Genomic DNA, 55,145 nt, shown 5'->3' with positions numbered 1-55,145 from the left:
ATCCGCCGCGCGACCGTGAACAACCACGCCCGCAACAGGTCCGGATCTCGCTCCAGCCGCTCCGCGTGCTTCCACGCGCGCACCAGCGTCTCCTGCACGACGTCCTCTGCCCAGTGCCGGTCGCCGCCGGTCAGCCGCAGGGCATGACCCAGCAACTGCCCGCCGAAGCGCTGGTAGAGGGTGGTGACCAGCTCGGTGTCGGCGGCGGGCGGCACGGTGTGACGGCCGGACCGTGCCCGGCCTGCTCGGGTGAACCGGCTCAGCGCCATTCGGACATTCTTGACCGTTGTGCCCCGGAAGGTCTAACCCGGCCGTGCCGTTTTCCTGAACCGGCTGCACCCGGACGGATCTGCGTATCGTTGGCCGCGTGCGAATGGACGGAACATGAACGCCCCGTACGGTCGCCCCGCGCACAACCAGGGCGGCTACTACGACGATCGGAGGCAGGCCCCCGTGCAGCGCCCCCGTCGTCGCAAGGTGCGGATCGGCCGAATCGTGCTGGTCGTGCTGCTGGTGCTCGTGGTGGGACTCGTGAGCACGTGGATCTACGTCGACACCACGCTCAACCGGACGACAGCGCTGCCCGAGTACTCCGGGCGGCCCGCTGAGACACCCGGGACGACGTGGCTGGTCGTCGGCTCCGACAGCCGGGACGGGCTGTCCGAGGAGGACCGCGAGGAGCTGGCCACGGGCGGCGCCGCGGGCAAGCGCACCGACACGATGATGTTGGTGCACCTGCCGTCCAGCAGCGCCAAGCCGACGCTGATCAGCCTGCCGCGCGACTCCTACGTCTCGATCCCCGGCAAGCGCAAGCAGAAGCTCAACGCCGCCTTCGCCATGGGCGGCCCGCAGCTGCTCGTGCGCACCATCGAGGGCGAGACCGGGTTGCGCATCGACCGCTACGCCGAGATCGGCTTCGGCGGGTTCGTCGGCATCGTCGACTCCCTCGGCGGCGTGGACATGTGCATCGACAAGGCGATGAACGACCCCAAGGCCGGGCTCGACCTCCAGCCGGGCTGCCAGGAGCTGACCGGAGCGCAGGCGCTGGGCTACGTCCGCACCAGGGCCTCCGCCCGCGCCGACCTCGACCGCGTCGAGCGGCAGCGCGCGTTCATGTCCGCGGTCATGGACAAGGCGACCGGCCTGGGCACGGTGCTCAACCCGTTCCGGGTGTTCCCGCTGCTCACCGACGTGCCCAAGGCGATGATCGTCAACGACGACGACCACCTGCACAACCTCGCCGGGCTGGCGTGGGGGCTGCGCGGGGCGGGCACCGGCTCCGTGGTGACCACGACCGTGCCGATCGCCCGCACCGGCAACGTCGCCGGGGTCGGCTCCACCGTCCAGTGGGACAAGACCAAGGCGGGCCAGCTCTTCGACGCGCTCAAGCGCGACGTCGACGTGCCGTCCTCGGTGATCGTCGCCGGCTGACACGCGAAAAGGGGCCCCGGGATGATCCCGGGGCCCCTTCTGCTGTCCGGGTCAGGCGGGCTGGCGGCTCTTGGAGCCCGCCACCGTGATGACGCCGACGGCGGCGATGCAGACCTGGACCGCGAGCTCGGCCAGGAACGGCAGCGTGAAGAAGAACCAGCCGAAGACGGTCGCGAGCGCGGTGCCGAGCAGAGCGGCGACGACACCGACCACGACGGTGGTCAGCGCCGAGACCTTCTGCTCGCCAGGAACGATCAACCGGCCGAGCGCGCCGACGATGGCGCCGACCAGGATGGCACTGAAGAACCCGGTGATGGCCACGTGTTGTGTCCTCTCCTCTCCGCCGAAGTCGGCGGCTTGGTGATGACACAACTCTGCCCACGCGGGCGCTCGCGCGAATCGGGTCTCAGCCCTGAACTTGCCGCCCGGAGTCCCCTAGGGGCGCGATGCCCCCGCGCAGCGTCAGCATCACCGCGCGCACGGCCTCGGCCCGCGCCAGCGTGCCCTCCAGCGCGGCCACCCACGCGGCGTTGACCAGGGCGTCCGTCACCTGGAGCAGCCACTCCACCGGCAGGTCGTCGCGCAGAACGCCCTCGTCCTGCCCGCGCCGCAGCAGCTCGACGAACGGGGCGAGCGCGGCGTTGTCGTCGCTGGTGAGCTTGGTGTCGCTGTCCAGCTCGTGCTCGTGCAGCAGGAAGTAGTAGCGCTCGCCCATCGCCACGAAGTCGTGCACGACCCGCTCGATCGCGCTCCACGTCGAGCCCTGCGCCAGGTCGGCGCGCGCCAGCACCTCGCCGGTCTCGCGCACCACCTCGTAGGCCAGCCCCCGCACCAGCGCGGCGCGGTCGGGGAAGTAGCGGTGCAGCGTCGTGCGCCCCACCCCGGCCTCTCGCGAGACCACCGACAGCGACGCCGCGCGGTCCTTGGCGAAGACCTGGGCCGCCGCTTCGAGGATCGCGCGCCGGGTGCGGGCACGGACCCCGGTCTCCTTCTCCTCTGGCACGGCGAGCACCTTACCGACCGCGCCGAACCGTCCTCAGTGGATGATCAGCCCGGCAGGTAGGTGCCGAAGGACCAGAGGTTGCCCTCCTGGTCGCGCGCGGTGTACTCGCGGGAGCCGTGATCGGTGTCGGCGAGGTCGCGCTCGACCCGGGCTCCGGCGGCGACGGCCTTGGCGAAGTGCGCGTCCGGATCGGCGACGGTGAGGTAGAGCCACGCCGCGCCGGTGCTCCGCTCCGACGTGCCGATCATGATGATGTTGTCCTGCCAGCCCAGTTCCGCGTGCCGCACCACGCCGTCGGAGTCGGCGTAGACGGCGCGCTCGGTCAGGCCGAACGCGCTGACCAGCCAGGGAATGGCGGCTGCGGCGTCGCGGTAGCGCAGGCTGGGGAAGACTGACTGCGTCGTCATGCCTGCTGTCTACCCGCCACCACTGACACTCGCGAGCGGAACGGCCTTCCGGCGATTACGGTCCGCCTGTGGCGGAACTCATGGTGATCATCGGGTTGATGCTGGCGACCGTTCTGCTCGTCGGCGTCGGCGAGCGCGTCCGGCTGCCGTACCCGGTGCTGGTGACCCTGTTGGGCATCGCGGTCGCGCTCGTGCCGGGGCTCCCGGTGCTCGTGGTCCCGCCCGAGCTGATCCTGCCGTTGTTCCTGCCGCCGCTGCTCTACGCGACCGCGCAGCGCACGTCGTGGTCGATGTTCAAGGTGCGGTGGCGCAGCATCCTGTTGCTGGCGTTGGTGTTGGTGCTGATCACGATTGCCGCGGTCGCGTTCACCGCGTGGTTGCTGGTCCCCGGCATCACGCTCGCGGCGGCGGTGGCGCTCGGTGCTTTGGCGGCTCCGCCCGATCCCGTTGCGGCAGAGGCGGTCGCGGGCCCGTTGCGCATGCCGCGCCGCCTCGTCGCCGTGCTCCAGAGCGAGGGCTTGTTCAACGACGCCGTCGCGCTCGTGGTCTACCAGCTCGCGGTCGCCGCAGCGGTCACCGGCTCGTACTCGCCGTGGACCGGGTTGCTGCGCTTCGCCTACGCGGCGCCCGCCGCCGTCGCGCTCGGGCTCGCGCTGGGGTGGTTGGCGCGGTGGACGTTGGCGCGCATCGCCGAGCCGACCGCGCGCAGCGGCTTGACCCTGGTGATCCCGTTCGCCGCCTACCTGATCGCCGAGGAGCTGCACGCTTCCGGAGTGCTCGCCGTCGTCACCGTCGCGCTCTACATCGGGCACACCGTCGAGGAGTCCGACGTGCACGGGCGCCTCAGCGGCGGCGCGTTCTGGGAGGTCGTCGAACTCCTCGTGACCGGCGTGGCGTTCGGGCTGATCGGCTTGGAGCTGCGCGAGGTCCTCGCCGCGAACGAGGGGCGGCTGTGGGAGATCGCCGGTCGCGCCGCGCTGGTCTGCGTCGTCGTGATCGTCGTGCGCACGCTGTGGTTGGGCGCGGGCGCGTGGCTCATCGGCCGCTCCGGCGACCCCGAGCGCGCTCCGCGCAACTGGCGCGAAGGGCTCGTGCTGTCGTGGTGCGGGATGCGCGGGCTCGCGACCCTGGCCCTGGCGCTCGCGATCCCGCCGGAGTTCCCCGCGCGCTCCGAGCTGCTGCTGATCGCCTTCGCCGTCATCGTCGTGACGATGGTGCTGCCCGGCCTGACCCTGCCCGCGCTGGTGAAACTGCTTGGCGTGCAAGCGGAATCCGACGCCGAGCAGGCCGCTGACGAGGCTTTGGCGAAGCGCGCGCACAAGGCCGGGCTGCGGCGGCTCAAGGACCTGGACGCCGTTCGGGACCTCCCCGAGGACATGATCGAGAAGATCCAGGCCAAGCAGAAGGGCCTGCTCGCGGCGTTGTACGCGGATCGCGAGCCGGAGAACCACGAGGAGGAGCAGGCTCAGCGCATCCGCACCGTGCAACTGTTCCGCGAGATCCACACCGAAGTCCTCGCCGCGGCCCGCCGCGAGATCCTCGCCGCCCGCACCGAACCCGGAGCCGACCCCCAGGCCGTCGACCGCGTCCTCCGCCGCCTCGACCTCCGCAGCGCCCAACTCCACTGACCCGCCAATGCCGCGTTTGGTCCGGTGAACGTGCTGAACGAGTCATTCAGCACGCCCAACCACCTCAATGACTCGTTCAGCACGTTCAACCACATGAACGAGTCATTGAGGTGGTTGGCGGTGGGGGCAGCGAACGGCTTGGTTGACGCGTTGAGGGCGCTGAACGGGTCGTTTGGTGCGTTCAACGCACTGAAGGGGTCGTTCAGGGCTTAAGCGGCGCGGGGGAGGGTGCGGCGTAGGCGGGTGAAGGTCTTGGTGTGGTTGAAGGCGAAGACGCCGACGTCGAGGTTTTCGCGGCGCCAGAGGGCCACGAAGGAGCTGTCCTCGACGCTGCCCTCGACGACCTCGACCTTGTCGGTGGGGAGGACGCGCCCGGCGAACTGGATGCGGACGCCGTACTGGTCGGACCAGAAGTAGGGGACTTCGGCGCACGATTCGACGAGCGAGCCGGCGAGCAGGTTGCGGACGGCGACGCGGGGTTGGCGGGTGGCGTTGGTCCAGTGCTCGACGCGGTGCCCGGCGACCGAAGCGACATCGCCGACAGCGACAACGTTGGGCAGTCCGGCGCGGCATCCGGGATCGCAGAGGACGCCGTTGCCCAGGGCCACCCCGGAGTCTTGCAGCCACGAGGTCGTCGGGATGACGCCGACACCGACGACGACCACGTCGGCCTCGACGGCGCTGCCGTCGCTGAGCAGCACCTCGCGGACGCGGTGGTCCCCGCTGAGCCCGACGACGCCGGTGCCGCACAGCAGGCGCACGCCGTGGTCGGTGTGCAGCGCAGCGCACGCGGAGGCAATCTCATCGCCCAAGCCGGGCAAGGGTTTCGGAGCGGCTTCGAGGACCGTGACGTCCAGGCCGCGCGCGGCGCACGTGGAAGCGACCTCGGCACCGATGAAGCCCGCGCCGACCACGACCACCCGCTCAGCGCGGTCGAGATCAGCGCGGAGGGCGAGCGCGTCCTCGATCGTCCGGAGGGTGTGCACACCGTTGAGGTTTCCTTGCCCAGCAAGCATTCTCGGCCGAGCCCCGGTGGCGATGACCACGCCGTCGGTGCGCACGGTTCCGTTGTCGAGCACCACCTCACCCGCCGCGAGGTCGAGCCCGCTCGCGTGCACGCCGAGCAGCCACTCCGCTTCGAGCGAGCACCGCTCGGCGGCGTCGGTCAGCGCGAGATCGGCCTCCTCGGCGCGGCCGAGCAGGAAGTCCTTGGACAGCGGCGGCCGGTCGTAGGGCTGGTGCGGCTCCTCGCCGACGATCACCAGACGCCCGTCGAAGCCCTGGGCGCGCAGCTCGCGAGCGGCGGAGAGACCGGCGAGCGAAGCGCCCACCACGGTGATCGTTTTCAAGCCACGTCCTGTGCGGCCTCGTGCAGCCAGATGACACCGTCGACAACACTCACTTGGTGGGTTCGCACGGGCCGCTTCGCAGGTAGACAGGTGGGCAGCCCGGTGCGCAGGTCGAAGGAGGCGGCGTGCAGCGGGCACTCCACGAAGCAGCCCTCCAGCCAGCCCTCGGACAGCGACGCGTCCTGGTGCGAGCACGTGTCGTCGATCGCGTAGATCGCCCCGTCCGCGTTGAACACCGCGACGGGCACGGGGCCCTCGACGCGGATCGACTCGCCGGGCGGGAGCTGGGAGAGGTCGCAGACGCGCAACATCGGCACTCCTTGTTGCGAATGATGAGATCTGATGTGCTGTGCGCAACAGGGTGCGGCCGAAGCCGCTGAGGCGTCAAGAGCCCCGTCTGGAGCAGTGCGGTCACGCACGGCTACGGTGGACGGCATGGTCAACGGAGCCGGAACGGGCCGCAGCGGCGCGAACTCTGTGCAGTCCGTCGACCGAGCGGTCAGCGTCCTGGAGATCCTGGCCAAGCACGGCGAGGCCGGGGTGACCGAGGTGGCCGCCGAACTGGGCGTGCACAAGTCGACCGCGTTCCGGCTGCTCGGCGTGCTTGAACACCGGGGACTGGTCGAACAGGCCGTTGACCGTGGCAAGTACCGGCTCGGCGTAGGCATCGTCCGGCTGGCCGGGGCGACCGCGGCGCGGCTGGACCTCTCCCAGGAGACGCGCCCGGTGTGCGAGCAGCTCGCCGCCGAGCTCGGCGAGACCGTGAACGTCGCCATCGCCGACCACGACGCCGCCGTCAACGTCGCGCAGGTCCGCGGTTCCGCCGCCGTGACCAGCCACAACTGGGTCGGCAGGCGGACGCCGCTGCACGCGACCTCCAGCGGCAAGATCCTGCTGGCCTTTCTCGCGCCGGAGCAGTTGCGCGTCGCGCTCTCCCGCCCGCTCGCCAGGTTCACCGACAACACCGTGACCTCGACGAAGTCGCTGCGCGAACAGCTCGTGCGGGTCCGCGACACCGGCTGCGCCTTCTCCGTCGAGGAGCTGGAGATCGGCCTGAACGCGGCCGCCGCCCCGGTTCGCTCCTACGACGGAACGGTCGTCGGCGCGATCAGCGTGTCCGGCCCCGCCTACCGGCTGACCGCGCAACGCCTCGCCGAGATCACCGAGCAGGTCGTGCGGGCGGGCGTCGAGGCGTCACGCCGAATGGGTTTCAACTGACGCTGCTCCAAGCGCATTAAGGCGAACACGCGGGGCTTGACACTGCCCTGAGCGCGCCCTCATGGTGTCTCCAATTCCACAACACCGTGCGCCATGCGCAACAACCATCACCTCTCTTCAATCGCGCACGCGTGCGCGATGCCCACTTCGCTCGTGCTTCAAACCTCGGACATCCGCACGGATCGGAGACAGCCAGTGCCGCAGGAGGTTCGCGCCGTCGTGGCGCGTGAGCGCAACGCCCCGGTCGAGGTCGAGACGATCGTCGTCCCGGACCCCGGTCCCGGTGAGGCGGTGGTGAAGGTGCTGGCCTGCGGGGTCTGCCACACCGACCTGCACTACCGGCAGGGCGGGATCAACGACGAGTTCCCGTTCCTGCTCGGGCACGAGGCTGCCGGGCTGGTCGAGTCGGTCGGCCCGGACGTCACCGACCTGAAGCCGGGCGACTACGTGGTGATCGCCTGGCGCGCGCCGTGCGGGGGGTGTCGCTCCTGTCGGCGCGGGCGGCCCTGGTACTGCTTCGACAGCCGCAACGCCGCGCAGCCGATGACGCTGCTCGACGGCACGCCGCTGAGCCCCGCGCTGGGAATCGGCGCCTTCGCCGAGAAAACGCTCGTCCACAGTGGACAGTGCGTGAAGGTGGACCCGGCGGCCAGGCCCGAAGCCGCCGGGCTGATCGGCTGCGGGGTGATGGCCGGGTTCGGCGCGGCGGTCAACACCGGCGCGGTCGGCATGGGCGACGCGGTCGCGGTGATCGGCTGTGGCGGGGTCGGCAACGCCGCGATCGCCGGAGCCGCCGTCGCCGGGGCGCGGCTGATCGCTGCCGTGGACATCGACGACGCGAAGCTCGACGCCGCAACGCGTTTCGGCGCGACGCACACGATCAACTCGCGCGATGCCGACCCGGTCGCGGCGGTGCGCGAGCTGACCGGCGGCAACGGCGCGGACGTGGTGATCGAGGCAGTCGGCATCGCCGAGACCTACCGGCAGGCCTTCTACATGCGCGATCACGCGGGCACGGTCGTCCAGGTCGGCGTGCCGACACCGGAGCTGAAGATCGAGCTGCCGCTGATCGACCTGTTCTCCCGTGGCGGCGCGCTGAAGTCCAGCTGGTACGGGGACTGCTTGCCCAGCAGGGACTTCCCGCTGCTGGTGGACCTCTACCTCAGCGGGAAGCTCGACCTCGACGGCTTCGTCACCGAGACGATCGGGCTGGACGAGGTGGAGGACGCGTTCGAGCGCATGCACTCCGGCAAGGTCCTGCGCTCGGTGGTGGTGTTCTGATGCCCGCCAAGGTGTCCGCCAAGGTGATCGTCATCGGCGCCGGGATCGTCGGCTGCTCGCTGGCCGACGAGCTGACCGAGCGCGGCTGGACCGATGTGACCGTGCTCGACCAGGGGCCGCTGTTCGCCACGGGCGGCTCCAGTTCGCACGCGCCCGGCCTGGTGTTCCAGACCAACCCGTCCAAGACCATGACGACCTTCGCCTCCTACACCGTGCAGAAGTTCTGCGCGTTGGACGGCGCCTTCAACCAGGTCGGCGGGCTTGAGGTCGCCACGACACCGAAGCGCTTGGCGGAGCTGGAAAGACGGCACGGGTTCGCCAGCGCGTGGGGCGTGCGGGGCGACCTGCTGAGCCCGCAGGAGTGCGTCGAGCTGTGGCCCTTGCTGGACAAGGACATGGTGCTCGGCGGCTTCCACACGCCCGACGACGGCTTGGCGAAGGCCGTGCGCGCTGGTGAGGCTCAGGCACAGCGGGCGATGGCGCGCGGCGCGGTGTTCCACGGCAACCAGCCGGTCGTCGAGATCTTGCAGGAGAACGGCCGCGTGGTCGGGGTTCGCACCGAGCACGACACGTTCGCGGCGGACGTCGTCGTGTCGGCGGCGGGCTTCTGGGGTCAGCGCGTCGGCGCAATGGTCGGCATGACCGTGCCGCTGATTCCCCTTGCGCACCAGTACGTCCGCACGAGCCGACTGTCCGAGCTGGACGATTCGCGCGAAGCCGGTCGGCCGATCCTGCGGCACCAGGACCGCGACCTGTACTTCCGCGAGCACCACGACCGGCTCGGCGTCGGCTCCTACGCGCACCGCCCGATGCCGGTCGATCTCGACGACCTGCGCGACGACGGTCCGATGCCGTCGATGCTGGAGTTCACCGAAGCCGACTTCGCCGAGCCCTGGCAGGACTGCCGGAACCTGCTGCCAGCGCTGGGCGACGCGAAGGTGGAGGAGGGCTTCAACGGGATCTTCTCGTTCACTCCGGACGGCTTCCCGCTGCTCGGGGAATCCCGCGAGGTCAAGGGTTTCTGGCTGGCCGAGGCCGTGTGGGTGACGCACTCCGCCGGGGTGGCGCGGGCGGTCGCGGAGTGGATCGTCGACGGTCAGTCCACTGTGGAGCTTCACGAGTGCGACGTGCACCGCTTCGAGGACGTGCAGCTCGCGCCGGACTACATCGCCGAGCGCGGCTGCCAGAACTTCGTCGAGGTCTACGACATCCTGCACCCGTTGCAGCCCATGGAATCACCGCGCCCGCTGCGGGTGAGCCCGTTCTACCAGCGGCAGCGCGAGCTCGGCGCGGTGTTCCTCGAAGCGACTGGCTGGGAGCGCCCGCACTGGTTCGAGTCGAACGCGCACCTCGCCGAAGGGCTTGACCTCCCGGAGCGCGACGAGTGGTCGGCGCGCTTCTGGTCGCCGATCGCCGCCGCCGAGGCGAGGCACACCAGGGAGAAGGTCGCGCTGTACGACATGACTCCCTTGAAGCGCCTCGAAGTCGCGGGGCCGGGCGCGCTGGACTTCCTCCAGCGGATGACCACCAACAACCTCGCGAAGAAGCCGGGCGCGGTCACCTACACCCTGCTGCTCGACCACACCGGCGGAGTGCGCAGCGACCTCACCGTCGCTCGGCTGGCCAAGGACCGTTTCCAGGTCGGCGCCAACGGAAACCTGGACCTGGACTGGCTGACCCGCCACCTCCCGGACGACGGCTCGGTGCAGATCCGCGACATCACCGCCGGGACGTGCTGCATCGGCCTGTGGGGTCCGCTCGCGCGCGATCTTGTCCAGCCGTTGACGCAGGAAGATTTCTCCCACAAGGGCTTCGGCTACTTCAAGGCGAAGCGCGCCTATCTCAAGAACATCCCCGTCACCGCGATGCGACTGTCCTATGTGGGCGAACTCGGATGGGAGCTGTACACCACCGCAGACCTCGGCCAGCGCCTGTGGGACGTGCTGTGGGAAGCCGGTCAGGAGCACGGCGTGATCGCCGCTGGACGCAGTGCCTTCAACAGCCTGCGCCTCGAAAAAGGTTACCGCGCTTGGGGAACCGACATGACGCCGGAGCACGATCCGTACGCGGCCGGTCTCGGTTTCGCGGTGCGGATGGACTCCGGCGACTTCCTCGGCAGGGACGCGCTGCGCGATGCCCCGGAGCAACGGCTCGCGTGCTTGACCCTGGACGCGCGCGAACACGTTGCGCTGGGCAAAGAACCCGTGTACAGCAACGGCGAAGTCGTCGGCTACGTGACGAGCGCAGCGTACGGCTACACGATCGACAAGCCGATTGCGTACGCGTGGTTGCCGTCAGCGCTCGCCGAGCCGGGCGCGCGCGTGGAGATCGGCTACTTCGGCCACCGCTATCCCGCGACCGTGGCGGCCGAGCCCCTGTTCGACCCGGAGATGACCCGTATCCGCCGCTGACCCGTCGGAGGAACGATGTATGACGTCATTGTCGTTGGCCTGGGCGGAATGGGCAGCGCCGCCGCGCACCACCTGGCGGACAGGGGAGCGCGCGTGCTCGGCCTGGAGCGGTTCGGCCCCGCGCACAACAAGGGCTCCAGTCATGGTGGCTCGCGGATCGTTCGGCAGTCCTACTTCGAAGACCCCGCCTACGTTCCGTTGCTGCTGCGCGCATACGAGCTGTGGCAGAAGCTCGAACGCGACACCGGCCGCGAGATCCTGTCGCTCACCGGTGGCGTGATGGTCGGCCCACCGACGAGCAGAACCGTTGCGGGAAGCCGACTCTCAGCGGAGAAGTGGGACCTTCCGCACGAAATGCTGGACGCGATGGAGGTGCGCAGGAGGTTCCCGACGCTGAACCCGCTGCCGGACGAGGTCGCGCTGTTCGAGGAGCGCGCGGGCTTCGTCCGTCCGGAAGAGACGGTCACGGCGCACCTCCAGCTGGCCGCCGCGAAGGCGGACATCCGTTTCGAAGAGCCGATGCTGCGCTTCGAGTCCACTTCGGACGGTGTGCGGGTGATCACCGCGAAGGGGACCTACGAAGCCGGGGAACTCGTGATCTGCCCGGGTGCTTGGGCGCCGGAGTTGCTGGCGGATCTCAACGTCCCGTTCGCCATCGAGCGCCAGATCCAGTACTGGTTCGAGCCGACCGGCGGTGTCGAGCGCTTCGACCTGAGCCGTCATCCCATCTACATCTGGGAGGACGCCGCCGGAGTGCAGGTCTACGGATTCCCCGCGCACGACGGGCCTTCCGGTGGTGCGAAGGTGGCGTTCTTCCGCAAGGGCGTGCTGTGCACACCGGAGACGATCGACCGCAACGTGCACCAACACGAGATCGACGCGATGGCCGGGCAGATGGCGAGGTGCATCCCCGAGCTGCCGGGCCGATTCCTCCGCGCCGCCACGTGCATGTACACGACCACGCCCGACGAGCACTTCGTGATCGCCCGCCACCCCGAGCACGAGCGCGTCACCGTCGCGTGCGGGTTCTCCGGGCACGGCTTCAAGTTCGTCCCCGTCGTCGGCGAGATCCTGGCCGACCTGGCCCTCACCGGCCGCACTGAGCACCCGATCGCGCTGTTCGACCCTTGCAGGAGCTTCGCATGACCACTGTTGGACTGCCGCCGTCTCTGATCCCGACCCTGCCAGGCAGCGATTACACAGATCCGGAGAACTTCCGCCGCGAGCAGGAGCGGATCTTCGAGCGCATGTGGTTCTGCGCGATCAGGTCCGACGAACTGGCCAAGCCGGGCGCCTTCCGCACTGTCCAAATCGGACGGGAGAGCGTGATGATCACGCGCAACCGCACGGGTGGTCTGCGCGCGTTCCTCAACATCTGCCGCCATCGCGGCGCGAAGCTGTGCGTCGAGGAGGCCGGCGAGGTGCGGCGCAACTTCCAGTGCCCGTACCACGCGTGGACCTACGACCTGGACGGCAAGCTGATCGCGGCGCCGAACCTGACGAAGATGCCCGACATCGACCGCACGACCTACGGCCTGGTCGGCGTGCACGTGCGCGAGTGGCTGGGCTACGTGTGGGTGTGCCTCGCCGAGGAGCCGCCGTCGTTCGAGGACACCGTGCTGCGCGAGGTCGTCGACCGGCTCGGCGACGCGGAATCACTCGACCGCTACTCGGTGGACGAGCTGACGCTGGGGCGGCGGATCACCTATGACGTCAAGGCGAACTGGAAGCTGATCGTCGAGAACTTCATGGAGTGCTACCACTGCGCGACGATCCACCCCGAGCTGACCGAGGTGCTGCCGGAGTTCGCCGACGGCTACGCCGCGCAGTACTACGTCGGCCACGGCGCGGAGTTCGCCGAGGAGGCCAAGGGGTTCACCGTCGACGGCAGCGAGGGTTTCGAGCGGCTGCCCGGGATCGCCGACGACCAGGACCGCCGCTACTACGCGATCACCATCAAGCCGCAGGTGTTCGTCAACATGGTTCCTGACCACGTGATTGTGCACAGGATGTTCCCGCTCGCCGCGGACCGGACGGTGGTGGAGTGCGACTGGCTGTACTCGCCGGAGGTCGTGCGCGAGGGCCGCGATGTCTCGCGCTCGGTCGAGTTGTTCCACCGGGTGAACCAGCAGGACTTCGACGCCTGTGAGCGGTGCCAGCCCGCGATGGACTCGCGCGCCTACCGCTCCGGCGGCGTTCTGGTGCCCAGCGAGCACCACATCGGCGAGTTCCACAAGTGGGTGGTCGAGCAGACGGCTGACAACCGATAGTCGCCCCCGTTCGGCCGGGGGCGGGTGTCGGAGGGGTGGGCTAGGGTCGGATTCACTCCGACGAAGGGGACCTCCGATGCCCGAGCTGTACATCGGCGGCAGGTGGGAGTCGGCTCGCGCCGGAGGGCGGCGCGAGATCCGATGCCCGGCCGACGGCGCTGTTGTGTCCACTGTGGACGAAGCGACCCGCGCGGACACCGAAGCCGCGATCGCCGCCGCCAGAACGGCTTTCGACACAGGGCCCTGGCCGAGGACGTCCGCCGCCGAGCGCGCCGCGCTGGTGCTGAAGGTCGCCGACCTGCTCCAGCGCGACAAGGCGGAGTTCGCCCGCGCGGAATCGCTGGACACCGGCAAACGCCTGGTGGAGAGCGAGTACGACGTCGACGACGTGACGGCCTGCTTCCGCTACTTCGCGTCGCAGGTCGGCGCGGAGGCGGGACGCGTGGTCGACACGGGCAACGCCAACGTGCTCAGCCGGGTCGTGCACGAGCCGGTCGGCGTGTGCGGGCTGATCACGCCGTGGAACTACCCGCTGCTGCAGACCTCGTGGAAGGTCGCGCCCGCGCTCGTGGCGGGGTGCACGTTCGTGCTGAAGCCGAGCGAGCTGACGCCGTCCACCGCGATCTTGCTGATGCGCTTGCTCGACGAGGCCGGACTGCCCGCCGGGGTGGCGAACCTGGTGCTGGGCGCCGGTCCTGCGGCGGGCGCGCCGCTGTCGGAGCACCCGGACGTCGACCTGGTGTCGTTCACCGGCGGCCTCGCGACGGGTCAGCGGATCATGGCATCGGCGGCTGCGACGGTGAAGAAGGTCGCACTGGAGCTGGGCGGCAAGAACCCCAACATCGTCTTCGCGGACGCGGACTTCGAGACGGCCGTCGACTACGCGCTGACCGCGATCTTCCTGCACTCGGGCCAGGTCTGTTCCGCCGGAGCGCGGCTGATCGTCCAGGACGAGCTGCACGACCGCTTCGTCGACGAACTGGTGCGCCGGGCTTCGGCGATCCGGCTCGGCGGGCCGTTCGACGAGAAGGCCGAGACCGGGCCGCTGATCTCCGAGGCGCACCGCGCCAAGGTCGAGGCGTACGTGGCGGCCGGTATTGCCGAGGGAGCGGTGCTGCGCTGCGGCGGAGTCGTTCCAGAAGGACCGGGTTTCTATTACCCGCCAACGATTCTTGACGAGTGCCGGTCGGGGATGTCGGTGCTGCGTGAGGAGTCCTTCGGGCCGGTGCTGACCGTCGAGCGCTTCACCGACGAGGACGACGCGGTGCGGCTCGGCAACGACACCGACTACGGCCTCGCCGGGGCGGTGTGGACCACCGATTCCGGGCGGGCGCAACGGGTCGCGGCGCGGCTGCGGCACGGAACCGTGTGGATCAACGACTACCACCCCTATGTGCCGCAGGCGGAATGGGGCGGTTTCAAGCGCTCGGGCGTCGGGCGTGAACTGGGTCCGAGCGGGCTGGCCGAATACCGGGAGAGCAAGCACGTCTGGCAGAACCTGAACCCGGAACCGCAGCACTGGTTCGCCGGGAGCTGACCTGAGCGGAGGGACCACATGGCGGAGAGTCCGGAGGACACGGGGCTCGCGCAGTTCGGCTACAAGCAGGAACTCAAACGCACACTGGGCATCTTCCACACCTTCGCGGCGGGGATCAGCTACATCTCCATCCTCACCGGGACCTTCCAGCTGTTCTACCTCGGCATGGCGCAGGGCGGCCCCGCGTACTGGTGGTCGTGGCCGATGGTGTTCGTCGGCCAGCTCATGGTGGCGCTGTGCTTCGCCGAGCTGGCCGGCACCTACCCGGTCGCGGGCTCGGTCTACAACTGGACGAAGCGGCTGAGCAACCCGCACGTGGCCTGGCTGGCCGGGTGGATGATGCTCATCGCCTCGATCACCACCATCGCCGCGGTCGCGCTGGCCTACCAGCAGACGCTGCCGCAGATCTCCGCCGTGTTCCAGATCGTCGGCACCGGCGGCAACCCCACCGACTCCGCGACCAACGCGGTCGTGCTCGGCGCGGTGCTGATCCTGTTCACCACGTTGGTCAACGCCTTCGGGGTCAAGCTCATGGCACGCATCAACAGCGCGGGCGTGCTCATCGAGCTGATCGCCGCCGTGCTGCTGATCATCGTGCTGGCGGCCAACATCACCCGCGGCCCGGAGGTGGTCACCGAGACGCACGGCACCGGCGCCGGGCACTCCCTCGGCTACCTCGGCGCGTTCCTGACCGCGGCGCTGGCCTCGGCCTACGTCATGTACGGCTACGACACCGCCGCCTCGCTCGGCGAGGAGTCGCTCAACCCGCGCAAGAACGCGCCGAAGGCGATCCTGCGCGCGCTGATCGCCTCGTTCGTGCTCGGCGGGCTGATCCTGCTGTTCGCGCTGATGGCGGCCAAGGACATCAACGCGCCCGAGCTGACCACGACCGGGCTCCAGTTCATCCTGCTCGACGTGCTCGGCCCGACACTGGGCACGGTGTTCCTGTGGGCCGTGGTCGTCGCGATCACCGTGTGCGTGCTCGCCGTGCAGACCGCGAGCATCCGGATGGCCTTCGCCATGGCCAGGGACAACAACCTGCCAGCCGCTGGGCTGCTGGCCAGGGTGAGTCCGCGCTTCGGCACCCCCGTCGCGCCCGCGGTGATCACCGGGTTGATCGCGGTCTGCGTCCTGGTGGTGAACGTGGGGCAGCCGCAGATCTTCGCGGTGATCACCAGCATCGCGATCATCATGATCTACATCGCGTACCTGATGGTGACCGTGCCGATGCTGCTGGCGCGCCTGCGCGGCCGGTGGCAGCCCGCGGGCTTCTCGTTGGGGCGCTGGGGGATTCCGGTGAACGTGCTGGCGATCCTGTGGGGCACCGGCATGACGCTGAACCTGCTGTGGCCGCGCCAGGAGATCTACAACCCGAGCGAGCCGTTCCACTGGTACCTGAGGTGGGGCGCCGTGCTGTTCGTCGGCGGGGTCGCGCTCGTCGGCTTCACCTACTACTGGTTCGTGCTGCGGCACAAGACCGGCGTGCGGCCTGAGAATGCCTGGTCGGAGGAGGGTTCGTGAACGAGTTCGACTACGTCATCGTCGGGGGCGGCACGGCGGGGTCGGTGCTCGCCGCGCGGCTGTCGGAGGACCCCGACGTCACCGTCTGCCTGCTGGAGGCCGGACCGTCCGATGTGGACGATGAGGCGATCCTGCGCCTCGACCGCTGGATGGCGCTGCTGGAGTCCGGCTACGACTGGGACTACCCGGTCGAGGCGCAGGCCAACGGCAACTCGTTCATGCGCCACGCGCGCGCCAAGGTGCTCGGCGGGTGCTCCTCGCACAACTCGTGCATCGCGTTCTGGGCTCCGGCCGAGGACCTGGACGAGTGGGCCGCCAACGGCTGCACCGGCTGGAGCGCTGCGGAGATCTTCCCGCTGTACCAACGCTTGGAGACCAACGACGGGCCCGGCGAGCACCACGGGCGCTCCGGTCCCGTGCAGATCCGCAGCATCAAGTCCGTCGATCCCTGCGGCGCCGCGCTCCTCGAAGCCTGTGCGGCGACCGGGATTCCGCGCGCGGAGTTCAACTCCGGCACGACCGTGACCAACGGCGCCAACTGGTTCCAGATCAACTCCGACGCCGCGAACAACCGCTCATCGGCCTCGGTCGCCTACCTGCACCCGATCATGGGCACGCGCCCCAACCTCGAAGTGCGCACCGGCGTCCGCGCGAAGAAGCTCGTCATCTCCTCCGGCCGCTGCACCGGCGTCGACTACCTCGCGCCCGACCTGCTGCACACGCTCACCGCCTCCGCGCGCCGCGAGGTCATCGTCAGCTGTGGCGCGATCGAGAGCCCGAAACTGCTGATGCTCTCCGGCATCGGCCCCGCCCAGCACCTCCGCGAGTTCGGCATCGACGTCGTCGTCGACTCCCCGGGCGTCGGCGAGAACTTCCAGGACCACCCCGAGGGCGTGATCCAGTGGGAGGCCAAGCGCCCCATGCCCACCGAATCCACGCAGTGGTGGGAGATCGGCATCTTCACCACCACCAAGGACGGCCTCGACCGGCCCGACCTGATGTTCCACTACGGCTCGGTGCCCTTCGACCTCAACACCGCGCGGCACGGCTATCCGACGACCGAGAACGGCTTCTGCCTCACCCCGAACGTCACCCGGAGCCGATCCCTGGGAACCGTTCGCTTGCAGAGCCCCGATTATCGCGACCGCCCACTGGTCGATCCGCGTTATTTCACGCACGAGCACGACATTCGCGTGATGACGCACGGGTTCCGACTGGCTCGGCGGATCGTCGCGCAGGAGTCGATGTCGCCGTGGGCCGGGGCGGAGTTGGCGCCTGGACCTGATGTGCGGTCGGACGACGAGTTGCTGGACTACATCCGGAAAACGCACAACACCGTGTACCACCCGTCGTCGACCGTGCGGATGGGAGCGGACGCCGGGTCGCCCTTGGACGCGGAGCTGCGGGTGAAGGGCGTGTCAGCGCTGCGGGTGGCTGACGGCTCCGTGATGCCGTTCTTGATCGCTGTGAATCCGTGCATCACGACGATGATGATCGGGGAGAAGTGCGCTGATCTGGTTCGGGGGGTTTAGCGCTTTTTTGGCTGGGGCACGGCTGGGCTTCCTGGTCGGGACGGCTTGGACTTCCAGCTCGCACCGGTACCAGCGTGGGGTCGGCTTGACCTGGGGGCCCCTTGCGCGTGCCCCTGGGCCTTACAGGGGCACGGGTAGTGAACCCGGCCCTCGCGCAAGCGTACGGCACGCGCACCCCAGGTAAAGCCGACCAGTTTCGCTCGCGGCTGAAAGCCGCGTTTTCCCTTAGCCTGCAACGGATTTGACGCCCTCACAGGACTTGCTAAAATTGAGGTATCCAACAGATAAGGAGGTGTGATCATGTTGGATATCGCAGAACTCCAGTCAACATTGATAGATCATCTCCAAGTACAAGACGTCTACCGGCTTTCCGAGGAAGAACACCTCGCGTTCCTGGACGGCCTGGAAACCCTCTCGAACCTTGTGACCGCTGTGAAGACTGACGCGGCGACGCACGCGGAGGAGCGTGGCTTGCACACCTCGCTGGGGTGCCGGAACATCGCGACGTTGTTGCGGTCGCGGTTGAGGATCTCTCCGGCGGAGGCGAAGCGACGCTCCCGCCTGGTGGCCGAGTTGCCTGGCGTGCCCCAGACTCGGGATGCGGTGTATGCGGGTGTGTTGAGTGGTGAGCATGCGTTGATCATTTCCGATGTCATCCAGAACATCCCCGCCGCCGAAGCGGAGTTGGCCGAGAAGACGCTGCTGGACTTCGCCCCCACCCTTACCCCGCAGGAGTTGACCTATGCGGGTAAGCGGTTGCGGTCGCATTTTGATCAGGACGGTGCCTTCAAGGACGAGCAGGAGGGTGTGAAGGCTCGGTCGTGGAAGATGACCAAGAACCAGCACGGCTGGCTGGTCTTCAACGGCTGCCTCCCACCGCTGGAAGGCGCGATGGTCGAAGAGGCATTGCACGCGGTGTCGAAGCCTCGTCCGGTGGGTGGGGAGAAGGACCCGCGCACACCCGAGCAGCGCTACGCCGACGGCTTGTGCGAGCTGATCACGATCGCGATGTCGACCAAGGATCTGCCGATGAGTGGCGGGGTGCGGCCGCAGATGGTCGTCACGATGCGCCTGGACTGGCTGGAAGAGAAAGTTCGGACCGGCTACACCGATTGGGACGGTGAAGCGACGGCGTCGCTGTTGCGGCAACTGTCCTGCGACGCCGAACTCATCCCCGTCGTCCTCAACGGGGAGAGCATCCCCCTCGACTACGGACGCTCCGTCCGCACAGCGCCACCCCCGCTTCGGCGGGCATTGGCGGTGCGGGACAAGGGATGCGCCTTCCCGGGGTGTGATCGGCCACCGGCGTGGACGGAAGCTCACCATGTATTGCACTGGACACGACACCGAGGGCCTACCGATCTCGGGAACATGGTCTTGCTGTGCTCGCACCACCATCACGTGATCCACGAAGAAGGCTGGAAGATCGTCTTCGCCGAGGACGGGCGGCCGGACTTCATCCCGCCACCGTGGGTGGACCCGGAACAGAAACCCCTGCGCAACATCAGAGTCGACCCACGACTCAGGGGATAGAGGCACGCGCGACAACAGTAACGGAGGGTGTATTCGGCATGCGCGTGAAGTGGTGCACGGGCGACAGCGGAGCGTCCACCGAGCCAATGCGTGGAGCGGGGCTGGAACGTAAGGGGCACAACGCAACCGAGGCTTTACCTGGGGTGCGCGTGCCATACGCTCGTCCGCGTGGGCCGGGATTCATCCCGTGCCCGCCCGGCCAATGAGGGCACGCGCAAGGGGCCCCAGGTCAAGCCGACCCCACGCTAGAAGAAGCCCCTGAGGTTGCGTGTTCGCCAGCTGCGGCTCAACGGCGGATGGTGCGATCGAACAGAGGTGGGACAATTACGGGATGTGGTGCTACTTGGTTGATTGATCACGGTGGAGGCTGTCGTGCGCGTGATCAGGCTGGTAGTGGTGGTCGTGCTCGTGTTGGCTGGGCTCGCGGTCCCGGCGGGCGCGGCGGTGCCGTTCCCGCGCATCGACGCGAGCCGGTTCGTCTACGTCCAAGGGCAGACGTTCGCGGTGTACAAGGCGAACATGGACGCGCTGGAGCGGAACGCACAGCTGAAACCCAAGGGGCTCAACGATGTTCTGGCCAGCGCGAACCGCAAGGGGCGGCCGCTGTGCCACGGGACCCACCTCAAGGCCGGGCTCGGGCCGAAGGGGTTCTGCTGGCAGGACGGCGAGGACGACGACACCAACGCGTGGATTCCGCAGGGGCTGACCGGGTCGGGGGACGCCGAGGCCGCAGGGACGGTCGGCGGGAAGCGGATCGTCGCGGCGAGCTGGCACACGCCGGGGGACACCTTCACTCGGGTGTCGTTCCTCGACGAGAAAACATTGTCCTATCGACATGTCTTATTGGTGGAGCCGCACGCGGCCGGGGATTTCAAGGCGATCTCCAGCCACGGGGACGGGTTGTCGTGGTTCGGCAACCACCTCTACCTGGCGCAGGGGAGCGTTCTGCGGGTCTTCGACCTGCGGCACTTCTGGGCGATGGACACCGCGCCCGCGCACGTGGGGCGCAAAGCCGACGGGCGGTTCTCGGCGCGCTACCACGCCTGGGCGCTGCCGCAGATCGGCGCTTACTGGTACCAGGGCGGCGGGTGCGCGGCGGTCAATGGGGACAAACCGTGTTCGGCAAGCCTCTCCTTGGACCGGGGGAACAGTTCCCTGATCGTTGCCGAACACGTCGCCAAGGGCGGAGGCGGACGTGTAATGCGGTGGCCGCTCGATCCGGGCACGGGATTGCTGCGCACTGAGCCGAACGGGTCAATTCGGGCGTTGGAGGCATTTCGCTCGCCGGTCTGGGCGATGCAGGGGGCGGTCTCGCACAACGGCCACCTCGTGGTCTCGGGCGCCTGCGCGCAGCACGCGGGCAAGCCGGTGGACCTGCCGAGCTGCCTGCACGGCGGCGTCGCAGGGCAGAGCATTTCCCAGTTGACCGAGGCGCCCGTCAACAACCAAAACCTGTCCTACTGGCCGGCTACCGGTGAGTTGTGGTTGATGAACGAGCAGCTGCGCGAACGAGTCGTCGCGCGCATCCCCTGGCGGGCTCTCGCGGGTGGGTAAAAATGTGGAGGGGCATGCTTAATCTCCGTGCCCTTCGATTGCTTGAGGAAGATTTTACGTCGTGAGCACGCTCTGGCCAGGATCTTTTCTTGCTTCAGCGCTGGCCGAATGCTGAAGGATCGTCAGCTTGACCTCGCTTTCCCGGGGGTGACCCTAAATGTGCGTTAAGGGTGCGGTGATGCGGGTCACACTCCGATAATCGCGTCATCGGGCGTCTGCTAGCTTTGCCCTCGTTCGATTCCGGGGGTAACTCCCCGAGCGAATCGAAATCATCACGAACTTCATTCCCGCCGGTGATCTGTGCGCCCTGATCGCCGGCCTGCGGGGCGGTCGGCTCAAGTCAGGACCCCCAGCCCGACTTGGGCCGGCCTGCCCTTCCCCTCGGGTGCGCAGTGCTCCCTGGCGAGGAGCCGGAACAAATCCGGCAACCGATAGCGGTCCCCGTCACCGGTGAGCAGCACCCGGGACGCGGCGAGGCTCTCCAGCAGCCGAGCCGCCCTCTCCGAGCTCACTCCGGCGAGCGCCCCAGCGACCGCCGGAGTGATCTCGGAGAAGCCCAGCAGCCCCAGCCGCCGGAACAACCGGCCCGCGTGCGGACCGAGCGCTCGCACGCTGCCCTCCAGCGCCTCCCGCAGGTCCAACCCGCCGTGCCGCAGCTCGGTCAGCCGGTGCGCGTCGTCGGCCAGGCGGTCGGACATCCGCTGCAAAGTCCACTGTGGATGATCGGCGAGCTTGGCGCCGACGATGCGCAGGGCGAGCGGAAGACCCTCGCACAGGAACGCGATGCGCCGCGCCGAGAGCTGTTCGGCGGCCACCCGGCCCCCGCCGATGAGCGCGCCGAGCAGGCTCAGCGACTCCTGCGAGCCCAGGCCGCTCAGCTCGACGCGGTGCGCGCCCGCGAGCCCGGTCAGCCGCCTGCGCGAGGTGACGAGCACGGCGCAGCCACCGGAACCGGGCAGCAGCGGCGCGACGTGGTTCTCATCGGCGACGTTGTCCAGCACGACCAGCGCACGGCGTTCGGCGAGAAGACTGCGGTAGAGCGCGGCGCGCTCGTCCGGGCCGTCCGGGACCTGGGACGAGCCGAGCGCGCGCAGGAAACCGGCCAGAACGTCCATTGTGGACAGTGGATTGTCCTTGCCCGAACGGAAGTCAGCGTAGAGCTGGCCGTCGCGGAACTCGGAGCGGAGCCGGTGGCCGACGCGCACGGCGAGCGCGGACTTGCCGGTCCCGGGCGCGCCGGTGACCACCGCGACGGCGGGTGCGTAGCCGGAGGGCGAGCCGTCGAGCGCCGCGCACAGCTGATCGGCCTCGGCGACGCGCCCGGTGAGATCGGCGAGGTCGGCGGGCAGCTGCGCGGGCCGGACCTCGGGGGAGCCGAGGACCCGCAGCGCTTCCGCGCGTCGGCCGCAGCGGTGCAGCGCGGTCACCAGCAGGCCGCGCAGGCGTTCGCGCAGCGGGTAGCGGTCGGACAACCGGGTCAGCTCGGCGACCAGGTCACCGCCGCGACCGAGCTCCAGCTCCAGTTCCGCGTACTCCTCGGTGATCTCCGCGCGCAGCTCTTCCACGGCCGTCGTGTCGAGGTCGATGCCGGGCAGCACCGGTCCACGGAACTCCTCAAGCGCCTCGCGCAGGTAGCGCGCCTTCTCCTCGGGGTCCGTGGCGGCGCGCCCCGCGCGGACGAGCGCTTCGCACCAGCGCAGGTCCAGGCGGTGGCCGCTGGCGTCGATGAGGTAGCCGGGGGAGCGCGTGATGATCACGCCGGGATCGCCGAAAGCCTTGCGCAGCGCGGAAACCGCGATCTTCACCTGCTTGCGCGCGGACTCGCGCGGGCGGTCGGGCCAGGCCAGCTCGGCCAGCTCGTCCACCCCGACGACCTGCCCGCAGCGCAGCAGGAGGACGGCCAGGAGCGCGCGCTGCCGCTTCCCGTTGACCGGAACGCGACCGCGCGCACCCCTGACTTCCAACTCTCCGAGGACCCGGAACTCCATGTGGCACCCCCGTCCTGGAACCAGGATGCCGCCCGCCGCTGACCGGGCGCTAAAAACGCTGTACCGCACCCATACCGGGGTGATACCCGGGCTAGAGGCGCTTCAGGAACTCGACCACCGGGGCAGCTCCGTCCTCGGCGTTGACCAGCTCGGACAGCGCGGTCGCGCGCTCGCGGAAGCGCGGGTCGGTCACGGCCGCGTGGATGGCGGCGCCGAGCCGGTCCGCGGTGATCGTGCTCATCGGGACCGGCGGGGTCGCGACACCGAGCCTGGCCAGCGTGCCGGACCAGAACGGCTGGTCGGCCAGCACCGGAACGGGGATCGCGGGCGCGCCCGCGCGCAGCGCCGCCGCCGAGGTGCCCGCGCCCGCGTGGTGCACGACCGCGGCCATCCTCGGGAACAGCCACTCGTGCGGCACATCGCCGACGGTGATCAGGTTCTCGTCCCGGAGGGAACTCATGTCCGCCCAGCCCGCCTGGATCACGCCGCGCACTCCGGCCTGCCGCAGCGCGGTCGCGGCGAGGCGCCCCAGGTGCTCGCCGTCCCCGGGAACCATGCTGCCGAAACCGACGAAAACCGGCGGCGGGCCCGCTTCGAGGAACTCCACCAGTTCGGCGGGAGGCTGCCAGCCCGGCGCGACGTGCGGCCACCAGTAGCCGCAGACCTCAAGGCCCTCGCGCCAGTCGGTGGGGCGCGGGATCACGTGCTCGCTGTAGCCGTTGAACACCGGCCACTTCTCGGCGTCCTGCTCGCGCAACCCCTGGCCGAGGGAGAGCTTCGGCAGCCTGAAGCGCTCGCGCACCGCTGCCACGGCGGGGATGTAGGCCGAGCCGACCATGCGCATCATGGCGTGCGCCGCGAGGACGTTGCCGGTCGGGCCGAAGGAGCCGCCCTTGCTCAGCAGCGGTGCGAACTCGCGCGTGGGGTGGGAGGGGGAGAGGAACACCCCGGCGCTGGGCACGCGCAGGCCCTTGGCGACCGAGTACGCGATCATGGAGACCATCGGCGCAGCGAGCAGGACGTCGGGGCCCTCCTCCTCGGCCACGTCGGCGAGCGCCCCCGCCGCGTGCACCATCTCCTTCTTCAGCACCTTCATCTGCCTGAACATGCCGATCGCGGAGGACTTGGCCTGGGACCACTTCTGGCCGTCCTCGGACTTCAGCGCCTCACGGGGGTCGCCCGGCAGCGCGCGGAAGTCGAGCCCGCACGCGCGCACCATCTCCTCGAACGGCCCGTGCGTGGCGATGGTGACCTTGTGGCCTTCGGCGATCAGGCGCACGCCGAGGCCCGTGTACGGGGAGACGTCTCCCCTGGAACCGGCGGTCGCGAGTAGCACGTGCATGGCTGCTTCTCCCCCTTGGCGAGTGGTCGATCGCAACGCTAGCTCTTGGGCTCTGTATGAAGGCACGTGTGGTGCACACTCGGAACGCTCTGCTTGCCCTCGCGGCGGCGACCGTGCTAGCGGCGCTGTTCACCTGGGGATCGACGCTGATCGACCTCCAGGTCTACCGGGCGGGCGGGCACGCCTGGCTCAACGGTCTGCCGCTGTACGGCGCCGGTTTCCCCTACCTGCCCAGCGACACCGGCCTGCCGTTCACCTACCCGCCGTTCGCCGCGCTGCTCTTCGCCCCGCTCGCGCTGCTGCCGATGACCGGCGCGGTGGTGGTGCTGACGCTGCTGACCGTGCTCGCGCTGGCCGGGACCTGCGTGCTCGTCGTGCGCCACCTCGGCAGGAACTGGTTGCTGGGCCTGGTTTTCACGCTGCTGTGCGTGCTGGTCGAGCCGGTCCGGTCGTCGCTGTGGCTCGGCCAGATCAACGTGCTGCTGATGGTCGCGGTCGTCGCGGACTGCCTGCTCCCGAGGACGCCGTGGCCGCGGGGCCTGCTGATCGGGATCGTCGCGGCGATCAAGCTGACCCCGGCCGCTTTCGGGCTGTACTTCGTGGTGGCGCGGCAGTGGCGGCCGGTCGGCAACGTGGTCCTGGGCTTCCTCGGGGCCACCGCGTTGGGTTTGCTGTTGGCGCCCAAGGACTCCATGGCCTACTGGTTCGGCGTTCTCGCCAGCACGGACCGCATCGGGGCCTCGTGGTCGCGGGACAACCAGTCGCTGCGCGGACTCCTCGCGCGCAGCGGGCTGCCGGACTCCGCGATCATTCCACTGTGGACGGTCGGGGTGGTGGTGATCGTCGCGGTGGCGTGGTTCGTCGCGGCCCGGCTGCGGCGGTGCGGCGAGGACCTGCTGGCGCTGACCGTGGTCGCCGTGGCGGGGTTGCTGGCCTCCCCTGTCTCGTGGACGACGCACTGGGTGTGGGTGGTGCCCGCGCTGATCGGACTGGTGCTCGCGCGGAGGTGGGTGTGGCTCGCCGTGGTGGCGGTGTTCTTCGCCGAGCCGCACCGGTTGATGTCACCGCACGGGAACTTCCTGTGGTGGCAGCACCTGGTCGGCAACGCCTACCTGATCGTCGCGGGCGCACTCCTGGTGCAACTCATGGGTTGCGCCTCACGGAACGATGTGCAACTCTTGGGTTGCGCCAACCGAGAGGGAGAACGCCATGAGCAGCACTGACCGCATCGAGCGGGAACTCGTCATCAACGCGCCGGTCGAGAAGGTGTGGTCCGCGATCACCGAGTCCGACCAGATCGTGAAGTGGTTGGGGGACTTCGCCGAGATCGACCTGAAGCCCGGCGGGCGGCTGGTCTTCGGCTGGGCCGAGCACGGGCGGTTCAACGCCGTCATCGACGAGGTCGAGCCCGCGTCGCGACTGGTCTACCGCTGGACGACCGAGGAGGGCGCCGAGGTCACCGACGGCAACGCCACCCGGGTCGAGTACACGCTCGCGCCGGAGGGCTCCGGCACCCGGCTTCGCTTGGTGGAGAACGGTTTCGACGCGCTCGCGTTCACACCGGAGGTGCGCGCCGCCAAGCACGCCGACAACGTCGGTGGCTGGCAGTCCGAGCTGGACGAGCTGAAGGTGTACGTGGAGGCATGATCGACGAGGTTCTGGCGGCTCTCGCCGATCCCATGCGCAGGCGGTTGCTCGACCTGATCGCCGAGAGGGGGGCGTGCTCGGCGACCGTGCTCGCCGCCGACCTCCCCGTCACCCGGCAGGCAGTGGTGAAACACCTTGCCGTGCTGGAGAAAGCCGCGTTGGTGGCCGGGCAGCGGCACGGGCGCGAGGTGCGCTACGCCGTCCGGCCGGAAGCGCTCGGGGCGACCGCGCGGTGGATGGACCACGTGGCGTCCGAGTGGGACCGCAGGCTCGCGGCGATCAAGCGAATCGCCGAGGAGTCGTAGCGAAGTCCTCCGGGTCGTCGTCGGGCAGCTGCCACGCCAGCGTCAGCGTTGGGCATGGCGGTGCCGAGCAGGAAGAGCGCCGCGGTCATCGCCGCGGTCAGCGAGCCCGCCTGCGGGTGCCCGGCGACGACGACGCCGTACGCCAGGTCGACCACCATCAGCGCGGCGGAGGGGATCAGGGTCGGCTCGCGGAACGGGGCGGCCGCGGCGATCGTGCACGCGAAGCCGATCAGCACCACCAGCGCGATCTTGCGGCGGTGGGCGCGGGTGACTGGACATGACTAGTCCTGGTAGAGCTGGGTGGACAGCGGGGTGAACGGTTCGCGGCCGAAGACGGCTTCCACGGGAAGGCCGAACACCGCGCAGATGCGCAACGCCAGGTCGAGGCTGGGGTAGTGGTCGCCCCGCTCCAGCGCGCCGATCGTCTGCGGGTTGACCTCGACGGCCTCCGCGAGTGCCGCGCGGCTCATCCGCCGCTCCGCGCGGAGCACCGGCAGGCGGTTGTAGATCGGCAGCCCTGCGCCGCGTCGTACCGGACTCATGAACGAACTGTTGTAAAAACCCAACGACGCGTCAAGTCTGCGCAACGATACGATCAGCCGGCGAACGGCTCCAGGCCCATGATCAGCGCGGTCAGCCCGAACTCGAACTGGGCGTCGCCGCCGCTGGTCGCGGCCAGCTCCCCGGCGAGGTCCACGACCGTCGGGTAGTCCACTTCGGACACTGCCGCCATGGTCGCGCGCAGTCGGCGCCGTCCTTCGGGGTCCTGCTTCTCGGCGTTCATCTGGGATTCCCACAGGGCGGCGCCGAGCACGAAGGTGAACAGCGAGGTGTGCGCCCGCGCCGCGTTCTCCTTGCTGAAGCCCGCTTCCCGCAGCGCGCGCACGACCGTCTCCGTCGCCGCGGCGGTCTCCGGGCCCTTGAGCGGCCTGCTCGCGAGGATGCGCAGCAGGCACGGGTGCTCCAGCAGCAGCTCGCGCAGACCCGTTGCGACAGAACGGAGTTGCTGCTGCCACGGGCCCTGTGCCGAGGAGAGCTTCCGCGTGCTGAACAGGTGGTCGCGGACGGCGTCGATCAGCTCGTCCTTGCCGCGGAAGTAGGTGTAGAGCGCCATCGGGCCGACGCCCAGTTCCTTCGCGAGCGCGCGCAGGCTGAACGCCTCGACGCCCTCGGTCTTCATCAGGCCGAGCGCCGTGGTGACGATCAGCTCCGGGTTGAGCGTGTTGCGCGGGGCCCTCGTGCGCTTGTCGGACATCACTTCTCCAGCTCGGCGACGCTACTGTACGGTGTACTGTACGCCGTACAGTCGTTGTTTGGAGAGGGACTCCCGATGCGCGCAGTGCAGATCACCGAGTTCGGTGGGCCCGAGGTGCTGACCATGGCCGAGCTGCCCGATCCCGTCGCCGGGTCCGGGCAGGTGCTGATCACCGTGGACCGCGCGGGCATCAACTACGCCGACACCCACCAGGTGGAGAACTCCTACCTGGCCCCCGCTTCGCTGCCGCTGGTCCCGGGGGGTGAGGTCGTCGGCCGCGCCGAGGACGGGCGCCGCGTCGTCGCGCTGCTCAACGGCGGCGGCTACGCCGAGAAGGCCGTCGCGGCGACGCACAGCACCTTCGACGTGCCCGAGGGCGTCAGCGACGGCGCCGCGCTCGCGCTGGTGTTGCAGGGCACGACCGCGTGGCACCTGCTGAGGACCTCCGCGCGGATGATCGAGGGCGAGACCGTCGTGGTGCACGCCGCCGCCGGAGGGGTCGGTTCCCTCGCGGTGCAGCTCGCCAAGCAGTGGGGCGCCGGGCGCGTCATCGCCACGGCCTCCACTGAGGAGAAGCGCGCCAAGGCTCTGGAGCTGGGCGCCGACGTCGCCGTCGACGGGGCTCCCGAGGGCTTGAAGGAGCGGCTGATCGAGGCCAACGGCGGCAAGCGCGTCGACATCGTGCTGGAGATGGTCGGCGGCCCGACCTTCGACGCTTCCCTTGCCGCGCTTGGACGTTTCGGCCGCGTCATCACCTACGGCGCCGCTTCGCGCGAGGCCGCGACGCCCGTCGTCCCCGCCGCGCTGATGCGGGGCTCGAAGTCCGTCGTCGGCTTCTGGCTGGCCGACTGCTTCGGCGTGCCCGGCATGATCGGCGAGCCGCTGGCCGAGCTGTTCGCGCTCGCGGAGAAGGGGCAGCTCACCGCGATCGTCGGCGGCGACTACCCGATGACCGAGGTCGCCAAGGCGCACAACGACATCCGCTCGCGCCGCACCGTCGGCAAGCTCGTCCTCGACCCGCGCGGCTAGGCCCCGCTCGCGCTGTCCACGACCACCCCGAACCCCACGCGTCCACGCACGCGAATGCCGCGTTTGGTCCGTTGAACCACCTGAATGACTCATTCAGTGCGTTCAAGTACCTGAATGAGTCATTCAGCGCTTAAGAGAAGGAGAGAGATGTGAGTGTGAGCAAGGTGTTGTACACGGCGCGCGCGACGGTGGACGGTGGGCGCGAGGGGAAGTCGGTCAGCGGGGACGGGCGCTTGGACGTCGCGCTCGCGCCGCCGACGGAGCTGGGGGGTTCGGGCAACGGCACCAACCCGGAGCAGCTGTTCGCGGCCGGGTTCGCGGCGTGCTTCCACAGCGCGCTGAAGTTGGTGGCGCGCAAGGCGAAGCAGGACGTCGCCGCCTCGACCGTCGCGGCCGAGGTGGGCATCGGTCCGCTGGCCGAGGGCGTGGGCTACGGCCTGCGCGTGCACCTCGTCGTGACGCTGCCCGGCCTGGACCGCGTCGTCGCTCAGCAGCTCGTCGAGGCGGCCGACCAGGTGTGCCCGTACTCCAACGCCACCAGGGGCAACATCCCGGTCACGCACGAGCTCGCTTGAGTTCGGCGGTGATCCCGCGCGCGATGCGCAGCCACCGCACGATCGCGCCGATCGCCAGCAGCGCGCTGAGGATCCCGCTGACCCGAAGGAACATGATGTCCAGCCAGCTCTTGGTGACCACGGTCTCCGGATCGGCGGCCAGCACCTCGATCTTGATCGGCGTGCTGGACTCCGAGCGCCCGGGCATCCGGCCCCGGTACTCGACCCCGTTCACCGTGTACTTGCCGTCGCACTTGGTGGTGCGCCCCTTGATGCACCCCGTGTAGGTCGCCTGTACCTCGATCGTCGGACTGGCGGCGAGCGCCGTGTGCGCCAGGCCCATGCCGCCGACGAACCCGGCGGACAGCACCAGCTGCAGCGCGATGAACGGCCCGCCGGTCGGGAGGTCCTTGCGCACCCGGTGATAGCGCGTCCTGCGCATCACCGCGAAGACCATGCCGACCAGGATGACCACACCGGCGAGGACCAGCGCCACGTCGCTCGACGCGTCACCGTCGCGGACGGCCCCGATGACCATGGCCGTGAGGAACGCCAGCGTCAGCCCGACCATCACCACACCGGTCGCGCGGCGGAAGAACAAGAGGTCCACGACCACATCCTGACAGGCTTCCCCCACGCCCACACCCACGCACGATTCGCAGAGTTCCCCAAGTCCCCAAAACCCGTTTCGTACTCAACTCGGGAAAGAGAGCGCTCCCCGTTCCCGTTATCGGTACGAAACGGGAAGGTCTAGACCACGGCCGGGCGCGATGAGGCGTGCGGGGTGGTGGTGGCGAGTGGGGTGGAGCTGGCGGTGGTTAAGCTCGGGGGAAAGCCAAGGGGGAGAGAAGAAGATGGCGATCCGGCCGTTGCGGTACTTCGGTGATCCGGTGTTGAAGTCGCCCTCGGAACCGGTGACGGTGTTCGACGCCAAGCTGAGGTCCCTTGTGGACGATCTGATGGAGACGGTCACGCTGCCGGGGCGCGCGGGGCTGGCGGCTCCGCAGATCGGGGTGGGGGCGCGTGCGTTCAGCTACCTGGTGGACGGGCAGCACGGGTACGTGGTGAACCCGGTGATCGTGGAGCTGTCGGAGAAGGTGCACGACGGCATCGAGGGTTGCCTTTCGGTGCCGGGGATGAACTTCCCGACGCGCAGGGCGACGTTCGCGACGGTGCGCGGCGTGGACGTGAACAACGAGCCGGTGGTGGTGAGCGGGCGCGGCGAGCTGGCGCGTTGCCTGCAGCACGAGACTGACCACCTGGACGGGATGCTGTACCTGGACCGGCTCGATCCCGCGCAGCGCAAGGAAGCCTTCCGCCTGGCTCGCGCGTCGGACTGGTTCTGGAAGGCGCGCTGAGTTTGACCGGCGGCACGTCCGGGCACCCGGGGAGCGCCAAGCGTCGCGCAGCCACGGGAGCCGCCATGCTGAGCCAGGACGACCAGGCCCGTTTCCGGGAGATCGAACGCAACCTCGCCCAGGAGGACCCCCGCTTCGCGCGTGCGCTCAGCGAGGGTCGTCCGCGACGTCCGACGGGGGACGTGTCGTGGTGGGCGGTGACGGTGTTCGCGCTCTCCTTGCTGTCGATCGCCGTCGCGGTGGTGGCGTTGTCGTTCTCGTTGCTGCTCTTCGGAGTCGTGCTGATCGGCGCGGCGATGCTGTTGCGCCGCAGGCACGTTCACCGGGGCCAGCGGCTCAGTCCACGACGCGAGCAGCCTCCCGGCGCCGCTGCGGCAAGCTGAGCAGCACGTAGGCCCCGAGCGCGACGACGAGCCCCACGGCCCAGCTGTAGTCGTAGAGCGGCTTCAGCAACGGGATCAGGCCGTCCTCGGGAAAGGGACCCTTGCCGGGCGCGGAGTACGCGCCGCCGACGGCCGCGACGCTGCCGAGGACGGTGGCGATCACGGCGTTGATGTTCCAGCCGCCGGTGAACCAGTACCGCCCGCCGCGCTGGTACAGATCGGGCAGGTGCAACGTCTTCTTGCCGAGCACCCAGTACCCGGCGGCGAGCACGCCCGCGATGGAGCCGAGCAGACCACCGTAGAAGCCGAGCCACACGTAGATGTAGATGTTGGGGTCGGCGACGAGGTGCCACGGCTGGATGGCGATGCCGAGCACGCCGGTGATCAGCCCGCCGACCCGGAAGCTGATCAGCCGGGGCGCGGCGTTGGAGAAGTCGTAGGACGGGCTGACCACGTTGGCCGCCACGTTCACCGACAGGGTCGCCACCATCACGGTGAACAGGCTCAGCGCCACCACGAGCGGGTTGTCGAACTTCTCGGTGAGCTTGATCGGGTCCCAGATCGCCTCGCCGTAGATCACCGCGGTGCCGGAGGTGATGAAGATCGACAGCAGCGCGAAGAAGGACATCGTGGTGGGCAGGCCGAGCACCTGGCCCCACGCCTGCTGCCGCTGGCTGCCGCCGAAGCGGGTGAAGTCGGGCATGTTCAGCGACAGCGTCGACCAGAAGGCGATCATGCCCATCAGCGAGGGCGCGAACACGCTCCAGAACTCGATGCCCCAGCCGAGCTTGGACGGCTGCTCCAGGATCGGCCCGACGCCGCCCGCCTCGATCAGCACCCACACCAGCAGCGCCACGGCGGCCACGATCACGAAGGGCGCGGCCCAGTTCTCGAAGCGCCGCAACGTGTCCATGCCCCGCCAGATGATCACCATCTGCAGCGCCCAGAAGAACAGGAAGGCCGCCCACAGCGTCCACGGCTGGCCGAACACGCGGTCGGCGTCGCGCCACCAGGAGCCGAGCAGCTTCCCGGCGAGCGCGTAGATCGCCTCGCCGCCGATCCAGGTCTGGATGCCGAACCACCCGCAGGCGATGAAGGCGCGCAGCAGTCCGGCGAAGTTGGCCCCGCGCACGCCGTAGAAGGCGCGCGCGAACACCGGGAACGGGATGCCGTACTTGGTGCCCGCGTGGCTGTTGAGCAGCATCGGGATGAGCACCAGCAGGTTCCCGAGCGTGATGGTGACGAAGGCCTGCACCCAGCTCATGCCCAGCGCGATCAGCCCGGAGGCCAACAGGTAGCTGGGGATGTTGTGCGCCATGCCGATCCACAGCGCGGCGAAGTTGTAGGTGGTCCACGTGCGCTTGGCCACCGGGACCGGGGCCAGCTCCTCGTTGTAGTACGGGCTGTGCTCGATCGAGGCCGGATCGGCGAGTTCCACCCGTCCGTCGGCTTGCGCGAGCTGGCCGGGATCGCCGGGTGGAGAGGAGGGCAGCGCCATGGGTCGCTCCTCGTTTCTGCTGGTGGGCACACATCGTCGGGGGCGGGGGCCGAGCGCGGGAGTGGCAAAGTGTCACAGCTTTGCCAAGTTGACCACACACTCTGTCCATTCGCGCCCCGCCGAAGGTGCCCACCAGCAGCGAGGTTCAGCCGATCAGCCGCGGACGCGGTCCCTGATCCAGCGACCGGCCTCCTTCAGCACGCCGGTCCCGGCGAAGGAGTTGCCCGCGCAGGTGCCCTCCTTGAACACCGCGCCCGAGCGGTGGTCGTCGGAGAAGTTCCAGTTGATCCAGCTGATCTTCTTCTGCGCCATCAGGTCGAGGTAGCGCTGCGAGCGGCCGAAGTCGTTGGCGCCCTCGCCCGCGGAGTTCTGCGTGCCGAACTCCGTGACGAAGACCGGGAGCTTGTCGGCCGCCCGCGACAGGGTGTTGAGGTAGGTGTCGTCGTGCGAGGCCGCGTAGAAGTGGAAGGTGTACATGAGGTTGCCGAGCGTCAGCGGGTTGTTCGCCACCTCGGACTCGTTCTTGCCGTAGGAGACGCCGAAGGAGGACCACGCCGGGGTGCCGACGAGCACCACCGCGTCGGCGTCCTTGGCGCGGATCACCGGGATCAGCTGCTCCGCGTAGCTCTTCACGCGCGACCACGTGACGCTGCCGCCGTTGGGCTCGTTGGCGATCTCGTAGAGGATGTTGGTCTTGTCCCTGTGCCGCTCGGCGATCTCGGTGAAGAACGTCTTGGCGCGCGCCAGGTTGTGGTTGGGGTCGCCCGGCGTGAGCATGTGCCAGTCGACCAGCGCGTACATGCCGCGCCGGGTGGCCTCCTCGATGTAGTTGTGCACCATGTCGGTGAACTTGCGCGGGTTGGTCTCGTACCCGCCTTCCTGGATGTACATGGAGATCCGCAGGACGTCAGCGCCCCAGTCGTTGGCGAGCGCGTCCAGCGACGCGGGCTTCACGCACTGGCTGTACCACTGGATGCCGTGCGTGCTCATGCCGCGCAGCTGGATCTGCTGACCGCTGGAGTTGCAGAGTTTCGTTCCACAGACCCGGAGTTGGCCGTTCGCGGCGGCGAACGAACCCGCGGGCAGAGCTGAAGCCTCCGCGGCGGACGCGCTTGGTACGAGCAGGGCGCCCGCGAAGACCGCGGCGGCTGAGACGAGCGTGCGAAGCGTGTGCCGACCCATCACTTCTCCTCCCGGAACGGAAGTCGGTGCAGGGATCACCGAGGGGACTTCCGGATGGCGTGCGGCGGCGGTTGGTGCTGCGTCGTGTGGTGCTGCGTCGTCGGGAAACCGAAATAGTTAAGTTAGTTTCCTAACAGTGTGACCGATGCTAGTGAGCTGGATCACCGAGAGTCAACCGGCAAAGAACCGTTTGACGGTGGGGTGCCCGCCGGGCCAGACTCGGGGCATGGAAACCGAGCTGGAGGGGTTGCGGGTGCTCGCGCACCCGTTGCGCCTGCGCATCCTGTCGCTGCTCACCGGCGCGGCGATGAGCGCGGCCGAGGCGGCGCGGGAACTCGGCGAGAGCCAGGCCAACATCAGCTACCACATGCGCAGGCTGCACGACGCGGGCCTGCTGGAGGTCGCCGAGGAGGTCGAGATCCGCGGCGGCCGGGCCAAGCGCTTCCGGCACAACCACGACAGCGGCGGCAAGGTGCGGGCCAGGGGGCGCGAGGACCACGTGCTGCTCGCCGCCACCATGGGCGCGGAGCTGCGGCGCAGGGCGGGCAGCCGCGCGCTCGATGCCAAGGGGCTGACCACCGACGCGGAGGTGTGGGTCGACGCCGAGGTGTGGAACCGGGTCCGCGACGCCGTTGCGGAGCTGGCCGGTGAGCTGCACGACGCCGCCCGCCCGCCGCGCACCGAGGGCACCGTGCACGTCAACGCCACCATCGCGCTGTTCCAGATGGAGGACGAGTGAGCCTGCGGGAGCCCTTGCGGCACAAGCCGTTCCGCTTCCTCATGGTGGCCAGGGCGATCGTCCACCTCGGCAACGCGATCGCCCCGGTAGCGCTGGCCTTCGCGGTGCTCGACCTGACCGGCTCGGCGATCGACCTCGGGATCGTGGTCGGCGCGCGCTCCATCGCCAACGTGGTGCTGCTGCTCTTCGGCGGGGTGCTGGCCGACCGGCTGCCGAGGGCGTTGGTGTTGCAGGGTTCCACCGCGCTGGCCGGGCTGACCCAGGGCCTGGTCGCGGCCAGCGTGCTCGGCGGCTTTGCCTCGGTGCCGCTGCTGGTCTGCCTCAGCGTGCTCAACGGGGCGGCAGCGGCGACCTCGATGCCCGCGACCGCTTCCCTTGTGCCGCAGACGGTTCCGGCCGAGCTGCTGCGTCCGGCGAACGCGCTCGCCAGGATGGGCACCACCACCGCGACGATCGTCGGCACCTCCGCTGGCGGGCTGCTCGTCGCGGCGATCGGCCCGGGCTGGGGCATCGCCTTCAACGCCGCGACGTTCCTGATCGCCTCGGTGCTGTTCGCGAGGATGCGCGTGATCACCGCGGTGTCGTCCACAGTGGACAGACTGGGGCCGCTCGCCGAGCTGCGCGAGGGGTGGCGGGAGTTCTCCTCGCGCACCTGGGTGTGGGCCGTCGTGCTCCAGTTCATGATCGTCAACGCGGTGATCGTCGGCTCGATCGCGGTGCTGGGCCCGGTGATCGCGGACGCGACCTTCGGCAGGGGGGCGTGGGGCTTCGTGCTCGCGGCGCAGACGGCGGGCGCGCTCGTCGGCGGCTTCGTCGCGGCGCGGTGGCAACCCCGGCGCGCGCTGTTCCTCGGTGTCGCGCTGACGTTGTTCGAGGCCGTTCCGCTCGTCGCGCTCGCCGAAGTGCCGAAGGTGCTCTTCCTGGTGCCCACCATGTTCCTGGTGGGGGTCGTGCTCGAACAGTTCGTCGTGGCGTGGGACGTCGCGCTCCAGCAGCACGTGCCGCAGGACAAGCTCGCCAGGGTCTACTCCTACGACGCGCTCGGCTCCTTCGTCGCGATCCCGGTGGGGGAGATGGCCGCAGGGCCGCTCGCCGAGCACTTCGGGATGCGCGCGACCCTGCTCGGCGGGGCGGCGCTGCTCGTGCTCGCGACGCTGGCCGCCTTGTGCAGCAAGGAGATCCGCACGCTCAGCAGCTCAGAGCGAAGCGTCGTGGGCCAGTAGGGCGACGTGCAGGGACAGCATCGACTCGGCGTCGTCCAAGGAGATGCCGAGGATCTGCTCGATCCGCGCGAGCTGTTGGTAGAAGGCGGTTCTGGACAGATGAGCGGCTCCGGCGGCGGCCGACTTGTTGCCGCCGTGCTGGCAGTAGTCGCGCAGCGTGTCCAGCAGGCGCGTGTTGTGGAAGCGGTCGTGCGCGAGCAGCGCGGAGAGCTCGCGCTCCACGAACGCCTGCACGCGTTGGTCGGCGTGCATGAGGTGCATGAGCCCGCGCAGCCGCACGTCGGCGAGGCGGTGGAAGACGCGCGCGCCACCGGAGCGCAGCGCGGCCTCGGCGACGTGAGCGGCTTCGGCGAGGCTGCGCGCGGCCTCCGGAACGGCCGTCACGGTGGTGCCGAGCGCGACGACCACGGGCAGCGCCCACGGCGTCGCCGCGACTGTCCTGTGCAGACCGTTCGCGAAGCGGTGCAGCGTCGGATCGATCTCGCCCGCCGTGGGCAGGGTGAGCAGCGCTCGAACGCTCGTGTCGTCCACAACCCCGACCAGCGCGGGGATTCCGGCCCTGCGCGCCGCGGAGGCGGTCACCTCGGACAGCTCGCGCAGCACCTCCTGCGTGGCCAGCGCGGGCGCCGGGGTCGCGGAGATCGTCGTGCGTGGACGGACCGAGACGCCGACCAGACGCCGGTCTCCGAGCCGCACGCCGAGGGCGGTCGCTCGGGTCGCCACGTCCGCTGCCGGGCTGCCGGACGTGAGCATGTCGATCAGCAGCGCGCGGTGGCTCTGCCGCTCCAGGCTCTCGTCGTCCTTGGCCAGCAAGCGGTTCAGCGCCAACGCGGACGCGGCGCGCTCGGCCACGACGGTGTGCTGGTGCGAGGGCTGCTCGGGGGAGCGCAACACCAGCCTGCCCCAGTTGTCCCCGCGCGCGCCGACCATCGTGATCAGCCAGCCCGCCGCCTCGTCGTAGCCGGTCTGCCCGGTCGAGCCGGTCTCCCACGCCGACAGCAGCTCCGCCGGGTCACCGCCCGCCGCGTCGTAGGCCAGCAGGTGGTGGTCCAGCGACTCCAGGACCACCGGCAACCCGGAGAGCCTGGCCACCTCGCGCAGGATCTCGGCGGGGCCCGCGCCCGACAACGTGAGCGCGGTGAAGATCTCGTGCACCTGCTCGGTGGCGCGCAGCTCGCGCACCTGGGCGCTGGTGATCACGGAGACGACCGCCTCGGTCACGGAGACGAACCGGGTCTCCTCGCCGAGCGCGACCAGCGGCAGCCCGTGCCGCTGCGCGGCGTTGACCAGCGCGGGCGGCAACTCCGCAGGCCAGCGCCGGACCAGCTCCACGACCAGCCCCGCCACGCCGACCCCGGCCAGCTCGTCGATGTAGCGGCTCAGCCCCGCGTCGTCGGCGGGCAGCGCGATCCCGGTGGTCAGCACCAGCTCGCCGCCGTGCAGCAGCCCGGCGATGTCGGCCACCTCGGCCACGTGCACCCAGCGGACGCGCTGCTCCAGCCCGGCCGAGCCCGCCACCACGACCGGCCGTCCGCGACGCAGTTCTGGCAGGGCGAGGACGTCCTCGACCGTCGGGTACATCCGGGCTCCATCTACGCGGCGGCAACGGGTGAACAAGACCTTAGGTCGTGACGGGACCACAAACGGAGCGCTGCGCGGTCCACAGAGGCGGGATTGGGATGTTCTCGCAACGGGAACGATCGTGGAGTGGAACCTCTCACCGTGGGCGTCGAGGAAGAATTCCTGCTCGTCGACGCCACCACCCGGCAGCTGTCCTGGCAGGGACCCGCTCTGCTGCGCGCCGCCGCCGACGGCGAGGGAGATCTGCAAGCCGAGCTGACCAGATGCCAGGTGGAGTCGGCGACCCCCGTCTGCACCACCGCCGCCGAGGTGCTGAAGAACCTGTGCGAGCTGCGCGGCACGCTGGCCGGGCACGCCAGGCAGCGCGGGCTGAGGCTGATCGCCACCGGCACCGCGCCCGTGTACGAGGCCGCTCCGCCGCAGCTCACCGAGAACCCGCGCTACCGTCGCATCTCCGAGCACGCGGGTGCGCTGGCGACCGCTTCGCCGTGCTGCGGCTGCCACATCCACGTCGGCGTTCCCGACCCGGAAGTCGCTGTCCACGTCGTCAACCACGTGCGGCCGTGGCTGCCCGTACTGCTCGCGCTCAGCGTGAACTCGCCGTTCTCCGGCGGCGTGGACACCGGCTACCAGAGCTGGCGCTCGCTGTCCTGGGCGCAGTGGCCGAGCGCCGGTCCGCCGCCGTACTCCGACTCGCACGCCGCCTACGAGGAGTCCGTGCGCGAACTGCTGGACAGCGGCGCCGCGATGGACCGGGCGATGATCTACTGGGACGCGCGGCTCTCCGATGACTGGCCGACCGTTGAACTGCGCGTGTGCGATGTCGCGCCCACCGCTTCGGAAGCAACGCTGCTCGCCGTGCTGACGCGAGCGCTGGTGGCCAGGGCGGTGGAGTCCGAGGAGCCCGCGCCCCGCTTCTCCCACCACGCCTTGCGGTCGGCGCTGTGGCGGGCGTCGCGCGACGGGATCTCCGGCCAGGGCTACGACGTGCACACCGGCCGCCTCGCGCCGATGTCCGTGCTGGTGGAGCGGCTCGTGGACCGGGCGGCTCCGGCATTGGAGCAGTTCGGCGACCTCGGGTTCGTGCGCTCGGTCCTCCCGCGCCTGTCACGCATCGGTTCCGGAGCGTTGCGACAGCGCCGCGCGTTCGCCGAGAGCGGCTGGAAAGGCTTGGTGGACAAGCTTTCGGCGCAGACCGAAGAGATCACCTGATCGGGGGTTCGCCGTGTTCTCCTGTGCGCGCAAGGGTTTTCACCGCAACCGAAGGAGCCGTCCCCGATGCGCGCAGGCCGAGTCGCCGTCATCGCCACCGCCACGCTGAGCGCGGTCCTGTTCTCCGCGCCGAGCGCGCTGGCCGCGTCCAAGACCTCCGACGCGGTCGGCGGCGACGTGACGTGCTCGGTGAGCGGGCGCGGCTGGGAGGACAGCACCTTCACCTGCAAGATCCGCGACACCAAGGCGGACGGGCACACCGCTGCCATGCAGTACCGCCTGCACTACAGCTGGAGCGGGAACAAGAGCGAGGTGATGACCGCGAAGAACCAGAACGGCCACGGCACCACCGTCACCTGGACCAAGAAGTACGCCGAGGGCGTCTCGCTGGAGTTCCGCGCGGTCGTGCTGCGCACCTTCAACAGCTACGGGAACTGGCAGTTCCTGGACGGTGAGCGCGGCTGAGCCGGTTCAGCCCGCGCGGACGCGGTGCGGCACGAACGCCGCGCCGTCGTCGGTGATCAGCCCGCAGGTCTCGCGGATGCCGAGCCCGGCCGAGGCGTCGCCGACGGTCCACGCGCCGAGCACCGGCCGGTAGGAGTCGAACTCCGGGAGCGGGGCGAACTCCTGGTAGACGTGGCCCTCCTTGCCGTAGTGGCCGTCGGTGCTCGTCTCGTGCCCGGCCGCGACGATGTCCACGTTGGCGCCCTCGCGGCCCAGCAGCGGCTTGCGCACGTACTCGGTCAGCGGCCCCGGCCCGCCGAGGAAGGACGGCAGCAGGTTCGGGTGGCCGGGGTACATCTCCCAGAGGACGGCCAGCAAAGCCTTGTTGGACAACAACATCTTCCACAGCGGCTCGATCCAGCGCGTGCCGGGCAGGCTCTCCACGACCTGGCGGCCGAAGCGCTCCTCGACGATCCACTCCCACGGGTAGAGCTTGGCCACCGTGGACATCGGGGCGTCGGCGAGGTCGACGAAGCGGCCGTGCGCGGGGTCCCAGCCGATGTCCTGCACCGCGAGGCCGCTGGTGCTCAGCCCGGCCTCAGCCGCGGTCTCCTGCATGTAGGAGACGGTCACGTGGTCCTCGCCGGACTCGTTGGCCTTGGACCACGCGAAGTGCACCTCGGGCGAGGGCAGCGCCTCGCCGACCAGCTTCCACCGCTCGACCAGCTTCTCGTGCAGGGAGTTCCACTGGTCGTCGCCGGGGAAGACCTCGGTGACCCAGTACCACTGGATGACCGCGGCCTCCAGCAGCGAGGTCGGGGTGTCCGCGTTGTACTCCAGCACCTTCGCCGGCCCGGAGCCGTCGTAGCGCAGGTCGAAGCGGCCGTAGACGTCCGGGTCGCGCCGCCGCCAGGACTCCGCGATCGACGGCCACACCCACTCGGGGACGGCGAAGTCCCGGTACCGCTCGGTGCTCACCACCAGCTCGACGGCCTCCAGGCACATCGAGTGCAGCAGCTCGACGTCGGCCTCCAGCGCCAGCACCTCGTCCATCTCGAACAGGTAATGGGCGGATTCGTTCCAGTAGGGGCGGAGTTCCCCGGTCGCGGTGACCGCGGGCTCGCCGAAGACGAGTCCCTGGCGCGCCACGGTCTCCTGCCATTCGGGGCGCTGCGGTGAGGTTTTCCTGAGCATGGTGTGCTTTCTGGTGTGCGAGCGAAACGGTTCGAGCCCGGCGGTCCGGACTCGAACCGCTCGTCAATCACGGGGGTGTCAGCCGCCGCAGTTCTTCTTGCACTTGCCGTCCTTGTCGCGGCATTCCTTCGGGCAGTCGTTGTCGCTGCCGAGTCCGCCTCGGACGATGCGCGAGTCCCGGACCAGCGTCGATCCCGGGAACGTCGCCGGGGCCGCTGCCGGGGCCGCCGCTGCCCGCTGCTGACCCTCCGCCGCGCCGGGGTAGTAGTAGCTGTACTGCGCGTTTCCGCTGTTCGGCGTGATCGTGAAGATCGCGTCGCTCTCGTCGGCGGCGAGTGAGCGGGAGTCGGTCGCGCTGGAGCAGGACTCCACCGCGACCGCGGGGGCGGCGCTGGCGTAGGGCCCGGCGACGAGCCCGACCAGGCCGACCGCGACTCCGCCGCTGATCAGCAAACGGCGACGCATTTTCTTTTCGGAGTTGCCCGAAACATTGTCTGAACGCATGTGAATCCCTGGGTTGAATTCCAGTCGGTGGGGCGCCGGGACGCTATCGTGATCCGCGTCGAGTTGGCCAGCCCGGAGAAGAAATGAGTACGGAAGTGTGGGCGACGCGAGCGGGGTTCTCGTTTTGTTGAGCTTTTTCTGAGCTGGACGTGATGAAGGCTTTTCCTCGATCGGTAAGCGATCGGTAAGCGGCTGCGGTGATCCTCGGGCCATGAGCGATTCCCGCAGCCACTTCGGTGCCGCCTCCTGCTACGTCACCGGCGTGCTCGCCCCGCCCGAGTCACGGCCCGAGCCCGACGGTCCACAGGTAGGCCTGGTGGACGACCTCGCGTAGCTCCGGCTCCGGCCACGGCAGGAACAGCGGCTCCGACGGCGCCGGGTCGAGCCCGAGCACGTCGCCGACCACCGAGGCGACGCCGATCGGCGCGGGCAGGCCGAGCTGCCGCCGCACCCCGTCCCACGCCGACGCCAGTGCCGCGGCGGCCGGATCGCCGAGCTCCGCCGCGACCAGCGCCGCCTGCAACGCCGCCGCCATGCCGAAGCGGAAGTGCGAGCGGCCGATCGCCGAGGCGAGCGCGTCGGAGAGCACCTCGCGCGCCCGCACGGGCTGGCCGGTCCTGCGCAGAGCCTCCGCGGTCAGCGATTGCAGGCGCACCACCCTGGACAGCGACCTAGGGAACAGCCTGCGCAGCTGGCGCACGCTGTCGTCGAGGAACTCGACCGCGGCGGCGGGGTCCTTGGCCAGCAACGTCGTGCCGATCGCCCGGCGCGCGGGCTCCTGCTCCAGCGGCCCCCCGGTCGGGCCGAGCCGCTCGGCCAGCTGCTCGCACCAGCCCTCGGCGGCCCGGACGTCCTTGTGCCCCAAGGCGACCTCGGTCCGCAGGGCCAGCTGCGCGGTGGAGATCCACAGGCCGCGCTCGGCCCGGTGCACCTCGTGCCGCCTGCACAGCTCGGCGGCCTCCTCGTAGCGGCCCCACGTCGCGCACACGCCGCCGCCCGCGGTCAGCGAGGTGGCCACGTCGTCGCCGGAACCGTTGTCCAGCGCGGAGATCTGCTCCAGCATGCGCGGCGTCCCGTGCACGGCGCCCGGGTCGAGCAGGAAGCGCAGGCAGCTCATCTCGAAGATCAGCGCGACCCGGTGCTCGCGCGGGCGGTGCGCGGCCAGCTCCCGCCGCGCCGAAGCCATGATCGACACCGCCGAGACGTAGTCCTCGCGCAGCCGGGCCAGCTGCGCCTCCTGGAACCGGAGCAGGCTGCGCGTCTCCGGATCGCTGTCCCAGACCGTGCGCAGCGCCCGGTCCAGCTGCGCCTGCCCGTTGGCGATGTAGGAGCCGTGCACGTGCCAGAACTCGAACAGCTTCGCCACGAGCTCGTTCGACTGCGCGTTGCGGCTGCGTTTGTGCAAGTGCGCCAAGGCGGAATCGAGATCCGCGACCTCGCGCCCCATCGCGCGCACCCCGGCGAGGCGGTCGCGGTAGGACGGCAGCGCGTCCAGCTCCCGCGCGCGCAACGTCCACCGCTGCGCGTGCCGGTCCCGCACGAGCACCGTCTCCGCGTACTCGGCCAGCCGCGCCTCGGCGAACTCGCGGACCACGGTCAGCAACCGGTAGCGCTGGCCGGGCAGGGCGCGCACCAGCGAGCGCTCCACGAGATCGGCCAGCCGCGCCGCGAAGTCCACGTCGTCCAGCGGGGCGCCGCCGCACACCGACTCCACGTCGGTCAGCCCGAACTCGCCCCGGAACACCGACAACCGGGCCAGCAACCGCTGCTTCTGCTCGGTGAGCAGGCGGAAGGACCAGCCGACCGCGCGCTCCATGCTCCGGTGCCTCGGCTCACCCGCCGCCCTGGCGAGCAGGTCGATCCCGCCTTCGAGCCGTTCGCGCAGCTGCCGCAGACCCAGCGACGGCACGCGCGCGGCGGCCAGCTCCAACGCCAGCGGCAGCCCGTCGAGGTGGTGGCAGATCGTCGCCACGTCCGCCTCGGCCTCGGCACCCGAGGGCAGCGCGGTCCCGGCCCGCGCGCGGAACAGCACGATCGCCGGGTTGTCCGCGTCGAAGCGGCCGGAGGCCGGCGCGGGCAGCGGTCCGAGCGCGAACACGCGCTCCGCCGGTAAGCCCAGCGGCTGGCGCGCGGTGGCGAGCACGGTCAACCTCGGGCACCACGCCAGCAACCGCTCCACCAACGCCGCGCACGGCTCGGCCAGGTGTTCGCAGTTGTCCAGCAGCAGCAACAACTTCCGGTCCGCCACCCACGACACGAGCCCGGCGAAGACACCGTGCACGCCGTCGCCGGTCACGCCCACCAGCGAACCCAGGTCGAGGACGATCGCGCTGCCGTCCTGCAACGGCGCCAGCTCGGCGACCGCCGTGCCGTCCGGCCAGTCGGCGCGCTCGGCCACGTTCAGCGCGAGGCTCGTCTTGCCGCAGCCGCCCGGCCCGGTCACCGTGACCAGCCGGTGCCCGACGAGGTCGTCGGCGAGCGCCCCCTGCTCGGCCGCGCGGCCGATGAGCTGGCCGGAGCGCGGGCGCGGGCCCCACCAGCGCTGCCGCTCGCGCTGCGGTTCCTGCTGCGAGCTGAGGATCTGCGCGTGCGCGTCCCGCAGTGCCTGGCCGGGCGCGACCCCGAGGTCGTCGGTGAGGCGGGCCCGCACGCGGTCGATCACCCGCAGCGCGTTGACCTGCTCGTCGGCCGCGGAGTAGGTCAGCGCCAGGCAGGCGTGCACGAGCTCGTCGTAGGGCCGCTCGTCGGCGAGGGACTCCAGCAGCGCCACCGCGCGCTTCGGCTCACCGCACCGGATCGCGATCTCGGAGAGCGTCGTCGCCGCCTCCACCCGCGCGCGCTCCACCGCGAGCGCCGCAGGCGCCGCGTGCGTCGGCGCGGTCAGCCCCGCCAGCAACGGCCCCCGCCACAGCAGCAGCGCGCGCTCAAGGCGGTCGAGCTGGTCCAGGTAGGTCTCCCCGGGCGGGTTCGCCTCCACCAGCGCGGCGAACTCGGCGAAGTCGCTGCCGCCCGGCGGGAGGCGGAGCACGTAGCCGCCCTCGGCCAGCTCCACCGCGACGTCCGCGCCGACCCCGCGCAGCCACGCGCGCAGGCGCGACACCGCGACCTGGAGGGTTTTGCGCTCCTGCTCCGGCGGATCGCCGTCCCACAACCACTCCGCCAGCTGGCGCCCGCTCACCGGCCTGCCGTTGGCCAGCAGCAGCGCCCCCAACAGGTTCGCCTGCCCCGCTCCGCCAGGGGTGTGCGCCCGCCCGCGCGCCCAGACCGTCAGCGGCCCGAGCACGCCGAAGCTGAGCTGATCCGCCACGTGCGCCCCACCCCTGAGCCTGTGTGTGTCCGTCGGACGCTAGGGAAGGTGAGCGGCTTTCGCACGGTCCTGCTGGACCTTTCCGTTGTGCGCGAATGGTGTGCCGTTGTCCGCTCGCAACCAACGCGGGACCTGCGCCACCTACGCTGACCTCGTGCGACTGACGGTGCTCGGAGGATGCGGCGCGTGGCCCGCCGCCGGTCAGGCGTGCAGCGGATACCTGGTGGAGCACGAGGGTTTCCGCCTCCTGGTCGATCCCGGCTACGCCGTCCTGCCGCGCCTGCTCGAACTGGTCGAGGCGTCCCAGGTGGACGCGGTCCTGGTCAGCCACGGGCACCCCGACCACTGCGCAGACCTCAACCCGTTGCTGCGCGCGAGGCTCTTCACCGGCGCCGCGCCGCTCCCGCTGTACGCCCTGCCGGGCTCGGTCGATCACGTGCTGGCCCTGGACGCCGGGCCGCGCATGGCAAAATCCTTTGTTACCAAGGACTTTTCGGCAGGGGACAGTTTTGATGTCGGACCGTTCCAGGTGGACACCGTGCTGCTGCCGCACTGGGTGCCGAACGCCGGGATGCGTTTGACGGCTGGCGGACGGACGCTGGCGTACACGGGGGATACGGGGCCGACTGACGCGCTCGTCGAGTTGGCGGGTGGGGCGGACGCGTTTCTGGCTGAGGCGAGTTATGTGGAGTCGGTGCCAGCTGAGTCCGCTGCTTATTTGTCGAGTGCGCGGCAGGCTGCTGGATATGCTGCGCTTGGTGGGGCGCGGCGGTTGTTGTTGACTCATTTGTGGCCCGGGGTGGAGGGCGGGGATGCGGTCGCGGCGGCTCGGGGTGTTTTTTCTGGGGAGGTTCGGGTGGCTGTTGGCGGGTTGATGGTGGAGCTTTAGTTCTGGCTTTTGGTTGGGGTTTCCTTTTCGGGCCCGGCTGGGCTTCCAGCTTGCGCCGGTTCCAGCGGTGGGTCGGCTTGACCTGGGAACCCCTTGCGCGTGCCCCTGGGCCTTGCAGGGGCACGGGATGAAACACCCGGCCCTCGCGCAAGCGTATGGCACGCGCACCCCAGGTAAAGCCGACCATTCCAGCCGCGTGTTCCGTTAGTCGGGGGTTGCGCTGATTCGGTAGGGCGCCTGGGAATTCATCCTTTAGGGCCATGATCGTCTATTTTGTCGGCGTAGAATAGAGGTATGGACCCTGATGTTGTTCTCAAAACAGCGTTCACGGACATAGGCAAGGCTGTAGCCGACTTCTCCGTGACTCTGCTCGACTACATTTCTGACCTCGATCCCCGCGACCGGGAATTCTCCGAGGAGATCCTGATGCGTGAACTGCGCGTATCCCGGGTCAAGGCAGCCCGGCTCATCGACCGAGCCACGGACCTGACCTCCCGCCCGGGAGTGTTCAAGGCGTTGGCCGAAGGCCGAGTCGATGAGGGCAAGGCGCTCATGATCATCGACCTGGTGCGGGTCCTCTCGGTCGTGCACGCGGCGATCGCTGAAGAAGCCCTGCTGGCGCATGCGGAGAAGAACCCGTACTCGACCACCCGCCAGTACGCGGTCCGGTTCATCCACCGACTCGATCCCACCGCTGCTGAGCGCCGCTTCCAGGAGAAACGCAAGGCCCGGTTGGTGGAGAAGATCAACCAGGACGATGGCATGGCCCTGCTGCGTGTGTTGATGACGGCTCATGATGCGGCGATGGTCTATGACCACATCAACCGCATCGCCCGCTCCCTCCCGAAAGACGATCGCACCCTCGATCAGAAGCGCTCCGACATCGCACGCGATTTGTTGCTGGGCAAGGACACCCCCGCACCCCAAGGCCAGACGATGGTGTACCTGACCATGCCGATCACCTCAGCCCTCGGCCTCACCCAAGACCCCGCGATCTTGGGCGGCTACGGCCCCATCCCCGCGCCCATCGCGAGAGAGATCGCGGCGGGTGGGGTGTGGAAGCGGATCTTGACCGACCCCGTGACAGGGGCGGCTGAGGAGATCAGCAACGTCTACCGGCCCACCGCCAAGCAACGCGAGCTGATCGCGGCCCGGTACCCGACGTGTATGGCGATCGGCTGCAATCAGCCCGCGCACCGCTGCGATTTGGATCATTGTCGTCGCTACAACGGCGAGAACACGACGCTGGACAACCTCCGGCCGAAGTGCCGGAGGCATCACCGGATGAAGACCCACTCCAACTGGACGTGCACCAACAACGACGACGGGACGCACACCTGGACGACACCGCGTGGGAAGACCGAAGACGTCCACCCCACGCCCATCGCCGAACCCGCACCGTTCTAGATTCCGCGCAACCACACCGCTACCGTCGCCGCTCATGGCCTGTCGCGGATACTTCCTCGCGCTCGACGAACCCCGCATCGCGTTGGTGCTGGCCCAAGACGGCGACGACGAGGGGCTGATCGAAGTCATCACGGAGCTCGACGCGCCCGACGAGTGCGGTGTGGACAAGGCGTGGGACGGAATCCACCGGTGCCTCACCGAAGGCCGACTCGGCAGTGAGGACGGGACGTACCCACTCAACGCGGTCGTGCTCGGCGGATTGCCGCTGTACCAAGGTGATGACTACGTGATCAGCTACAACACCCCGGCCGAGGTCCGCGAGGTCGCTGACGCGCTGACCGAACTCGACCTTCAACCGTTCACCGCCAAGTACTGGGCGCTCGACCCGGACGAGTACGGCGCGGTGGTCGACGAGGGCGGTCTGACGTACCTGACCCAGTACCTGCGGGAGATCACCGCGTTCTACCAGCGGGCCGCGAAAGCCGGGTGGGCGAGCCTCTTCGTCGCCGATCAGTGAGAGTGCACCAGTACGGAAACCAACTCGGCGAACGCGAGTGCGCCGCTGGCGTCGTCGGCGCGGCGCGGGAGCCTGCGGAGCGGGCCCACTTGGCCGAGGGTGATTCCAGCGCGGGTCAGCACGAAAACCAGCGCCAGGAAAGCGGAACGTGCGTTGCCGTCGCCGAACGGGTGGAAGAAGCAGACGTCGAGGTACACGCGGGCGGCTCGGGCGGCGATGGGAACCGTCGTGTCACCGCGCTCGGCGAGGCAGACCTGCAAGCACGGGAAGTCGATGGGACCGTAGCGCTCGCGGCCGTTCTTGGCGAAGGCCGGATGGATTCGCAGTGGCGCGTGCGGCACGTCCAAGACCCGGCGCTGCCAGGAGCTGAGCAGAGCAAAATCGAGCGGCGCGTCGGAGGCGGCGTCGGAGCGAGCCTGATCGAGCGCCGCCAACAGGCGGGCGGCGCGGACGGGGGAGCGGGCGTGGTCATAGGTGCGGATGTCGTGGACGGCGCCGTCGCGGGTCGAGGACGACGGGCTCTCGGCGCGGACCTCGTGCCACGGCACGGATTCCCTTACGGTGAGCCAGGATCGCAGGTGATCGGGGGCGGTCACATCCGCTCGGCCTCTGCCGAGACGGCCAGGTGCTCCGCGACGTCTTGAACGACGGATTCGGCTGGCTCGCACCAGCTGCCGAACCGGCCACCAATCGCGTCGTCGACGAGGGACCGCGCACGCTCAGGGGGCACGCCCCAGCGGGACAGGAACCAGGAGAGCACCTGCGCGCAGTGCGTGTACCAAGCGTCGCTGGCCTCTACACGGACCACGACCAGGTTGACCAGGTGGACGACGGCGCGTTCCCACGCGTCCTCGCGCTCCTCCTCCGGCAGATCGGCCAGGGGGAAGCGGTCGAAATGCTCAGCCAAGTCTTCCAGCCACGCCCGCTACTCGCACAGGGCGTCGACAACTCGGGGCAGCGTCTCGGCGACGGAGGTCACTGAGTGCGACACACAGCACCAGGTCTCCGCGACCGGCCCGCCGTCAATGCGGCCCCAGCTCCAGCCAGCGGCCCAAGCCCCGAACCGGTCCTCGATGGCCTTGCAGATCGCGGAGAACCAGCGGACGTCGTCTTCGTCGTGTGCGACCTGAGAGATCACCGCGAGCACTGAGGAGCTGTCGAAGGAATGCCTCCGAGGATCGACGTCGTCCCAGGTCAGGTCCTGTGCGCACACGTCATGAGGCTAACGGGCGCGCCAAGCGGTTATGCCGGACTCGGTGAGCACGTGGTCGAAACCGGTCTCGGCGGCGCCGATGATGCTGCCGTCCTCGCCGAGCGCGGAGGCGCGCACGGGCGGGACCGACGTGCGCTGGAAGGCGATCAAGCCCGCGCGGTAGGCGGTGTCGAAGGACTCCGGGGCGGCGGCCAGCAGATCGGTTGCCAGGCCGGAAACCGTGATGAGGCGCGGGTCGAGCGCGTTGACCAAGCCGCCGACGCCGCGACCGAAAGCGCGAGCCACCGAGTCGACGGCGCGCGCGGCGGCGGGATCGCCGGAGCGGGCGGCGGCGAGGACGCGCTGGGCGGCGGCGCGGGGCTCGGCGGAGTCCTCCTGCCAGGCCAGGCGCGCCAACGCCCGGCCGTCGACCTCGGTGTCCCAGCAGCCGTGGGCGCCGCACAGGCACTGCCGTCGCGGATCGCCGAACGGTAGGTGCCCGAACTCGCCGCCACCGCCGGTCGCGCCGGTCATCGGGGCGCCGTTGACCACGAGGATGCCGCCGAGGCCGACGTCGATCTTGAGGTGCAGTGCGACATCGGCGGCCACGGCGGCGCCACGGCGGGACTCGGCGAGGCCGGAGAGCGTGGCGTCGTTGCCCGCGAGCACGGGGAGGTCGGCCAGCACGGAGAGATCGACGTCGCGCCACCGGAGGTTGCTGGCCTGAACGACGCGGGTGCCGCAGACGGTGCCCGGCACGGACACCGACAGCGCGCGAAGCCGTTGCCCCCACTCACCGAGCTGGCCGGAGACCGCGCGCCGGACGGCGCTGAGCACGGAATCCGGGTCACGACTGGAGATCTGGCCGGTCGTTCTGGCGAGGACGGCGCCGCCGAGCTCGACCACGGCGACGGCCCACGTCTCGTGCGCGATGTCCACGGCGCACACCAGCGGGCCTTCGGGATGGGGGAGCAGCAGCGTCGTCGGCCGGCCGCGCCTGCCGTCGGGCGGAGCGGCTTCCTCGTGCACGAGCGCGGCCTCGCGCAGCCGCGCGGTGATCTCCAGCGCCGAAGCGCGGGACAGGCCCAAGCGCGTGGTCAGCTCCGCCCTGGTCGCGATCCGCCCGGCGTGCAGCTCGCGGAGCACGTGCAGGCGGCCCTCCATCCGCAGGGCCGTCGCCCGGCCCGGCCGCGCCGAAGTGTCCACGGGGGGATTGTGGCAGCCCATGCCGACCATTATGCTCGCTATACGAACAAAAGGAGAGACCGCATGACTGCCATCGGGTTCCTCGCCGGGATCTTGACGACCGCCTGCTGGGTTCCGCAGCTGATGAGGTCCTGGAAGACCCGCTCCACCCCGAAGAACCGCTTGCGGGTTCGAGCTTCAGCGCTGCCTTCTCCTCCGATTGATCTGATCGTCATCTCCGCCGGAGTGGCGCTGTGGGCGGTCTACGGGGTGTGGCAGGGCGACGCGGCGGTGATCGCGGCCAACGTCGCGACGCTGTGCTTCCTGCTGTTCCTCATCGGACTCAAGCTGACCGAACGCCGCAGGGGGGTTGTCGCGTGAAGGACGTGCGCGCGGTGCTGTTCGACATGGACGGCACGCTGGTGGACTCCGAGGGTGCGGTGGCGCGCTCGTGGAAGGTGTGGGCCGACCGCAACGACGTCGACTACGCCGAGCTGCTGCGCATCTGCCCGGGACTGCCCGCCGCGGCGGTGATCCGGCACTTTCGTCCACAGTGGACAGAAGAACGGATCGCGGCGGATTCGCGAGGACAGCTGGAGCTGGAGTACGCCGACCTGGCCGGGGTTCTGCCCGCGCGCGGAACGCCGGAGGTGCTGGCCGTCGTCGCCGAACTCGGTCTGCCGTGGGCGGTGGTGACGAGCGCGGACCGCAAGCTCGCCGGGATCAGGCTCGGCGCGGCGGAGATCGACGCGTCCGTGGTGGTCACGCGCGACGACGTCACGCGCGGCAAACCACACCCGGACGGCTTCCTGCTGGCCGCGCGGCTGCTCGGTGTGGAGCCCGCGCACTGCCTCGCCGTGGAGGACGCGGTGGCGGGCGTGGAGTCGGGGCGGGCCGCCGGGATGCGCGTCGCCGGGCTGCGAGGGGTGCCCAGCGACGTGCCCGTCGAGCACCTGGGCGAGCTCGCCGACCTGCTGCGTGGTGTGCTTGCGCGGTGAGCCGCGCGGTCGAGGAGTCCAACAGGCGGATGCTGCGCGCCAGGGACGCGATGGACCGCGCCTTCGCCGAACCGCTGGACATCCCGGCGCTGGCGGCGATCGCGCACGTCTCCGAGGCGCACTTCATCCGCACCTTCCGCGCCACCTTCGGCGAGACACCCCACCGCTACCTGCAACGACGCCGGGTCGAGCGGTCGATGTTCCTGCTGCGCTCGACCGAGCTGAGCGTCACCGAGATCTGCTTCCAGGTGGGCTTCGGCAGCCTCGGCACGTTCAGCAGGACCTTCCGCGACATCGTCGGCGAATCGCCGTCGGCCTACCGCGCGCGGGGGCCGGTCCCGGCGGTGCCGAACTGCTTCGCGATGGCCTGGATGAGACCGAGCAGTTTTGGAGAAGCCCGGGGCTCCGAGCCGAACTAGCGTTGCCTTCATGTTCAACGCCATCACGCACTCGCAGATCTACGTCGCCGACCAGGACCAGGCACTGGAGTTCTACGTCGGCAAGCTGGAGTTCGAGGTCCACACCGACCAGGACCTCGGCTTCATGCGCTGGCTCACCGTGAACGTCCCCGGGGACAAGAGCCGCGAGATCCTGTTGGAGCGCCCCGGCGCGCCGTCGCTGGACGAGGCCACCGCCGAACAGGTCCGGGAACTGCTCGCCAAGGGCGCCATGGGCGGCACGCTCTTCCTCAGCACCGACGACTGCCACAAGACCTACGAGACACTGCTCGCGCGCGGCGTCGAGTTCACCGACACTCCGGCCGAGCGCCCGTACGGCATCGACTGCGGTCTGCGCGACCCGTTCGGCAACAAGATCAGGTTCGCCCAGCTGTTCTCGTAGGTCGGCGTCAGCTCGGCAGGCGGCCCCAGGGGTTCTCGCCGCCGTGGTCGGTCACGTAGACCGCGGCGGCGTTGGAGCGCCACGCCTGCCGGAGCACGGACGCGGTCGCGCTCGGCGGCGTCTCGTACACCAGGTGGCAGAACAACTCCGGCCGATGCCGGTAGACCCACCGGGGCACCCACAGGTCGCGATAGGCGCACAGCGGGCCCTCGAAGGTCACCAGCAGGTCGGCCAGCTCGGTGAACTCCTCCGGCGGGTGGGTGCCGTGGTTGAGCGCCACGGTGCCCGCGCCGAGCGAACGCGCCGCCTCGGCCAGAGCGCCGTAGTGGCGCGCGTCCGTGCCGGCCTGGTCGAAGAAGACGCCGTCGACCCCGTACCAGGCCAGGTGTCGCTCGACGTCGGTCAGCACGTCGGCGGTGGGGCGGGCGCCGTAATCGGTGTCCACGTAGCCGATTACCGGGAGCCCGGCCGAAGCGTCCACAAAGGACTGATCGGCGCTCGTTCCCGGCCCGTCGGCCACGTTGAGCACCACGAAGCGCAGCGCCGGGTGCGACGCGAGCGCCCGCCACCCCTCCGGCTCGACGGCCGGGTGGAAGTAGGCGGGCACCACGTGCCGCTGCCGGCTCACGCGTGACACGCCACCTCCCGCCACTGCGCGGTCAGCGAGTCGGTCAGGTCGTGCTCCGGGCGCCAGCCGAGACTGCGCTCGATCACCGAGAGGTCGGCGCGCTGCCACGGCACGTCGGCCGAGCGCTCGGAGCCGCGACCCTGCTCGCTGACCGGGCCGGAGTGCCCGGCGATCCGGGTCAGCTCCGCGACCAGCCCGGCGGCCGGAGTGCCGATCCCACTGCCAACGTTGAGGATCTCCTCGTCCACAGTGGACAGTGCGGCGGCCGAGACCGCGCGGGCCACGTCCCTGGCGTCGACGAAGTCGCGGACCACGTCGAGCGGGCCGAGCCGGATCTCGTCGTGCTCGCGGCGTGCGCGCACGATCTCCGCCGCGACCCGACCGGCCAGCCCCGTCGCGGGTGAACCGGGGCCGATCGGGTTGAACACCCGCAGCACCACCGTGTTCAGTCCCGCCGCGCGGCCGATGCCGATCGCCCGCGTGCCAGCGAGCTTGCTCAGCCCGTAGGCGCCGACGGGCGCGGTCGCGGTCTCCTCGGTGACCGGAACGCCGATCTCCACCCTGCCGTACTCCGCCGCCGAACCCAGGTGCACCAGGCGAGGCGGCGTCGGGCATTCCAGCAGCGCGCGGACCAAGCGAGCCGGAAGCTCCACATTGGACTCCGCTAGCTGGGTCATCGAGCCGCCGACCGCGCCGACGCAGTTGATGACCACGTCCGGCGCGGCGGCGGTGATCAGGCCGCGCAGCGCTCCCACGTCGGCCAGTCCGAGGTCGAAGGGCACGTGCCCCGGGGATTCCGACAGCGCCGAGCGGGCGACGGTGACGACGTCGATCCCGGGCTGGCGGCCCAGCACGTCGTGCACGTGCTTGCCGAGGAACCCGGTCGCGCCGAGCAGCAAGACCCGGGTCACGGCGATCCCTTCAGCAGCGTCGAGCGGATGTCGTCGAACTCCGCGTTCGCGCGGTCGTAGTCGTCGGGTCGCCCGATGTCCAGCCAGTAGCCGTCGAAGTCGTAGGAGTTCGGCGGCGTTTCCTTGTCCAGCAGGTCGAGCACCAGCTCGTCGAAGCCGAGCGGCGCGCCGGGCAGGTACCCGGCGAGGGTGTCCCGGCTCATGCCGTACACGCCCATGCTGACGCGGTAGTGGTGCGTCGGCTTCTCGCTGAACTCCACGATCCGGCCGGACTCGGTGACCAGCACACCGAAGTCGATCTTCACCGAGCGCTGGTAGGTCGCGACGGTCAGCGGGGCGCCGCTGTCCCGGTGCGAGCCCAGCAGCTCGGCGTAGTCCAGGTCGGTGAGGATGTCGCCGTTCATCACCAGGAAGTGCTCGGGCAGGTCGTCGAGCAGGTGCAGCACCGGGCCGATCGTGCCCAGCGGCTGTTCCTCCACCGCGTAGTCGATCTTCATGCCCCACTTCGAGCCGTCGCCGACGTAGGAGCGGATCAGCTCGCCGAGGTAGCCGATGGCCAGCGTGGCACCGGAGAAACCCTTGTTGGACAACTGGGTCAGCACGATGTCGAGGATGGAGAACTCGTCGCCGATCGGCACGAGCGGCTTGGGCAGCCGGGTGGTGTACGGGCGCAGACGCACGCCCTTGCCCCCGGCGAGGATGATCGCGTGCATGGGTCGCTCCTTCATCACTGGAGGTAGAGGCCGGGCTTGTAGTGGGCGAGGTTCGCGGGGTCCATGAACCACTCGATGGTCTCGCCGAGCCCGGAGTCCCTGGTGTGCGAAGGGGTCCAGCCCGTGCGCGCGGTCAGCTTCGACGCGTCGCAGACCAGTCGCATGACCTCGGAACCCTTGGGGCGCAGGCGCTGTTCGTCGGCGACGATCTTCGCGCCGCTGCCCATGAGTCGCACCAGGTCGGCCGCGAGCTGGCCGATCGAGACCTCCTCGCCGGTGCCCGCGTTGAACAGCTCGCCGACCACGGCGGAGGCGGGCGCGGTGCCGAGGGTGTGGAAGGCGGCGGCGGTGTCCTTGACGTAGAGGAAGTCCCGGGTCGGGTCGAGCGCGCCGAGCTTGAGCCGCTTCTCGCCCGCCGCGAGCTGGCTGATCACCGTGGGGATGACCGCGCGCGCGGACTGGCGCGGGCCGAAGGTGTTGAAGGGCCTCAATGTGACGGCCGGGACCTCGAAGCTCAGGTGGTAGCTCTCGACCAACTTGTCCGCGCCCGCCTTGCTCGCGGCGTAAGGGGATTGCGCCTGGAGCGGATGCTCCTCGCTGATCGGGACGGTGAGCGCGGTGCCGTAGGTCTCGCTGGTGGAGGTGTGCACCATCCTCGGCGTCCCGCAGGCGCGCACCGCGTCCAGCACGTTCAGCGTGCCGATCACGTTGGTGTCCACATAGGACCGTGGCGCCCGGTAGGAGTACGGGATCGCGATCAGCGCCGCGAGGTGGTAGACGACCTCAGCGCCCTCCACCAGCTCCCGCGCGCTCGCCTGGTCGCGGACGTCGCCCATGACGACGTCGACGTTGTCCAGCACCTCGCGGGGAAGCGATTCCAGCCAGCCCCAGGAGCCGAAGGAGTTGTAGAGGACCATCGCCCGCACTCGATGGCCCTTCTGGACGAGCAGTTCGACCAGGTGCGAGCCGATGAAGCCCTCCGCACCAGTGACCGCGACGACGCCTGCCATGTCTTTGTCCCTCTCAACCGTGTCGAACTGAGTGGCTGAGCACCACCGCGGCGCATCCCCCGAGGCCCGCGAGCAGTGCCGTGTTGACGACGAGCTGACCGATGACGGAGTCACCGGTCCACAGCTGTGCGACCAGGGCGACGGCACACGCCGCGACGGCGGTGCCGGTGCTGCCACACGCCTGGAGCACGAGTGCGACGAACAACGCCCCGCCGAGCGCCAGGTAGGCGCCGTAGCGCAGCAGGGCTGCCGGATCGGTGATCGCTCCCGTCGCGAGGAGGACCACGGTGGACAGTGCCGCGGCCACGGCGAGGAACACCGCGACCGCTCTGAGCAACCCGAGCCGCGTGTCCTTCGCGAACTCGGTGAAGGTGTGGTTGTCGCGCAAGGCGAAAGTGGCTCGACGGCGGTAGGCCACCAGGCTCCACTCCGCGACGCCCATGCTGACCGAGATCGGCAGCGCGGCGAGCCCGTGCCCCTGCCCGCTCGGCCAGAACAGCGGCAGCACCAGCAATCCCGCCGCGATGAAGCCGAACGCCCCGTACGGCAACGAGGCGACCAGGTCGTGCTTGCTCAGCGTTCGCGGACGCGTGGTTCTCGTGCGCAGCACCGCGAGCGCCATGGTCGCGAGCACCGTTGCTGACAGTGCCGTCCACAGTGGACCGCCGCTGAGCGTCAACCCCGCGATGACTCCGGGAGCGAGCGTCGCCAGCAGCGTGTACTCCGCGTTCAGCACCAGGAGCACCGTCGCGGCCAGCAGGTAGAACCCCTGACCCACGGCCATCGCGAGCGCCGCCGCCGAACTCCCCAAGAGAAGTGCGGCTCCCGCGCTGACCGCGAGCACGATCGAGCAACCCGCGATCATGCCGCGCCGCAACACCCTCGCCGCCGCGTCCGCGTCCGCCCTGCCGAGCTGGAGGTGTCCGAGGTAGGACAGCGACTGGCCCAGCGACCACGACGTGAACAGCGAGATCACCACGGCCCAGAGCGCCGCCCGATCCGTCAGCACTCCCGCCGCCGCCGTGTAACACACCCCTGGCAGTCCAAAGAGGACTCCGCGCAACAGGTGCGTCGCCGGCTTCGCCGACCAGATCACCGGCAGCGGCTCCGGCTCCCTGGGCTGGCGCGGCACCGCCCTGCACAGCGCCTCAGCCAACAGGAACACGTCCGGATACCCGTACTTCGCCGCCGCCTGATCGCTCAGCCCACCCGCCTCCAACGCCGCCGCGATCTCCAGGTGGTCCACCGCGTCCGCGATGTCCGGCGCCATCCTCCGCACCAACTCGTCAAACTCATCCTCAGTGCCCTCAGCGTGGACTGAACACCTGAATGACTCATTCACTCCGTTAGATGTGCTGAATGAGTCATTGAGGTGGTTGGGCGTGCTGAATGAGTCATTCAGCACGTTAGACGCACCGAACGGGGCGTTGGCGGA

The 55,145-nt window shown here is 69.7% G+C and carries 57 protein-coding genes (1 of these 57 running past the window's edge); 31 read left to right on the top strand and 26 right to left on the bottom strand.

The window, feature by feature from the left end; all coding sequences use genetic code 11:
* Positions 1–263: the 5' portion of a sigma-70 family RNA polymerase sigma factor gene (locus tag CCN37_RS04615; RefSeq protein WP_371503595.1), read on the bottom strand. Its footprint begins 301 nt before the window's first position; 263 of the gene's 564 nt are visible here — the first part of the coding sequence; it begins with the start codon at positions 261–263; the stop codon falls past the left edge of the window.
* Positions 264–384: 121 nt separating this feature from the next.
* Here CCN37_RS04615 and CCN37_RS04610 point away from each other — a divergent pair, with 121 nt between their 5' ends.
* Positions 385–1,431, top strand: a complete 1,047-nt coding sequence (locus tag CCN37_RS04610) for an LCP family protein (RefSeq protein ID WP_086819380.1) — start codon at positions 385–387, stop codon at positions 1,429–1,431.
* A 51-nt stretch (positions 1,432–1,482) separates the two neighbouring features.
* Here CCN37_RS04610 and CCN37_RS04605 read toward each other — a convergent pair whose 3' ends face one another.
* The 3 genes from CCN37_RS04605 to CCN37_RS04595 form a co-directional block, all read right to left on the bottom strand.
* The gene (locus CCN37_RS04605; protein ID WP_086819379.1) at positions 1,483–1,752 is read right to left on the bottom strand and encodes a GlsB/YeaQ/YmgE family stress response membrane protein; all 270 of its coding nucleotides are present in this window, start codon (positions 1,750–1,752) and stop codon (positions 1,483–1,485) included.
* A gap of 85 nt (positions 1,753–1,837) precedes the next feature.
* Positions 1,838–2,434, bottom strand: coding sequence for a TetR/AcrR family transcriptional regulator (locus CCN37_RS04600; RefSeq protein ID WP_168200516.1), 597 nt, complete (start codon positions 2,432–2,434; stop codon positions 1,838–1,840).
* Between the two features lie 44 nt (positions 2,435–2,478).
* Positions 2,479–2,841, bottom strand: coding sequence for a VOC family protein (locus CCN37_RS04595; RefSeq protein WP_086819377.1), 363 nt, complete (start codon positions 2,839–2,841; stop codon positions 2,479–2,481).
* A gap of 68 nt (positions 2,842–2,909) precedes the next feature.
* Here CCN37_RS04595 and CCN37_RS04590 point away from each other — a divergent pair, with 68 nt between their 5' ends.
* Positions 2,910–4,469 (top strand): sodium:proton antiporter, encoded by a 1,560-nt coding sequence (locus CCN37_RS04590; RefSeq protein WP_086819376.1) that lies wholly within the window; start codon positions 2,910–2,912, stop codon positions 4,467–4,469.
* Positions 4,470–4,678: 209 nt separating this feature from the next.
* On the opposite strand, the gene CCN37_RS04580 is transcribed toward CCN37_RS04590, so the two are convergent.
* Both CCN37_RS04580 and CCN37_RS04575 read right to left on the bottom strand, forming a co-directional pair.
* On the bottom strand, positions 4,679–5,818 hold the full coding sequence (locus CCN37_RS04580) for an NAD(P)/FAD-dependent oxidoreductase (RefSeq protein ID WP_210407868.1): 1,140 nt from the start codon (positions 5,816–5,818) through the stop codon (positions 4,679–4,681).
* On the bottom strand, positions 5,815–6,129 hold the full coding sequence (locus CCN37_RS04575; RefSeq protein WP_086819374.1) for a bifunctional 3-phenylpropionate/cinnamic acid dioxygenase ferredoxin subunit: 315 nt from the start codon (positions 6,127–6,129) through the stop codon (positions 5,815–5,817). The genes CCN37_RS04580 and CCN37_RS04575 overlap by 4 nt, the downstream gene beginning before the upstream one ends.
* A 124-nt stretch (positions 6,130–6,253) precedes the next feature.
* Between CCN37_RS04575 and CCN37_RS04570 the strand changes: the two genes are divergently transcribed.
* The 10 genes from CCN37_RS04570 to CCN37_RS04525 all read left to right on the top strand — a co-directional run bounded on the left by CCN37_RS04570 (position 6,254) and on the right by CCN37_RS04525 (position 20,675).
* Positions 6,254–7,036, top strand: a complete 783-nt coding sequence (locus tag CCN37_RS04570) for an IclR family transcriptional regulator (RefSeq protein WP_210407867.1) — start codon at positions 6,254–6,256, stop codon at positions 7,034–7,036.
* 195 nt (positions 7,037–7,231) lie between these two features.
* Positions 7,232–8,317: an S-(hydroxymethyl)mycothiol dehydrogenase gene (locus CCN37_RS04565; protein WP_086819373.1), complete on the top strand. Its 1,086-nt coding sequence runs from the start codon at positions 7,232–7,234 to the stop codon at positions 8,315–8,317.
* Positions 8,317–10,728, top strand: a complete 2,412-nt coding sequence (locus CCN37_RS04560; RefSeq protein ID WP_086819372.1) for an FAD-dependent oxidoreductase — start codon at positions 8,317–8,319, stop codon at positions 10,726–10,728. Before CCN37_RS04565 ends, CCN37_RS04560 begins: the two co-directional genes overlap by 1 nt.
* Before the next feature lie 15 nt (positions 10,729–10,743).
* A complete protein-coding gene (gene solA / locus CCN37_RS04555) occupies positions 10,744–11,874 on the top strand; it encodes an N-methyl-L-tryptophan oxidase (RefSeq protein ID WP_086819371.1) in 1,131 nt (376 codons plus the stop codon).
* Positions 11,871–12,998 (top strand): aromatic ring-hydroxylating dioxygenase subunit alpha, encoded by a 1,128-nt coding sequence (locus tag CCN37_RS04550; protein WP_086819370.1) that lies wholly within the window; start codon positions 11,871–11,873, stop codon positions 12,996–12,998. The genes solA and CCN37_RS04550 overlap by 4 nt, the downstream gene beginning before the upstream one ends.
* 76 nt (positions 12,999–13,074) lie before the next feature.
* The gene (locus CCN37_RS04545; RefSeq protein ID WP_086819369.1) at positions 13,075–14,535 is read left to right on the top strand and encodes an aldehyde dehydrogenase family protein; all 1,461 of its coding nucleotides are present in this window, start codon (positions 13,075–13,077) and stop codon (positions 14,533–14,535) included.
* Positions 14,536–14,553: 18 nt separating this feature from the next.
* Entirely contained in the window at positions 14,554–16,056 is a 1,503-nt protein-coding gene (locus tag CCN37_RS04540) for an APC family permease (protein ID WP_086819368.1), read from the top strand.
* Positions 16,053–17,588: a GMC family oxidoreductase gene (locus CCN37_RS04535; protein ID WP_086819367.1), complete on the top strand. Its 1,536-nt coding sequence runs from the start codon at positions 16,053–16,055 to the stop codon at positions 17,586–17,588. Before CCN37_RS04540 ends, CCN37_RS04535 begins: the two co-directional genes overlap by 4 nt.
* 300 nt (positions 17,589–17,888) lie before the next feature.
* Entirely contained in the window at positions 17,889–19,121 is a 1,233-nt protein-coding gene (locus CCN37_RS04530) for an HNH endonuclease signature motif containing protein (RefSeq protein ID WP_143261428.1), read from the top strand.
* A 372-nt stretch (positions 19,122–19,493) separates the two neighbouring features.
* Positions 19,494–20,675: a hypothetical protein gene (locus CCN37_RS04525; protein ID WP_086819401.1), complete on the top strand. Its 1,182-nt coding sequence runs from the start codon at positions 19,494–19,496 to the stop codon at positions 20,673–20,675.
* Positions 20,676–21,010: 335 nt separating this feature from the next.
* On the opposite strand, the gene CCN37_RS04520 is transcribed toward CCN37_RS04525, so the two are convergent.
* The gene (locus CCN37_RS04520) at positions 21,011–22,663 is read right to left on the bottom strand and encodes a BTAD domain-containing putative transcriptional regulator (protein ID WP_086819365.1); all 1,653 of its coding nucleotides are present in this window, start codon (positions 22,661–22,663) and stop codon (positions 21,011–21,013) included.
* A gap of 91 nt (positions 22,664–22,754) precedes the next feature.
* Positions 22,755–24,005, bottom strand: a complete 1,251-nt coding sequence (locus CCN37_RS04515) for a glycosyltransferase (RefSeq protein WP_086819364.1) — start codon at positions 24,003–24,005, stop codon at positions 22,755–22,757.
* 71 nt (positions 24,006–24,076) lie between these two features.
* Between CCN37_RS04515 and CCN37_RS04510 the strand changes: the two genes are divergently transcribed.
* From CCN37_RS04510 to CCN37_RS39625, 4 genes are read left to right on the top strand one after another with little or no spacing between them, the layout of a single operon-like run.
* Entirely contained in the window at positions 24,077–25,228 is a 1,152-nt protein-coding gene (locus CCN37_RS04510) for a glycosyltransferase 87 family protein (RefSeq protein ID WP_168200515.1), read from the top strand.
* Entirely contained in the window at positions 25,215–25,652 is a 438-nt protein-coding gene (locus CCN37_RS04505) for an SRPBCC domain-containing protein (RefSeq protein WP_086819362.1), read from the top strand. The genes CCN37_RS04510 and CCN37_RS04505 overlap by 14 nt, the downstream gene beginning before the upstream one ends.
* Positions 25,649–25,957: a helix-turn-helix transcriptional regulator gene (locus CCN37_RS04500; RefSeq protein WP_086819361.1), complete on the top strand. Its 309-nt coding sequence runs from the start codon at positions 25,649–25,651 to the stop codon at positions 25,955–25,957. The genes CCN37_RS04505 and CCN37_RS04500 overlap by 4 nt, the downstream gene beginning before the upstream one ends.
* Before the next feature lie 54 nt (positions 25,958–26,011).
* Complete coding sequence (locus CCN37_RS39625) at positions 26,012–26,242, top strand: hypothetical protein (RefSeq protein WP_168200514.1); 231 nt, start codon at positions 26,012–26,014, stop codon at positions 26,240–26,242.
* On the opposite strand, the gene CCN37_RS04490 is transcribed toward CCN37_RS39625, so the two are convergent.
* Complete coding sequence (locus tag CCN37_RS04490) at positions 26,239–26,499, bottom strand: helix-turn-helix transcriptional regulator (protein WP_086819360.1); 261 nt, start codon at positions 26,497–26,499, stop codon at positions 26,239–26,241. The genes CCN37_RS39625 and CCN37_RS04490 overlap by 4 nt on opposite strands.
* A gap of 53 nt (positions 26,500–26,552) precedes the next feature.
* Positions 26,553–27,212 carry a TetR/AcrR family transcriptional regulator gene (locus CCN37_RS04485; protein WP_086819359.1) on the bottom strand — a complete coding sequence of 220 codons (660 nt, stop codon included), beginning with the start codon at positions 27,210–27,212 and terminating at the stop codon, positions 26,553–26,555.
* 75 nt (positions 27,213–27,287) lie between these two features.
* Between CCN37_RS04485 and CCN37_RS04480 the strand changes: the two genes are divergently transcribed.
* A complete protein-coding gene (locus CCN37_RS04480) occupies positions 27,288–28,241 on the top strand; it encodes a zinc-binding dehydrogenase (protein WP_086819358.1) in 954 nt (317 codons plus the stop codon).
* Between the two features lie 155 nt (positions 28,242–28,396).
* Positions 28,397–28,816 carry an organic hydroperoxide resistance protein gene (locus tag CCN37_RS04475; RefSeq protein WP_168200513.1) on the top strand — a complete coding sequence of 140 codons (420 nt, stop codon included), beginning with the start codon at positions 28,397–28,399 and terminating at the stop codon, positions 28,814–28,816.
* Here CCN37_RS04475 and CCN37_RS04470 read toward each other — a convergent pair.
* Positions 28,797–29,405 (bottom strand): hypothetical protein, encoded by a 609-nt coding sequence (locus CCN37_RS04470; RefSeq protein ID WP_143261427.1) that lies wholly within the window; start codon positions 29,403–29,405, stop codon positions 28,797–28,799. The genes CCN37_RS04475 and CCN37_RS04470 overlap by 20 nt on opposite strands.
* 244 nt (positions 29,406–29,649) lie before the next feature.
* On the opposite strand from CCN37_RS04470, the gene def reads away from it, so the two are divergent.
* Both def and CCN37_RS04460 read left to right on the top strand, forming a co-directional pair.
* The gene (gene def, locus CCN37_RS04465) at positions 29,650–30,153 is read left to right on the top strand and encodes a peptide deformylase (protein ID WP_086819355.1); all 504 of its coding nucleotides are present in this window, start codon (positions 29,650–29,652) and stop codon (positions 30,151–30,153) included.
* A 65-nt stretch (positions 30,154–30,218) separates the two neighbouring features.
* The gene (locus tag CCN37_RS04460) at positions 30,219–30,536 is read left to right on the top strand and encodes a DUF3040 domain-containing protein (RefSeq protein WP_086819354.1); all 318 of its coding nucleotides are present in this window, start codon (positions 30,219–30,221) and stop codon (positions 30,534–30,536) included.
* On the opposite strand, the gene CCN37_RS04455 is transcribed toward CCN37_RS04460, so the two are convergent.
* A complete protein-coding gene (locus tag CCN37_RS04455) occupies positions 30,490–32,034 on the bottom strand; it encodes an NCS1 family nucleobase:cation symporter-1 (RefSeq protein ID WP_086819353.1) in 1,545 nt (514 codons plus the stop codon). The genes CCN37_RS04460 and CCN37_RS04455 overlap by 47 nt on opposite strands.
* 153 nt (positions 32,035–32,187) lie before the next feature.
* Positions 32,188–33,216, bottom strand: coding sequence for a glycoside hydrolase family 5 protein (locus CCN37_RS04450; protein ID WP_086819352.1), 1,029 nt, complete (start codon positions 33,214–33,216; stop codon positions 32,188–32,190).
* A gap of 226 nt (positions 33,217–33,442) precedes the next feature.
* On the opposite strand from CCN37_RS04450, the gene CCN37_RS04445 reads away from it, so the two are divergent.
* Both CCN37_RS04445 and CCN37_RS04440 read left to right on the top strand, forming a co-directional pair.
* On the top strand, positions 33,443–33,955 hold the full coding sequence (locus tag CCN37_RS04445) for a helix-turn-helix domain-containing protein (protein ID WP_086819351.1): 513 nt from the start codon (positions 33,443–33,445) through the stop codon (positions 33,953–33,955).
* A complete protein-coding gene (locus tag CCN37_RS04440) occupies positions 33,952–35,178 on the top strand; it encodes an MFS transporter (protein WP_168200512.1) in 1,227 nt (408 codons plus the stop codon). Before CCN37_RS04445 ends, CCN37_RS04440 begins: the two co-directional genes overlap by 4 nt.
* Here the strand turns inward: CCN37_RS04440 and CCN37_RS04435 are convergent.
* The gene (locus tag CCN37_RS04435) at positions 35,152–36,759 is read right to left on the bottom strand and encodes a PucR family transcriptional regulator (RefSeq protein WP_086819350.1); all 1,608 of its coding nucleotides are present in this window, start codon (positions 36,757–36,759) and stop codon (positions 35,152–35,154) included. The genes CCN37_RS04440 and CCN37_RS04435 overlap by 27 nt on opposite strands.
* Positions 36,760–36,885: 126 nt before the next feature.
* Here CCN37_RS04435 and CCN37_RS04430 point away from each other — a divergent pair, with 126 nt between their 5' ends.
* Together CCN37_RS04430 and CCN37_RS04425 are read left to right on the top strand one after the other, a co-directional pair.
* Positions 36,886–37,971: a glutamate--cysteine ligase gene (locus CCN37_RS04430; protein ID WP_086819349.1), complete on the top strand. Its 1,086-nt coding sequence runs from the start codon at positions 36,886–36,888 to the stop codon at positions 37,969–37,971.
* 66 nt (positions 37,972–38,037) lie between these two features.
* Entirely contained in the window at positions 38,038–38,436 is a 399-nt protein-coding gene (locus CCN37_RS04425; protein WP_086819348.1) for a hypothetical protein, read from the top strand.
* Between the two features lie 6 nt (positions 38,437–38,442).
* On the opposite strand, the gene CCN37_RS04420 is transcribed toward CCN37_RS04425, so the two are convergent.
* From CCN37_RS04420 to CCN37_RS04410, 3 genes are all read right to left on the bottom strand, one after another.
* Positions 38,443–39,609, bottom strand: coding sequence for a glutathionylspermidine synthase family protein (locus CCN37_RS04420; RefSeq protein ID WP_086819347.1), 1,167 nt, complete (start codon positions 39,607–39,609; stop codon positions 38,443–38,445).
* 78 nt (positions 39,610–39,687) lie between these two features.
* On the bottom strand, positions 39,688–40,074 hold the full coding sequence (locus CCN37_RS04415; protein ID WP_143261425.1) for a hypothetical protein: 387 nt from the start codon (positions 40,072–40,074) through the stop codon (positions 39,688–39,690).
* Between the two features lie 319 nt (positions 40,075–40,393).
* The gene (locus tag CCN37_RS04410; RefSeq protein ID WP_086819345.1) at positions 40,394–43,420 is read right to left on the bottom strand and encodes a BTAD domain-containing putative transcriptional regulator; all 3,027 of its coding nucleotides are present in this window, start codon (positions 43,418–43,420) and stop codon (positions 40,394–40,396) included.
* Between the two features lie 154 nt (positions 43,421–43,574).
* On the opposite strand from CCN37_RS04410, the gene CCN37_RS04405 reads away from it, so the two are divergent.
* The 3 genes from CCN37_RS04405 (at position 43,575) to CCN37_RS04395 (ending at position 46,233) form a co-directional block, all read left to right on the top strand.
* A complete protein-coding gene (locus tag CCN37_RS04405) occupies positions 43,575–44,309 on the top strand; it encodes an MBL fold metallo-hydrolase (protein ID WP_086819399.1) in 735 nt (244 codons plus the stop codon).
* Between the two features lie 360 nt (positions 44,310–44,669).
* Positions 44,670–45,716, top strand: a complete 1,047-nt coding sequence (locus tag CCN37_RS04400) for an HNH endonuclease signature motif containing protein (RefSeq protein WP_168200511.1) — start codon at positions 44,670–44,672, stop codon at positions 45,714–45,716.
* 34 nt (positions 45,717–45,750) lie between these two features.
* Complete coding sequence (locus tag CCN37_RS04395) at positions 45,751–46,233, top strand: YfbM family protein (protein WP_086819343.1); 483 nt, start codon at positions 45,751–45,753, stop codon at positions 46,231–46,233.
* Here CCN37_RS04395 and CCN37_RS04390 read toward each other — a convergent pair.
* Genes CCN37_RS04390 through CCN37_RS04375 form a run of 4 tightly spaced genes read right to left on the bottom strand, consistent with a single transcriptional unit; the run spans position 46,227 to position 48,631 of the window.
* Positions 46,227–46,829, bottom strand: coding sequence for a Fic family protein (locus tag CCN37_RS04390; RefSeq protein ID WP_143261424.1), 603 nt, complete (start codon positions 46,827–46,829; stop codon positions 46,227–46,229). The two genes, CCN37_RS04395 and CCN37_RS04390, sit on opposite strands and share 7 nt — an antisense overlap.
* On the bottom strand, positions 46,826–47,140 hold the full coding sequence (locus tag CCN37_RS04385; protein WP_086819341.1) for a hypothetical protein: 315 nt from the start codon (positions 47,138–47,140) through the stop codon (positions 46,826–46,828). Before CCN37_RS04385 ends, CCN37_RS04390 begins: the two co-directional genes overlap by 4 nt.
* Before the next feature lie 18 nt (positions 47,141–47,158).
* Positions 47,159–47,446, bottom strand: a complete 288-nt coding sequence (locus CCN37_RS04380; protein ID WP_086819340.1) for a hypothetical protein — start codon at positions 47,444–47,446, stop codon at positions 47,159–47,161.
* Positions 47,447–47,455: 9 nt separating this feature from the next.
* A complete protein-coding gene (locus tag CCN37_RS04375) occupies positions 47,456–48,631 on the bottom strand; it encodes an ROK family transcriptional regulator (protein WP_210407866.1) in 1,176 nt (391 codons plus the stop codon).
* A gap of 63 nt (positions 48,632–48,694) precedes the next feature.
* Between CCN37_RS04375 and CCN37_RS04370 the strand changes: the two genes are divergently transcribed.
* The 4 genes from CCN37_RS04370 to CCN37_RS04355 are packed head-to-tail and all read left to right on the top strand — an operon-like array spanning position 48,695 to position 50,448.
* Complete coding sequence (locus tag CCN37_RS04370) at positions 48,695–48,991, top strand: SemiSWEET family sugar transporter (RefSeq protein ID WP_086819338.1); 297 nt, start codon at positions 48,695–48,697, stop codon at positions 48,989–48,991.
* Positions 48,988–49,608, top strand: coding sequence for an HAD family phosphatase (locus tag CCN37_RS04365; protein ID WP_246842809.1), 621 nt, complete (start codon positions 48,988–48,990; stop codon positions 49,606–49,608). The genes CCN37_RS04370 and CCN37_RS04365 overlap by 4 nt, the downstream gene beginning before the upstream one ends.
* Positions 49,609–49,637: 29 nt before the next feature.
* The gene (locus tag CCN37_RS04360; RefSeq protein ID WP_086819397.1) at positions 49,638–50,027 is read left to right on the top strand and encodes a helix-turn-helix domain-containing protein; all 390 of its coding nucleotides are present in this window, start codon (positions 49,638–49,640) and stop codon (positions 50,025–50,027) included.
* Between the two features lie 10 nt (positions 50,028–50,037).
* Positions 50,038–50,448, top strand: a complete 411-nt coding sequence (locus CCN37_RS04355) for a VOC family protein (RefSeq protein WP_086819337.1) — start codon at positions 50,038–50,040, stop codon at positions 50,446–50,448.
* A gap of 7 nt (positions 50,449–50,455) precedes the next feature.
* Here the strand turns inward: CCN37_RS04355 and CCN37_RS04350 are convergent, their stop codons facing one another.
* Genes CCN37_RS04350 through CCN37_RS04330 form a run of 5 tightly spaced genes read right to left on the bottom strand, consistent with a single transcriptional unit; the run spans position 50,456 to position 54,980 of the window.
* On the bottom strand, positions 50,456–51,085 hold the full coding sequence (locus CCN37_RS04350) for a spherulation-specific family 4 protein (protein WP_168200510.1): 630 nt from the start codon (positions 51,083–51,085) through the stop codon (positions 50,456–50,458).
* Positions 51,073–51,987 carry an NAD-dependent epimerase/dehydratase family protein gene (locus CCN37_RS04345; RefSeq protein ID WP_086819335.1) on the bottom strand — a complete coding sequence of 305 codons (915 nt, stop codon included), beginning with the start codon at positions 51,985–51,987 and terminating at the stop codon, positions 51,073–51,075. Before CCN37_RS04345 ends, CCN37_RS04350 begins: the two co-directional genes overlap by 13 nt.
* On the bottom strand, positions 51,984–52,700 hold the full coding sequence (locus tag CCN37_RS04340) for a sugar phosphate nucleotidyltransferase (RefSeq protein WP_086819334.1): 717 nt from the start codon (positions 52,698–52,700) through the stop codon (positions 51,984–51,986). Before CCN37_RS04340 ends, CCN37_RS04345 begins: the two co-directional genes overlap by 4 nt.
* A gap of 14 nt (positions 52,701–52,714) precedes the next feature.
* Entirely contained in the window at positions 52,715–53,710 is a 996-nt protein-coding gene (locus CCN37_RS04335) for an SDR family NAD(P)-dependent oxidoreductase (RefSeq protein ID WP_086819333.1), read from the bottom strand.
* A 13-nt stretch (positions 53,711–53,723) separates the two neighbouring features.
* Positions 53,724–54,980: a hypothetical protein gene (locus tag CCN37_RS04330; protein WP_086819332.1), complete on the bottom strand. Its 1,257-nt coding sequence runs from the start codon at positions 54,978–54,980 to the stop codon at positions 53,724–53,726.
* Positions 54,981–55,145 lie beyond the last annotated feature (165 nt).

The sequence above is a fragment of the Allokutzneria sp. NRRL B-24872 genome, from assembly GCF_002155965.1.
Taxonomy (GTDB): domain Bacteria; phylum Actinomycetota; class Actinomycetes; order Mycobacteriales; family Pseudonocardiaceae; genus Allokutzneria.
This window is presented reverse-complemented; position numbering and strand designations above follow the sequence as displayed.

What these genes read in the sequence shown, in the direction of transcription:
- CCN37_RS04610 (WP_086819380.1), top strand. Translation starts at nt 385, where the DNA reads ATGAACGCCCCGTACGGTCGCCCCGCGCACAACCAGGGCGGCTACTAC.
- CCN37_RS04595 (WP_086819377.1), bottom strand. Translation starts at nt 2,841, where the DNA reads ATGACGACGCAGTCAGTCTTCCCCAGCCTGCGCTACCGCGACGCCGCA.
- CCN37_RS04575 (WP_086819374.1), bottom strand. Translation starts at nt 6,129, where the DNA reads ATGTTGCGCGTCTGCGACCTCTCCCAGCTCCCGCCCGGCGAGTCGATC.
- CCN37_RS04570 (WP_210407867.1), top strand. Translation starts at nt 6,254, where the DNA reads ATGGTCAACGGAGCCGGAACGGGCCGCAGCGGCGCGAACTCTGTGCAG.
- CCN37_RS04560 (WP_086819372.1), top strand. Translation starts at nt 8,317, where the DNA reads ATGCCCGCCAAGGTGTCCGCCAAGGTGATCGTCATCGGCGCCGGGATC.
- solA (WP_086819371.1), top strand. Translation starts at nt 10,744, where the DNA reads ATGTATGACGTCATTGTCGTTGGCCTGGGCGGAATGGGCAGCGCCGCC.
- CCN37_RS04550 (WP_086819370.1), top strand. Translation starts at nt 11,871, where the DNA reads ATGACCACTGTTGGACTGCCGCCGTCTCTGATCCCGACCCTGCCAGGC.
- CCN37_RS04545 (WP_086819369.1), top strand. Translation starts at nt 13,075, where the DNA reads ATGCCCGAGCTGTACATCGGCGGCAGGTGGGAGTCGGCTCGCGCCGGA.
- CCN37_RS04540 (WP_086819368.1), top strand. Translation starts at nt 14,554, where the DNA reads ATGGCGGAGAGTCCGGAGGACACGGGGCTCGCGCAGTTCGGCTACAAG.
- CCN37_RS04530 (WP_143261428.1), top strand. Translation starts at nt 17,889, where the DNA reads ATGTTGGATATCGCAGAACTCCAGTCAACATTGATAGATCATCTCCAA.
- CCN37_RS04520 (WP_086819365.1), bottom strand. Translation starts at nt 22,663, where the DNA reads ATGGAGTTCCGGGTCCTCGGAGAGTTGGAAGTCAGGGGTGCGCGCGGT.
- CCN37_RS04515 (WP_086819364.1), bottom strand. Translation starts at nt 24,005, where the DNA reads ATGCACGTGCTACTCGCGACCGCCGGTTCCAGGGGAGACGTCTCCCCG.
- CCN37_RS04505 (WP_086819362.1), top strand. Translation starts at nt 25,215, where the DNA reads ATGAGCAGCACTGACCGCATCGAGCGGGAACTCGTCATCAACGCGCCG.
- CCN37_RS04500 (WP_086819361.1), top strand. Translation starts at nt 25,649, where the DNA reads ATGATCGACGAGGTTCTGGCGGCTCTCGCCGATCCCATGCGCAGGCGG.
- CCN37_RS39625 (WP_168200514.1), top strand. Translation starts at nt 26,012, where the DNA reads ATGGCGGTGCCGAGCAGGAAGAGCGCCGCGGTCATCGCCGCGGTCAGC.
- CCN37_RS04490 (WP_086819360.1), bottom strand. Translation starts at nt 26,499, where the DNA reads ATGAGTCCGGTACGACGCGGCGCAGGGCTGCCGATCTACAACCGCCTG.
- CCN37_RS04485 (WP_086819359.1), bottom strand. Translation starts at nt 27,212, where the DNA reads ATGTCCGACAAGCGCACGAGGGCCCCGCGCAACACGCTCAACCCGGAG.
- CCN37_RS04480 (WP_086819358.1), top strand. Translation starts at nt 27,288, where the DNA reads ATGCGCGCAGTGCAGATCACCGAGTTCGGTGGGCCCGAGGTGCTGACC.
- def (WP_086819355.1), top strand. Translation starts at nt 29,650, where the DNA reads ATGGCGATCCGGCCGTTGCGGTACTTCGGTGATCCGGTGTTGAAGTCG.
- CCN37_RS04460 (WP_086819354.1), top strand. Translation starts at nt 30,219, where the DNA reads ATGCTGAGCCAGGACGACCAGGCCCGTTTCCGGGAGATCGAACGCAAC.
- CCN37_RS04455 (WP_086819353.1), bottom strand. Translation starts at nt 32,034, where the DNA reads ATGGCGCTGCCCTCCTCTCCACCCGGCGATCCCGGCCAGCTCGCGCAA.
- CCN37_RS04450 (WP_086819352.1), bottom strand. Translation starts at nt 33,216, where the DNA reads ATGGGTCGGCACACGCTTCGCACGCTCGTCTCAGCCGCCGCGGTCTTC.
- CCN37_RS04445 (WP_086819351.1), top strand. Translation starts at nt 33,443, where the DNA reads ATGGAAACCGAGCTGGAGGGGTTGCGGGTGCTCGCGCACCCGTTGCGC.
- CCN37_RS04435 (WP_086819350.1), bottom strand. Translation starts at nt 36,759, where the DNA reads ATGTACCCGACGGTCGAGGACGTCCTCGCCCTGCCAGAACTGCGTCGC.
- CCN37_RS04425 (WP_086819348.1), top strand. Translation starts at nt 38,038, where the DNA reads ATGCGCGCAGGCCGAGTCGCCGTCATCGCCACCGCCACGCTGAGCGCG.
- CCN37_RS04420 (WP_086819347.1), bottom strand. Translation starts at nt 39,609, where the DNA reads ATGCTCAGGAAAACCTCACCGCAGCGCCCCGAATGGCAGGAGACCGTG.
- CCN37_RS04415 (WP_143261425.1), bottom strand. Translation starts at nt 40,074, where the DNA reads ATGCGTCGCCGTTTGCTGATCAGCGGCGGAGTCGCGGTCGGCCTGGTC.
- CCN37_RS04395 (WP_086819343.1), top strand. Translation starts at nt 45,751, where the DNA reads ATGGCCTGTCGCGGATACTTCCTCGCGCTCGACGAACCCCGCATCGCG.
- CCN37_RS04370 (WP_086819338.1), top strand. Translation starts at nt 48,695, where the DNA reads ATGACTGCCATCGGGTTCCTCGCCGGGATCTTGACGACCGCCTGCTGG.
- CCN37_RS04360 (WP_086819397.1), top strand. Translation starts at nt 49,638, where the DNA reads ATGCTGCGCGCCAGGGACGCGATGGACCGCGCCTTCGCCGAACCGCTG.
- CCN37_RS04355 (WP_086819337.1), top strand. Translation starts at nt 50,038, where the DNA reads ATGTTCAACGCCATCACGCACTCGCAGATCTACGTCGCCGACCAGGAC.
- CCN37_RS04340 (WP_086819334.1), bottom strand. Translation starts at nt 52,700, where the DNA reads ATGCACGCGATCATCCTCGCCGGGGGCAAGGGCGTGCGTCTGCGCCCG.
- CCN37_RS04335 (WP_086819333.1), bottom strand. Translation starts at nt 53,710, where the DNA reads ATGGCAGGCGTCGTCGCGGTCACTGGTGCGGAGGGCTTCATCGGCTCG.
- CCN37_RS04330 (WP_086819332.1), bottom strand. Translation starts at nt 54,980, where the DNA reads ATGGCGCCGGACATCGCGGACGCGGTGGACCACCTGGAGATCGCGGCG.